49 protein-coding genes, 1 tRNA gene, 3 pseudogenes and 2 riboswitches are annotated in these 50311 nt (G+C 63.6%); of the genes and pseudogenes, 31 read left to right on the plus strand and 22 right to left on the minus strand.

The annotated features are described in order from the left end of the window. Positions 1-333 precede the first annotated feature (333 nt). Entirely contained in the window at positions 334-633 is a 300-nt protein-coding gene (locus tag H8A92_RS18565) for a hypothetical protein (RefSeq protein ID WP_229197108.1), read from the minus strand. Positions 634-720: 87 nt separating this feature from the next. Here H8A92_RS18565 and H8A92_RS18570 point away from each other — a divergent pair, with 87 nt between their 5' ends. Next, complete coding sequence (locus tag H8A92_RS18570; protein ID WP_229197109.1) at positions 721-957, plus strand: hypothetical protein; 237 nt, start codon at positions 721-723, stop codon at positions 955-957. Positions 958-961: 4 nt separating this feature from the next. On the opposite strand, the gene H8A92_RS18575 is transcribed toward H8A92_RS18570, so the two are convergent. Further along, positions 962-1492 carry a gamma carbonic anhydrase family protein gene (locus tag H8A92_RS18575; RefSeq protein WP_092115174.1) on the minus strand — a complete coding sequence of 177 codons (531 nt, stop codon included), beginning with the start codon at positions 1490-1492 and terminating at the stop codon, positions 962-964. A 190-nt stretch (positions 1493-1682) separates the two neighbouring features. Further along, positions 1683-2012, minus strand: coding sequence for a DUF6949 family protein (locus H8A92_RS18580; RefSeq protein ID WP_229182900.1), 330 nt, complete (start codon positions 2010-2012; stop codon positions 1683-1685). A 220-nt stretch (positions 2013-2232) separates the two neighbouring features. Here H8A92_RS18580 and H8A92_RS18585 point away from each other — a divergent pair, with 220 nt between their 5' ends. Further along, positions 2233-2943, plus strand: coding sequence for a hypothetical protein (locus H8A92_RS18585; RefSeq protein ID WP_229197110.1), 711 nt, complete (start codon positions 2233-2235; stop codon positions 2941-2943). Between the two features lie 174 nt (positions 2944-3117). Here the strand turns inward: H8A92_RS18585 and H8A92_RS18590 are convergent, their stop codons facing one another. Then, positions 3118-3336 carry a DUF3126 family protein gene (locus tag H8A92_RS18590; protein WP_163161378.1) on the minus strand — a complete coding sequence of 73 codons (219 nt, stop codon included), beginning with the start codon at positions 3334-3336 and terminating at the stop codon, positions 3118-3120. Positions 3337-3474: 138 nt separating this feature from the next. Next, the gene (gene cysE, locus H8A92_RS18595) at positions 3475-4302 is read right to left on the minus strand and encodes a serine O-acetyltransferase (RefSeq protein WP_163161379.1); all 828 of its coding nucleotides are present in this window, start codon (positions 4300-4302) and stop codon (positions 3475-3477) included. 197 nt (positions 4303-4499) lie between these two features. Between cysE and H8A92_RS18600 the strand changes: the two are divergent. Then, positions 4500-5876 (plus strand): annotated as a pseudogene (locus tag H8A92_RS18600) (hypothetical protein); the annotation flags it as partial. Positions 5877-5891: 15 nt separating this feature from the next. On the opposite strand, the gene H8A92_RS18605 reads toward H8A92_RS18600, so the two are convergent. Both H8A92_RS18605 and H8A92_RS18610 read right to left on the minus strand, forming a co-directional pair. Beyond that, positions 5892-6644, minus strand: a complete 753-nt coding sequence (locus H8A92_RS18605) for an alpha/beta fold hydrolase (protein ID WP_229197111.1) — start codon at positions 6642-6644, stop codon at positions 5892-5894. A gap of 76 nt (positions 6645-6720) precedes the next feature. Next, on the minus strand, positions 6721-7854 hold the full coding sequence (locus H8A92_RS18610; protein WP_229197112.1) for a hypothetical protein: 1134 nt from the start codon (positions 7852-7854) through the stop codon (positions 6721-6723). A 249-nt stretch (positions 7855-8103) separates the two neighbouring features. On the opposite strand from H8A92_RS18610, the gene H8A92_RS18615 reads away from it, so the two are divergent. Beyond that, positions 8104-8349, plus strand: a complete 246-nt coding sequence (locus H8A92_RS18615) for a zinc-finger domain-containing protein (protein WP_018272338.1) — start codon at positions 8104-8106, stop codon at positions 8347-8349. A gap of 7 nt (positions 8350-8356) precedes the next feature. Beyond that, positions 8357-9558: pseudogene (locus tag H8A92_RS18620) on the plus strand (FAD-dependent monooxygenase). A 63-nt stretch (positions 9559-9621) separates the two neighbouring features. Here the strand turns inward: H8A92_RS18620 and H8A92_RS18625 are convergent. Further along, positions 9622-10053: a twin-arginine translocation pathway signal gene (locus H8A92_RS18625; RefSeq protein WP_229197113.1), complete on the minus strand. Its 432-nt coding sequence runs from the start codon at positions 10051-10053 to the stop codon at positions 9622-9624. A 224-nt stretch (positions 10054-10277) separates the two neighbouring features. Here H8A92_RS18625 and H8A92_RS18630 point away from each other — a divergent pair. Beyond that, positions 10278-10364 (plus strand) — tRNA-Leu (locus H8A92_RS18630). A 125-nt stretch (positions 10365-10489) separates the two neighbouring features. Here H8A92_RS18630 and H8A92_RS18635 read toward each other — a convergent pair. Beyond that, positions 10490-10777 carry a PilZ domain-containing protein gene (locus H8A92_RS18635; protein WP_229197114.1) on the minus strand — a complete coding sequence of 96 codons (288 nt, stop codon included), beginning with the start codon at positions 10775-10777 and terminating at the stop codon, positions 10490-10492. Between the two features lie 250 nt (positions 10778-11027). Here H8A92_RS18635 and H8A92_RS18640 point away from each other — a divergent pair, with 250 nt between their 5' ends. Continuing rightward, positions 11028-11312 (plus strand): hypothetical protein, encoded by a 285-nt coding sequence (locus H8A92_RS18640; RefSeq protein WP_229197115.1) that lies wholly within the window; start codon positions 11028-11030, stop codon positions 11310-11312. A gap of 270 nt (positions 11313-11582) precedes the next feature. Here H8A92_RS18640 and H8A92_RS18645 read toward each other — a convergent pair whose 3' ends face one another. After that, the gene (locus H8A92_RS18645; RefSeq protein WP_229197116.1) at positions 11583-13202 is read right to left on the minus strand and encodes an ABC transporter substrate-binding protein; all 1620 of its coding nucleotides are present in this window, start codon (positions 13200-13202) and stop codon (positions 11583-11585) included. A 269-nt stretch (positions 13203-13471) separates the two neighbouring features. On the opposite strand from H8A92_RS18645, the gene H8A92_RS18650 reads away from it, so the two are divergent. The 11 genes from H8A92_RS18650 (at position 13472) to H8A92_RS18700 (ending at position 27660) form a co-directional block, all read left to right on the plus strand. Next, positions 13472-14602, plus strand: coding sequence for a M20/M25/M40 family metallo-hydrolase (locus H8A92_RS18650; protein ID WP_229197117.1), 1131 nt, complete (start codon positions 13472-13474; stop codon positions 14600-14602). A gap of 91 nt (positions 14603-14693) precedes the next feature. Next, a riboswitch (glycine riboswitch) is annotated at positions 14694-14800 on the plus strand. A 3-nt stretch (positions 14801-14803) separates the two neighbouring features. Next, a riboswitch (glycine riboswitch) is annotated at positions 14804-14919 on the plus strand. A gap of 68 nt (positions 14920-14987) precedes the next feature. After that, positions 14988-16295, plus strand: a complete 1308-nt coding sequence (locus tag H8A92_RS18655) for a D-amino acid dehydrogenase (RefSeq protein WP_229197118.1) — start codon at positions 14988-14990, stop codon at positions 16293-16295. Positions 16296-16560: 265 nt separating this feature from the next. Next, entirely contained in the window at positions 16561-17859 is a 1299-nt protein-coding gene (locus H8A92_RS18660; protein ID WP_229197119.1) for an ArgE/DapE family deacylase, read from the plus strand. A 263-nt stretch (positions 17860-18122) separates the two neighbouring features. Then, complete coding sequence (locus tag H8A92_RS18665) at positions 18123-19064, plus strand: ABC transporter permease (protein ID WP_229197120.1); 942 nt, start codon at positions 18123-18125, stop codon at positions 19062-19064. Positions 19065-19067: 3 nt separating this feature from the next. Next, positions 19068-19955: an ABC transporter permease gene (locus tag H8A92_RS18670; RefSeq protein ID WP_229197121.1), complete on the plus strand. Its 888-nt coding sequence runs from the start codon at positions 19068-19070 to the stop codon at positions 19953-19955. After that, positions 19952-21616, plus strand: coding sequence for an ABC transporter ATP-binding protein (locus tag H8A92_RS18675; RefSeq protein WP_229197122.1), 1665 nt, complete (start codon positions 19952-19954; stop codon positions 21614-21616). Before H8A92_RS18670 ends, H8A92_RS18675 begins: the two co-directional genes overlap by 4 nt. 244 nt (positions 21617-21860) lie before the next feature. Continuing rightward, positions 21861-23381 carry a M81 family metallopeptidase gene (locus H8A92_RS18680; protein ID WP_229197123.1) on the plus strand — a complete coding sequence of 507 codons (1521 nt, stop codon included), beginning with the start codon at positions 21861-21863 and terminating at the stop codon, positions 23379-23381. Between the two features lie 5 nt (positions 23382-23386). Next, positions 23387-24559 (plus strand): M20 aminoacylase family protein, encoded by a 1173-nt coding sequence (locus H8A92_RS18685; RefSeq protein ID WP_229197124.1) that lies wholly within the window; start codon positions 23387-23389, stop codon positions 24557-24559. After that, complete coding sequence (locus H8A92_RS18690; protein ID WP_229197125.1) at positions 24552-25970, plus strand: amidase; 1419 nt, start codon at positions 24552-24554, stop codon at positions 25968-25970. Before H8A92_RS18685 ends, H8A92_RS18690 begins: the two co-directional genes overlap by 8 nt. A gap of 134 nt (positions 25971-26104) precedes the next feature. Next, the gene (locus H8A92_RS18695) at positions 26105-26995 is read left to right on the plus strand and encodes a crotonase/enoyl-CoA hydratase family protein (protein ID WP_229197126.1); all 891 of its coding nucleotides are present in this window, start codon (positions 26105-26107) and stop codon (positions 26993-26995) included. After that, positions 26992-27660: an alpha/beta hydrolase gene (locus H8A92_RS18700; protein ID WP_229197127.1), complete on the plus strand. Its 669-nt coding sequence runs from the start codon at positions 26992-26994 to the stop codon at positions 27658-27660. The genes H8A92_RS18695 and H8A92_RS18700 overlap by 4 nt, the downstream gene beginning before the upstream one ends. 88 nt (positions 27661-27748) lie before the next feature. Here H8A92_RS18700 and H8A92_RS18705 read toward each other — a convergent pair whose 3' ends face one another. From H8A92_RS18705 to H8A92_RS18715, 3 genes are all read right to left on the minus strand, one after another. After that, the gene (locus H8A92_RS18705) at positions 27749-28723 is read right to left on the minus strand and encodes an NADPH:quinone oxidoreductase family protein (protein WP_229197128.1); all 975 of its coding nucleotides are present in this window, start codon (positions 28721-28723) and stop codon (positions 27749-27751) included. Beyond that, positions 28723-29334 carry a 2-hydroxychromene-2-carboxylate isomerase gene (locus tag H8A92_RS18710; protein ID WP_229197129.1) on the minus strand — a complete coding sequence of 204 codons (612 nt, stop codon included), beginning with the start codon at positions 29332-29334 and terminating at the stop codon, positions 28723-28725. The genes H8A92_RS18705 and H8A92_RS18710 overlap by 1 nt, the downstream gene beginning before the upstream one ends. A 148-nt stretch (positions 29335-29482) precedes the next feature. After that, a complete protein-coding gene (locus tag H8A92_RS18715; RefSeq protein ID WP_229197148.1) occupies positions 29483-30187 on the minus strand; it encodes a glutathione binding-like protein in 705 nt (234 codons plus the stop codon). Between the two features lie 99 nt (positions 30188-30286). Here H8A92_RS18715 and H8A92_RS18720 point away from each other — a divergent pair, with 99 nt between their 5' ends. Then, positions 30287-31309: a methionine synthase gene (locus tag H8A92_RS18720; protein WP_229197130.1), complete on the plus strand. Its 1023-nt coding sequence runs from the start codon at positions 30287-30289 to the stop codon at positions 31307-31309. A gap of 16 nt (positions 31310-31325) precedes the next feature. Here the strand turns inward: H8A92_RS18720 and H8A92_RS18725 are convergent, their stop codons facing one another. From H8A92_RS18725 to H8A92_RS18735, 3 genes are all read right to left on the minus strand, one after another. Beyond that, on the minus strand, positions 31326-31949 hold the full coding sequence (locus tag H8A92_RS18725; RefSeq protein ID WP_229197131.1) for a hypothetical protein: 624 nt from the start codon (positions 31947-31949) through the stop codon (positions 31326-31328). A gap of 170 nt (positions 31950-32119) precedes the next feature. Continuing rightward, positions 32120-32647: a xanthine phosphoribosyltransferase gene (gpt, locus tag H8A92_RS18730; RefSeq protein WP_229197132.1), complete on the minus strand. Its 528-nt coding sequence runs from the start codon at positions 32645-32647 to the stop codon at positions 32120-32122. Positions 32648-32653: 6 nt separating this feature from the next. After that, the gene (locus H8A92_RS18735; protein ID WP_229197133.1) at positions 32654-33406 is read right to left on the minus strand and encodes a competence/damage-inducible protein A; all 753 of its coding nucleotides are present in this window, start codon (positions 33404-33406) and stop codon (positions 32654-32656) included. Positions 33407-33630: 224 nt separating this feature from the next. On the opposite strand from H8A92_RS18735, the gene H8A92_RS18740 reads away from it, so the two are divergent. The 5 genes from H8A92_RS18740 (at position 33631) to H8A92_RS18760 (ending at position 38196) form a co-directional block, all read left to right on the plus strand. Beyond that, positions 33631-35049, plus strand: coding sequence for a circularly permuted type 2 ATP-grasp protein (locus tag H8A92_RS18740; RefSeq protein WP_229197134.1), 1419 nt, complete (start codon positions 33631-33633; stop codon positions 35047-35049). Between the two features lie 8 nt (positions 35050-35057). Continuing rightward, the gene (locus H8A92_RS18745) at positions 35058-36002 is read left to right on the plus strand and encodes an alpha-E domain-containing protein (protein WP_163161606.1); all 945 of its coding nucleotides are present in this window, start codon (positions 35058-35060) and stop codon (positions 36000-36002) included. Between the two features lie 138 nt (positions 36003-36140). Continuing rightward, a complete protein-coding gene (locus H8A92_RS18750; protein WP_229197135.1) occupies positions 36141-36983 on the plus strand; it encodes a transglutaminase family protein in 843 nt (280 codons plus the stop codon). A 181-nt stretch (positions 36984-37164) separates the two neighbouring features. After that, complete coding sequence (locus H8A92_RS18755; protein ID WP_229197136.1) at positions 37165-37590, plus strand: carboxymuconolactone decarboxylase family protein; 426 nt, start codon at positions 37165-37167, stop codon at positions 37588-37590. A 312-nt stretch (positions 37591-37902) separates the two neighbouring features. Then, positions 37903-38196, plus strand: a complete 294-nt coding sequence (locus H8A92_RS18760; protein ID WP_229197137.1) for a GYD domain-containing protein — start codon at positions 37903-37905, stop codon at positions 38194-38196. A 189-nt stretch (positions 38197-38385) separates the two neighbouring features. Here the strand turns inward: H8A92_RS18760 and H8A92_RS18765 are convergent, their stop codons facing one another. Then, positions 38386-39996: an ABC transporter substrate-binding protein gene (locus tag H8A92_RS18765; RefSeq protein WP_229197138.1), complete on the minus strand. Its 1611-nt coding sequence runs from the start codon at positions 39994-39996 to the stop codon at positions 38386-38388. A gap of 299 nt (positions 39997-40295) precedes the next feature. Here H8A92_RS18765 and H8A92_RS18770 point away from each other — a divergent pair, with 299 nt between their 5' ends. Together H8A92_RS18770 and H8A92_RS18775 are read left to right on the plus strand one after the other, a co-directional pair. Beyond that, the gene (locus tag H8A92_RS18770) at positions 40296-41057 is read left to right on the plus strand and encodes a proteasome-type protease (protein WP_229197139.1); all 762 of its coding nucleotides are present in this window, start codon (positions 40296-40298) and stop codon (positions 41055-41057) included. 14 nt (positions 41058-41071) lie between these two features. Next, a pseudogene (locus H8A92_RS18775) lies at positions 41072-41832 on the plus strand (SDR family oxidoreductase). Positions 41833-42149: 317 nt separating this feature from the next. Here H8A92_RS18775 and H8A92_RS18780 read toward each other — a convergent pair. Continuing rightward, positions 42150-43373, minus strand: coding sequence for an MFS transporter (locus H8A92_RS18780; protein ID WP_229197140.1), 1224 nt, complete (start codon positions 43371-43373; stop codon positions 42150-42152). Between the two features lie 116 nt (positions 43374-43489). Here H8A92_RS18780 and H8A92_RS18785 point away from each other — a divergent pair, with 116 nt between their 5' ends. From H8A92_RS18785 to H8A92_RS18795, 3 genes are all read left to right on the plus strand, one after another. Continuing rightward, a complete protein-coding gene (locus tag H8A92_RS18785; RefSeq protein WP_229197141.1) occupies positions 43490-44746 on the plus strand; it encodes a NupC/NupG family nucleoside CNT transporter in 1257 nt (418 codons plus the stop codon). Between the two features lie 234 nt (positions 44747-44980). Continuing rightward, positions 44981-46141, plus strand: coding sequence for a three-Cys-motif partner protein TcmP (locus H8A92_RS18790; protein WP_229197142.1), 1161 nt, complete (start codon positions 44981-44983; stop codon positions 46139-46141). Between the two features lie 10 nt (positions 46142-46151). Further along, entirely contained in the window at positions 46152-46916 is a 765-nt protein-coding gene (locus H8A92_RS18795; protein WP_229197143.1) for a DUF5131 family protein, read from the plus strand. 400 nt (positions 46917-47316) lie between these two features. Here H8A92_RS18795 and H8A92_RS18800 read toward each other — a convergent pair whose 3' ends face one another. The 4 genes from H8A92_RS18800 to H8A92_RS18815 all read right to left on the minus strand — a co-directional run bounded on the left by H8A92_RS18800 (position 47317) and on the right by H8A92_RS18815 (position 49379). Then, on the minus strand, positions 47317-47865 hold the full coding sequence (locus tag H8A92_RS18800; protein ID WP_229197144.1) for a hypothetical protein: 549 nt from the start codon (positions 47863-47865) through the stop codon (positions 47317-47319). Continuing rightward, on the minus strand, positions 47819-48175 hold the full coding sequence (locus H8A92_RS18805; protein ID WP_229197145.1) for a phage tail tape measure protein: 357 nt from the start codon (positions 48173-48175) through the stop codon (positions 47819-47821). Before H8A92_RS18805 ends, H8A92_RS18800 begins: the two co-directional genes overlap by 47 nt. A gap of 226 nt (positions 48176-48401) precedes the next feature. Continuing rightward, complete coding sequence (locus tag H8A92_RS18810; RefSeq protein WP_229197146.1) at positions 48402-48992, minus strand: cupin domain-containing protein; 591 nt, start codon at positions 48990-48992, stop codon at positions 48402-48404. A gap of 96 nt (positions 48993-49088) precedes the next feature. Then, positions 49089-49379, minus strand: a complete 291-nt coding sequence (locus H8A92_RS18815) for an usg protein (protein WP_074127572.1) — start codon at positions 49377-49379, stop codon at positions 49089-49091. 395 nt (positions 49380-49774) lie between these two features. Between H8A92_RS18815 and groES the strand changes: the two genes are divergently transcribed. Both groES and H8A92_RS18825 read left to right on the plus strand, forming a co-directional pair. Beyond that, on the plus strand, positions 49775-50089 hold the full coding sequence (gene groES / locus H8A92_RS18820) for a co-chaperone GroES (RefSeq protein ID WP_229197147.1): 315 nt from the start codon (positions 49775-49777) through the stop codon (positions 50087-50089). Positions 50090-50133: 44 nt separating this feature from the next. After that, positions 50134-50311: TCP-1/cpn60 chaperonin family protein (locus tag H8A92_RS18825; RefSeq protein ID WP_274613403.1), on the plus strand; the 178-nt coding region annotated here is incomplete at its 3' end.

Genomic DNA, 50311 nt, shown 5'->3' on the forward strand with positions numbered 1-50311 from the left:
CGCCGATCGCAGCCGACCGGAAGCCGCCGCCCGCGCCCATAGCGCGGAATGCACCGCCACCGCCATGGAAGCCGCCGAAACCGCCGCCACCGAAACCACCTCGTGCCGACGCGGTGTCGACCGTGAGCAGGCCGACCGAGGCCGTCGCCAGCAAGGCAATCATCGTCTTACGCAACATCACCCGTCACTCCTCTTTCCGAGGCTTTTCGCTACAAGCCTCCTCCGCCGCGTCCCGCGCATGCTAACCCAATGTAGGACCACCGCTTCAACCGTGCGCCTTAGTCGCCCTCACTTCTGCGCGACCCGCGTTCATCAAGGCGCGGCCGTCAAAAGTTAACAGCCACGGCAGATGCCTTTGACCCGGCGGTCGACCGTCTTGTTCTCGTCGGCGATCGCCTTGTCGAGGTTTTCAGTCGAGGCCGAGCCGGTGGTGACGCCCTCACCGGCATTCAGGCGGCCGGAGGATTGAGCCGTGCCGGCACTGTTGGTGCCGGGCGGCGGTGAAGTGGCTTGCGGCAATGTCGGACTGGCTGACGAGGGGCTACCGGTCCCGGTGCTTTGGGCGACGGCAATTGCGGGCGCCAGCAGAACAGCGATTGTCGCGAACGCGGTGGTGACGGATAATTTGCGCATGGCAATTCTCCCTTGCGGACATCAACAAGTCCGCAAGACACCGGTTCCGGCAGGCGATCGAGCAATACAGTTTGGGAGCAATGCAATTTGCGCAAGCTGATCGAGTTTGACGACGACACGTTCGACAAGCTGAAGCAGCTTGGCCGCGACCGGATGGCGACCTTGCAGGAGCTCGCGGACGAGGCCTTCGCCGACCTGCTCAAGAAGCACGGTATTCCGATCGACCTGAAGGACGCGCTGCGCAAGAGCGCGAGGCTTCAGGCGGCAGCAAAGCCGGGCCCCGCGGCACCGAAGGGCGCACGCAAGCAGGGCCCGAAGCGCTGAGAGTTCAGCCGATCTTCTTCAGCCCGGCTTTGTACTGCGGGCCCCTGATGGCATAGGACTTGGCCGGCCGCGACAACGCCTCGGCCTGCGCGGCGTCAAGCGTGCGCACCACGCGCGCCGGTGCACCGATGATCAGGGAATTTTCCGGAAACTCCTTGCCCTCGGTAATGACCGAGCCGGCGCCGACGACACTGCCGCGCCGGATCCGCGCGCCGTTCATCACGATCGATCCCATCCCGATCAGCACGCCGTCTTCCAGCGTGCAGCCATGCACGATCGCATTGTGGCCGATGGTCACGTTGTTGCCGATGGTCAGGGGGAAACCGGGATCGACATGCAGGGTCGAATTGTCCTGCACGTTGGAGCCCTCGCCGATCTCGATCCACTCATTGTCGCCGCGCAGCACGGCGCCGAACCAGACGCTCGCCGCGGATTTGAGGCGGACCTTGCCGATCACAACGGCATTGTCGGCGATGAAATAGCTGCCGTCAGCGGGAAGATCGGGCCCCTGCCCGTCGAGTTCGTAGATCGCCATGAAGGTCTCCCTGGAGCGTTTTCAAGCGAAGTGGACACCGGTTCGCGTGAAGAAAACGCGTCGAAACGAAAATCCAGAGCTTCGGCTCTGATTCAATCAGAACCGAAGCTCTGATCGAAGGAGACCTTGGCACAGCGACTGACGTGGTTTCAAGCAAGTGCGATCAGTATCGGCGCGGATCCTGGTCGGATCAGCCGAGCACGCCCGCCGCGCGCAGCGTCATCATGAAGAAGGTGCCCGACATCAGGCTCCAGAAGCCGGAGATGACGGTTGCCATCATCACGAACTCGAAGCGGCGGCGCTCGATGCGCGCGCCGCGCAGCGTGTTGCGCATGATGATGAAGGGTGCGGCGAAGACCAGGAACGGGACCGCGGCGAAGGTCTTCGGCGCCACGCCCTCCTGCAGCAGGCCGAAGCCTGCCGGGCGCTCCGCCATCGCCTGATAACCGTTGGCCAGTGCGCCGGCGAACGCGAAGCCGATGAAGAGGGAGAACAGGGAATTCAGGGTATCAGGCGACATCGGAACTTCCGCTACGCAACAGGCCACTCGCTCCTGCTTCGCAGAATTGGCGGCCCGCCGCCACATCATCCTTAAGGAAAGGTTAACCGGCAGCACCTGGCGCTGCGTTTGCGCATGGCCATTCGCTGCGGGATTCCCTTGGAATCGTACGGAAATTCCGCGCCGCGTGGCATATTCGGCAGGTGATTCGGCCACCCTCGACCTGGTCTTTGCCTCGTTCATGACACTTCTCTCGACGGCCCAGCATCTCGCCCGCGACACTCGCCGCAACCCGCGCGCGCACCTCGTTCCGATCATCGCCTCAGCGGTCATCGCGGCCGGCGCGATTGCGCTCGTCGCCTATCTGTTGTGGCCAACGTATACGACCGTCCCGCCGAGCGACCCGTCGCGGCTGCCGGTGAGCGTCGGCGGCACGCTGTTCAACGTGCCGACCATGGCCGTGCGCATGAAGATCCAGCGCCATTCCGGGCCGCAGGAGCGCGTCGACCTGAGCTTCCTCTATCCGTCGCTGGAGGCGCCTGCCGCCCCGAAGCACTACAGCGCCGATACAGTCGAGGACAAGGTGCAGCCGATCGACAGGATTTTCGTGTCGATCGCAGCCCACCACGATTCGCTGGCGCCGGAGATGCGGCTGCGTACGATCTATCCGCGCTATCTGGACGAGCGCGCGAATACCGACGACGGCTTGACGACACGCGCGTTCCGCGACGGCACGCCCTATGGCGGCGAGGACCTGTTCACCGCGACCGAGCCGCAGCTCGCGGCGCGCTGCACGCGCGATACGTCGACGCCCGGCATGTGCCTGAGCGAGCAGCGCATCGAGGGCGCCGATCTGACCTTCCGCTTTCCGCGCAGCTGGCTCGTGCAATGGCGCGACATCGCCACCGCGATGAACCGCCTCTCCGCGCAGATGCACAGCGCGAAGGGATGACTTACGCCGTCATTGCGAGCCACCCGGTCGGCGCGACGCGCGCCGGATGACAGGCTCCGCGAAGCAATCCATATTTCCGCGAGCGGTGACATGGATCGCTTCGTCGCTTCAGCGCAAAATTGCATTGCAATTTTGTCGCGAGCTCCTCGCAATGACGAACTTGGGCAAGGCTCTTCAGCCTTGCTCGCTCAGGTCCTCTTCCAGAATGGCCATCTGGAACTGGAACGAGCGATCATCGTCCTCGTCGTCGACGAACAGCACGCCGATGAACTCCTCGCCGATATAGACTTCGGCGGAGTCGTCCTTCTTGGGCCGCGGCACAACGCGGATCTTGGGATTGCTGAACACGCGTTTGAGATACGCGTCGAGCTTCCTGACTTCCTGAACGTCCACTGCCGTCTCCAATCGGGTCGATGATTTTCGGGGGAGTTTTAGGACGAGACGGCAAAGATCGCCAGAGCCTTTTCAGGCTTTGGCGACGTGATATTGCGCACACGCCAAAGCGCGCCGCCGATCAGAAAGCGAGTGAAATCAAAGCCCGATCGCGTTGAGCATCTGGTCCATGGTGCGCGACGGCTCGGCACAGCCGGCCTCGCCGACGATTTTCGCCGGCACGCCCGCAACCGTGACGTTGTGCGGCACGGGCTTGACCACGACCGAGCCCGCCGCGATGCGCGCACAATGACCGATCTCGATATTGCCGAGGATCTTGGCGCCGGCGCCGATCAGCACGCCGTGGCGGATCTTCGGATGGCGATCCTCGTTCTCCTTGCCGGTGCCGCCGAGCGTGACGCCATGCAGGATCGAGACGTCGTCGTCGATGACGGCGGTCTCGCCGCAGACGAAACCGGTGGCGTGATCGAGGAAGATGCCGCGGCCGATCCTGGCGGCCGGGTTGATGTCGGTCTGGAACACCGCCGACGAGCGGCTCTGCAGGTAGAAGGCAAAATCCTTGCGGCCCTTCTGATAGAGCCAGTGTGCGAGACGATGGGTCTGCAGCGCGTGAAAGCCCTTGAAGTAGAGCAAGGGGTCGATGAAGCGCGACGTCGCGGGATCCCGGTCATAGACCGCGACGAGGTCGGCGCGGAAGGCGTTGCCGAGATCGGGCTCGTCGCGCAGCGCCTCGCTATAGGTCTGGCGGATCAGGTCGCCCGACAGCGCGGCGTGATCGAGCCGCTCGGCAATGCGATGGACCACCGAATCTTCCAGGCGCTCATGATGCAGCACGGTCGCATAGATGAAGGTTGCGAGCTCAGGCTCGCGCCGCAGGATGTCTTCCGCCTCGCCGCGAATCCGATCCCAGATCGGATCGAGCGAAGTCAGCTTCGCACCCTGCGGATTGACCTGATGAACTGCCATAGCTGCTCTCGCAATTCGGTTGTTCTGACGTGCGTTATAGCACGATGGACCCAGCGCGTCCCGGGAAGGCTCAGCACGGTAAACCCCAGCCGAACGCTCCCCGGAGCGGCGTCTAGGGGAATTGGTCGGGATTTTGCCGAAATCAAGCCGTGCTTCTGCAACTATTGGCGGATTTCGTCCGCAGTGTGGTTTTGGGCATGGTCGGCCCCAATAAAGGGGGAACCATCATCAATACCCGGAGTCTAGGGGCCCGCCTGACCGATGCCCGGTCGGCCTGGGTCGCCACCATTGCCATCCCCCTGCTCCTGCTCGCCCCTGCCTTCTGGAACGGCTATCCGCTGCTCCAGTGGGATACCGGCGGCTATCTGGCGCGCTGGTACGAGGGCTATCTGGTGCCGAGCCGGTCCACCGTGTTCGGCATCTATCTCCATCTCGGCGAAGCATCGGGCTTCTGGCTCAACCTCGGCGTCCAGGCGCTCGCGACGCTGTGGATCCTGCAGCTGACGCTGCGCGTGCTCGACCTTGCCCGGCCGGTCCGGCTGATCGCGATCAGCCTCGCGCTGATCGGAACCACCGCGCTGCCATGGCTCACAAGCATGCTGCTGACCGACATCTTTGCCGGCCTTTCGGTGCTTGCGCTCTTCATCCTCGTGCTCTGCGGTGACAGGATCTCGACGCTGGAGAAGGCGGTGCTGTTCGGCTTCACCGCGTTTTCGGCCGCCACACATAGCGCGACGCTCGCGGTGCTGCTCGGCCTGTGCTGCGTCGGCTGGATGCTGCGTCCGTGGCTCGGCCGCCGCATCCCGGTCGCAAGCCTCGTGCAAGGCAGCCTCACCACCGTCGCGGGTGGCGCGATGCTGCTGGCGGCGAACTTCGCGCTGTCCGGACAGCTCGCCTGGACACCCGGCGGCATCGGCGTCGCCTTCGGTCGCATGTTGCAGGATGGCATCGTCACGCAATATCTGCGCGACAACTGCGCGAGGGAGAACCTGAAGCTCTGTCCCTATCGCAACGAGTTGCCGCCGACCGCCGATGACTTCCTGTGGGGCCACAGCATGTTCGACACGCTCGGCCGCTTCCAGGGACTGAACGACGAGATGGGATACATCGTACAGCGTTCGCTGGCCGAATACCCGGAATGGCAGGCCAAGGCGGCGCTGACCGCAACCGTCGACCAGCTGATGCATGTCGCGACCGGCGAAGGCACCAATGGCTGGATCCCGCACACCTACGGCATCATCGAGCGCTACATTCCCGCGCAGGTCGCGCCGATGCGCGCGGCGCGGCAGCAAAAATGGCATCTCGACTTCACCGCCATCAACCGCATCCACGTGCCCGTCGCGCTGGCCTCGATGCTGCTGGTCGTGCTGCTGTTCGGCCGCGGGCTGTGGCAGCGGCGGCTCGACGATCTGACGCTATTGGCGGGCACGATCACGCTCGCTCTACTCGGCAATGCCGTCATCTGCGGCGTGATCTCGGGGCCGCACGACCGCTACGGCGCGCGCATGGTGTGGGTCACGACCTTCGTGGTGCTGATCGCGGCCGCGCGCGCATTCGCCAGCGACGATGCCGAGAACGATTCCGACGGGCTATTTTCGCCGCGACAGGAAGTCGATGACCCCGGTCTTGTAGACCTTGTCGCCGACCGCCCGCATGTGGTCGCGGTTCGGAATGTCGAGCACCTCCGACCCCGGAATGACCCGCCCGAGCGCTGACGCGGAGCCCGCGATCTCGTCCTTGCTGCCGACCGCGATCAGGACCGGCACGCGGATGCCGGCCGCCTCCTCGCGCGTCATCAGCCGGCGCGAGCCACGCAGGCAGGCCGCAAGCGCGCGGCGGTCGGAGCGGGTCTGATCGGCAAAGGCGCGGAAGGTGCGGCCGACCGGATCGGTGACATCGTCGAGCGACGGCACCTCCAGCGCCAGCGCGACGGCCTCGCCGGGACCGCCGCCCTCGATCAGCCCGATGCCGATGCCCCCCAGGATCGCCGAGCGCACCCGATCGGAATGTTCACGCGCCAGGATGGCGGTCATCCGCGAGCCCAGCGAATATCCCATGATGTCGGCGCGCGCGATTCCGACATGATCCATCAGCGCGATCATGTCGCTTGCCATGGTCGCGATCTCGTACTGCTCGACGTCGTAGGGCTTGGCGGATTCTCCGTGGCCGCGATTGTCCAGCGCGATGACGCGACGGCCGGCCTTGACGAGATCCGACACCCAGGTCGGATAGATCCAGTTGACGTTCTTGCTCGAGGCAAAGCCGTGCACGAGCACGATCGGCTCGCCGTCGCCTTCGTCGATATAGGCAATCTCAACATCGCCGTGATGGAAACTCGGCATCATCGATTCCGTTTTTTCTTGGGATCAGGATTTGGGATCAGGATTTGGGATTTGCGATCGACCGGCGACCGCAAGTTTAGCCCTGAACGGGCATACTCGCCAGAGTAGCTGTGGTGGCCAGCTGCCGCTTCAGGCGCAACGCCTTGCGTCGTCGGAGCCACCACGCCGTGGTCCGCTCGGTGGTGGCCTTGATCGACGACAGGAAGCCGAACAGCGCAAGCAGCGCGCCGAACAGCCACATGGATAGATTGAATGCCCCCGCCGCCAGCAGCAGCGCGCCGCGGCCAAGCAGCTTCAGGATCGCGCGGGTCTGGCCGCCCTTCGCCTCGGCAATGCGGGCCGCACGCGCGATCTCCTGCGGGTTTTCCGCGACCTTGAGCGTGTCCCGCGCGGCACGAACCCCGGCCGCCTCGCCGATCCGTCCGACGTCCTTGGCAACGCGCACCAATGCGCCGGCCTTCTCGGCGCGGAATGCCGCGCGGATCGCCGTTGCAGTTTCCGCAGGCCGAAGCACCGAGCCGGATGCGACCGCCTCGCGCAGCGCCGGCTGGTCGACGACCTCGCGCGTCGAGCGACCGGCCCATTCGATCATGCCCTCGCTCAGCCGTCCGGCCTTGCGCGTATCCTTCACCAGCGTCAGCCCGGCACGCAGCGGCGCGGCGCCGCCGACCGAGACATACGTCGCGGCGGTCACGGCGAGACCGGCGGCGGCAAAGCCAAGCACCAACTGGTCGGTGTCCTCGCCCATCACGAGGTGCTTGCCCTCGCGCACGACGTCCCTGACATCACCGAACACGAACAGGTCGCCCGCGACCGTGCCGGAGAGGCTTGCGACATCGTCGGCATTGCCGGTCACGAGCCCGGTGGCGAACCCTTTGGCGAAATGCGTGGTGGATGACTGTTCGGCACGCGCGTCGTCGACGCGCCTTGTGAGCTCATCATTGAGCGCGATGTTCTTCTCGCCCGCGAGCGCGACAAAGCTCGTCGCAAGGTCGGCATCACCGGCTGCGAGTGCCGATTCGATATTGTCGGAGATCAACGCCGGGTTGTTGCGCAGGACGGAATTGAGCCTGAGGTCGGCGAGCGCGGCCGGATCGTCCCGCGCTGACAGCAGCGTGCCGGCGTCGCGGGCATGCGGCCAAATAGCAGCGCCCACCGCAGCGCTCGCAGCCAGGCCGGCTACCGCAAGTCTGAGGCGCACCCCGTTCATTCCGCTGGAAACCTCAAGTTTAATTCGCCTTGTTCAAGTCGCTGTGGAAATAGTGTGCCGTTTTTGAGACACAACGGCTCCGACCAAAGAAGGGCTTCTCTGGGACGACAAGATTGTGTCGAATTTGCATGAGCAAATGAGCCATCGGGGCTCTAGGAATCAACTGTTCCCGCCAGTATGGTGCGCGGCATTTCACGATGCCGCATGCTATTGATTGCGTCTGCCCATCGTTGCCACCAAGGTGAGAATATGTCCGACCACGTCGTCCCGCACTTCCATAACGATGCCGGTGTCTCGGTGATCGAAATCGGATCGCAGGAGTTCATGTGCGTGGGCGCCAACCCGCCATTCGACCATCCGCACGTGTTCCTCGACCTCGGCAACGACAACGAGATCATCTGCCCGTATTGCTCGACGCTCTATCGCTTCGCATCCGACCTCGCCGCCGGCGAAGCGCGGCCGCCGGAATGCGTGCTGAAAGACAAGGTCGCCTGACCGTTCCGTGGCGCTGACGCGAACCGTCATCGTTGCCGGCGCCGGAATCGGAGGACTGACGGCGTCGCTGACACTGGCGGCACAGGGCTTTCGCGTCGTGGTGCTGGAGAAGGCCGAGCGGCTCGAGGAAGCCGGCGCCGGCATCCAGCTCTCTCCCAACGCCAGCCGTATCCTGGTCGAGCTCGGGCTCAAGGAACCGCTTGCGCGGCGCGCGGTCACGCCGGAATCCGTCAACATCCTGAGCACGCGCGCCGGTGGCGAGATCGCACGCATGCCGCTCGGCCAGGCCGCCGAGTTCCGCGCCGGCGCTCCCTATTGGGTGATCCACCGCGCCGATCTGCAGGCCGCGTTGCAGGCCGCCGTCAACGACCATCCCGATATCGACCTGCGGCTCGGCTGCCAGTTCGAGGATGTGACCAAGCACGCCAAGGGCCTGACGGTCGTGCAGCGCCGCGGCAATTCACGCCAGGAGGAATTGGCCGTTGCGCTGATCGGCGCCGACGGCATCTGGTCGTCGGTGCGTGGACATTTGTTTCCAGATGTACAGCCGCAATTCTCCGGCCTGATCGCCTGGCGTGGCACGCTGGACGCAACCGCCCTGCCGCGTGAATACACCGCACCGCGCGTGCAGCTGTGGATGGGGCCGGACGCCCATCTCGTGGCCTATCCGATCTCGGCCGGACGCCAGATCAATGTGGTCGCGATCGTATCCGGCACCTGGAACCGGCCGGGCTGGAGCGCACCCGGCGAGGTCAACGAGATCAAGGCCGCGTTCGCCACCGCGCGCTGGCCCGCGACGGCCCGGATGCTGATCGGCGCGGTCGATGGCTGGCGCAAATGGGCGTTGTTCACCCTGCCCGACATCGGCCGCTGGAGCGAAGGCGCAGTGACGCTGCTCGGCGACGCCGCGCATGCGATGTTGCCGTTTGCCGCGCAAGGCGCCGGCATGGCGATCGAGGACGCGGCCGTGCTCGCAAAGGCGTTGAGCGACAGCACCGGGGAGAACACCGCAAATATTCCCGCCGCGCTGAAGCGCTACGCCCGGATGCGGCGCGCGCGCGCGCTGAAGGTGCAGCGCATGGCGCGACAGCAGGGCCGCATCTATCATTGAGCGGACCGTTGGCGGTGGCGCGCGACCTTGCGATCCGCGCCATCGGTCCGCAGCGCATGCTGGCGCGGCAGGACTGGATCTACGACTGGCGCGCCTGAGCTGTCCGGCTGAGCGCGCTGTGCCTGCGCGAACCGCAATCCGCTTTGCGCCAAGGCGCCGACTTAGTGGATGAGGCCTCGCGGTGCACGCGGGCCACTCGCCAGCGGCGTGGGCGCTGCGGGTGCGGCCGCCGGAGCGTCCGGCGGGCTTTCATGGCACTTGTTGCTGCGCCATGCCTGCTCCGCAAGCCGCTGCTGGGAGTGGATCGAGACCAGCTCGTTGCGATAGACCATCTCGGAGACCACGGTACCGCCGACGCCGGTCTCCGCCTTGGCCATCAGCTTTTCCTGAGCCTCTGCGCGGCTCGCGAGGCCCTTGCGCTCGGTCTCGAGCTGCTTGCAATCATACAGGTCGTATTTGGCGGGATCGGCGAACGCCGACGGCACGCTGTCGCCGATCTGTGCGCAGCCGGAAACGCCCGCGGCGGAGGTGAGCAGCACAACAACGGCTGCCGCGCGCAGCAGATTCGGGCGGCGTGGGAAACGAGCAGACATTCAGCTTACTTAATCCGACTGTGTTGAGATTGCCTAAAGCAGCCGCCGGTGTCCGGATTGAGGCCCAATCGCGGCGGCGCGCTGCTTATCCCAACGCTCGGCCGCCGACGCAAATGGAATTGCAGGCCGCAGCTTAAGCCTTTGAAAGCGCACTTGTTAGCACCGGATAATCGCAATTCCACTCTGCGCCCAAACGCGCTAGAAGTCGGCGCGCCTGGCGCAACGCGGACGTGGCGGAACTGGTAGACGCAAGGGACTTAAAATCCCTCGATGGCAACGTCGTGTGGGTTCGAGTCCCACCGCCCGCACCAGCCTTCGCTCGCTTCGCGAGCTACGGCTCGGCAAGCCCGGCAACGCTCTCGTGGCGAAGCGAGCGAAGGGCTGCCCAGCAGAAATCCAACGGGTGAAGGCGTCCCGGCGCCGACGGCGCCGCGCCTTACGAAAACCGCAGTCCGATCCGCCTGTCCTTCTTCCACGCCACCCGGCACGTGTGCCTCAGGCCGTCGACGGCGAGGACGAAGGCGTCCGGAAACCACAGCGGCGAGTTGACCTCGATGCACGCGCCGTGCGGCGAGAGATTCCGGACCGTGCAGGGTATCGCTTCGTTGCCGAATTCGATCGCCCCCGTCTTGAGGACGCGGCGACGCGGGCCGGCACGCCGCTCGTCGGTCGGAATTGGCGGTTGTGCGCTGGCTGATGCGGGCCTGCTATGGTCGTCGGCCATGGATCCGTCGGGGTGGTACAGGAGCCGTCAGGTTACGGCGCGATACTGCCGGGAACCTCAAGCGAAGCCAAGTCAAATTGGTATGCCAGGACGCGGCTCAGCCGAGCACGCATCACCACATCGTGTTTTCGGCTGTGGCGGGGTTCACACGCGGCGATCGCCACGTGATGTAGCCTCCTCCGCATTGGAAATTCCGGCCGCATATTTCTCGGCCACGACATTTCGAAATCAATTTTGGTCGGAGATGACGATGTCGATTGCAAGCGACAAGGCGCGCGATCATGGCGCCGCGAGTCTCGAGCACGGCGACGACGCGGCTCATTGCAGCAACGGTCTCAATGCACAGACATTCCGCGACGCCACGCCCAACGAGCGCGTAATCTATCGGCGATGGATTCGCGGCGCGATCATGTTGTGCTTCGTGCTGGCGCTTGCCGCAGGAGCGGCCGTCTGGATCAATGGCGGCGACGTCGGGCAGACACAAATCACCAGCCTGTCGAGCACGGTCAGTGCAAAATCAGGCCACGCGGATTAGTAGGCACGTTCCGGAACCAGTCCGTCGCATCATTGTTGTCATGCCGCAATTGGAGCATGACGATGCCGAACGACTGTCCATCCGCGAAGCGCACTACGAACGAAGACGAGCAGCGCAAGGAGCGCCCCTCCCTGCCGAGCGCACCACACAGCGGACCGCCGCTTCACGGCGGCCTCGAACAGCTCCGCGACAGTTACACCTGACAGGCGATCGCGAAACGAAAAATGGCCGGGACAAGTCCCGGCCATTTGTTTTGCGTCAAGTCGAGGCTTACTCAGACTTGTCGATATTCCAGAAGATCGGCGTCGCCGGGCCGTCAAGCACTCCGGACAGCGACTTCCGCCAGGCGCTCGGTCCCTGATACTGACCGAGCGGGATGTAAATCACCTGTTCGTAGGCTTCCTTCTGGATATCGGACGCGATTTTCTTCTGCTCGTCGAGCGACGGCGCGCGAACGAAAGCATCCTTCAGCTGTTCGATCTTCGGATCGTCGGCCCAGCCGAACCATCCGCCATTCTTGCCCTGGCCGCCAATCGAGAGATTGGCGATCGGGTTGGAGACGTCGGCGCTGACCCAGTTGGTGAAGAACATGTTCCAGCCGCCGTCCTTCGGTGCCTTCTGGCTGGCGCGGCGGGTCACCACGGTCTGCCAGTCGGTGGCCTGCAGATCGACCTTGAAGCCGGCGTCGCGCAGTTGCTGGGCGACGACAACCGGCTGCGCCTTGAGCGTGGTGACGTCGCCGGGCGCCATGATGACGACCGGCGTGCCGTCATAGCCCGACTCGGCAAGCGCCTTCTTGGCCGCCGCCATGTCGCCGCCCTTCAGCAGCATCTCGCCGCCGACCTCGGACGCGAACGGCGTGTCGCAGATGAAGAAGGCGACGCAGGTCTTGTAGTATTTGGGATTGCCAACCAGCGCGTCGAGCACCTGCTTCTGGTTGATCGCCATCAGCGCCGCCTGGCGGACCTTGATGTTGTCGAACGGCGGATAGAGGAAGTTCATCCGGCCGAGCGTCTGGAAGCCGAACTTGTTCAGCGTATCGACCTTCAGGTCCTTGTCGCCCTCGAGGATCGACAACGTATCGAACGAGGGGTTCTCCAGGAAATCGATATCGCCGGATTGCAGCGCGTTCATTGCGGTCTGCGCGTCAGCCATCGTGACCCACTCGACGCGGTCAACCTTCACGACCTTGCCGCCTGCGGTCCAGCTCGCCGGCTCCTTGCGCGGCACGTAGTCCTTGTTCTTGACGTAGACCGCCTTCACGCCCGGCTGGAATTCAGCCTGCACGAACTTGAACGGGCCCGAACCGATCTGTTCCGGGATCGGCTTGTCAGGCGGCGTTTCGGCCAACCGCTTCGGCATCATGAAGGCGACGCGCGACGACGGCTTGCCGATCGAGTCCAGCACCAGGCCGTAGGGCTCCTTCAGCTTCAGGGTGATCGTCTTCGCATCAGTGGCTTCGAGGCTCGCGGTGAAGTCCATCAGCTTCTGGCCCATGCCGTCGACCTTGGCCCAGCGCTTCAACGAAGCGACGCAGTCTTCGGCGGTCACCGGCGTTCCGTCGTGCCACTTCAGGCCGTCACGCAGCGTGAACGTGTAAGTGAGCTTGTCGTCGGACACCTTCCAGTCCGCCATCTGCGGCTGGATCTTGAAGTTGGAATCGGTCGCCACCAGCGTGTCGTAGACCATGTAGCCGTGGTCTCGCGTGATGTAGGCCGTGGTTAGGATCGGATCGATGACGCGCAGATCCGAATGCATCACCGCGGTGATGGTCTTGTCCGCGGCCATGGCCTGCGGCGCAAAGGACAATTCGTGCGGTGCGAGCGACAGCGCAAGCGCCGACAACGCAACCGCTAAGGTGTGGCGCTTCCAACGCGAGATAGGGAACATGCAATCTCTCCTGACGTGTAACTGGTCAAAGCCGGCTTATTCGTTATGCATGCGGTTCGTTATTTAGGCGAACTAACATGCTGTATGGCTTGTGAAATCGAGACTTGCATCAAGCGCAATGCGCGTCAATCGGTTTCGGGCGCGATCAAACGTATACGAACGAATGAGCGACGAGTTCAGCGCATTTGACTTTACAAAGTCCTCGCCCGAGCTTTTCGTACGTACGCGAACGCGTACCGGCGCAAACAAAACAACAAGAGAGAAAAGAGATGAACCCCGCCAATCTTCCTTTTGATTCCGAAGCGATGCTGCAGGGCCTGCGCAGCTGGGTGGAATGCGAGAGCCCGACCTGGGACGCTGCCGCGGTCGAGCGCATGCTCGATCTCGCCGCGCGCGAGATGGCGATCATGGGTGCGACGATCGAACGCATCGCCGGACGCCAGGGCTTCGCGGGCTGCGTCCGCGCCCGTTTTCCCCATCCGAAACAAGGCCAACCCGGCATCCTCATCGCCGGCCATCTGGACACGGTGCACCCCGTCGGCACCATCGAAAAGCTGAAGTGGCGGCGCGACGGCAACAAGTGCTTCGGGCCCGGCATCTTCGACATGAAGGGCGGCAACTATCTGTCGATCGAGGCTATCAGGCAATTGGCCCGCGCCTCCTTCACGACACCGCTGCCGATCACCATGCTGTTCACGCCCGATGAAGAAGTCGGCACGCCGTCGACGCGCGACATCATCGAGGCGGAGGCCGCGCGCAACAAATACGTGCTGGTGCCGGAGCCCGGCCGGCCGAACAACGGCGTCGTCACCGGTCGCTACGCGATCGCCCGCTTCAATCTGGAAGCAACCGGCAAGCCGAGCCATGCCGGCGCGACGCTGTCCTCGGGCCGTTCCGCGATCCGGGAAATGGCCCGGCAAATCATTGCCATCGACGGCATGACCACCGAGGACTGCACCTTCTCGGTCGGCATCGTGCATGGCGGCCAATGGGTCAATTGCGTCGCAACGACCTGCACCGGCGAAGCGCTCAGCATGGCCAAGCGCCAGGCCGATCTCGATCGCGGCGTCGAACGCATGATCGCGCTGTCCGGCACGGCCAACGACGTGACCTTCAAGGTGACACGCGGCGTCACCCGCCCGGTGTGGGAGCCTGATGCCGGCACCATGGCCTTGTATGAAAAAGCAAAAGGCCTCGCGGCGGCGATGGGCCTCGACCTGCCGCATGGCAGCGCCGGCGGCGGATCGGACGGCAACTTCACCGGCGCGATGGGCATTCCCACGCTCGACGGCCTCGGCGTTCGCGGCGCCGATGCACACACGCTGAACGAACATATCGAGGTCGACAGCCTCGCTGAGCGCGGCCGCCTGATGGCGGCACTGCTGGCGACCCTGGACTGACATCGATTGCACTGCACAACACGTTGGCACTGCCGGACCGAAATTTAGCCTTGTCCATTTTTGAGGCTTCGCCTACGGTCCGGCCGTCCAACACGACGATGCGGGAGAGATCGAAGCGACAACATTCTTGTTGTTGGCTTCGGCGCCGACGGAGCAACCGCCCCGGAAACTCTCAGGCAAAAGGACTGTATCGTCAGGACGATCTGGAGAGAGACGAGCATGGCCGCACAGCAAGGGTCATGACGTCCACCGAAGGGGATAGTCTGCTCCCGGGCCGAGGCCCGATGCGGATCAAGCTCTCAGGTACCGTGACAGATGGGGCGCTGAAGCAGCCGGTTTCACCGGCGGTTCGGCGACTCTAACAACACGGGAGCCTGAGACTACCATGCCACACATTGCGATCATTGGCGCCGGCATCACCGGCGTGACGACGGCCTATGCCCTGCTCGAACGCGGCTACAGCGTGACTGTCCTCGACAGGCATCGCTACGCTGCGATGGAAACCTCGTTCGCCAATGGCGGACAACTTTCCGCCAGCAACGCCGAAGTGTGGAACAGCGCCGCGACCATCCTCAAGGGACTGCGCTGGATGCTGCGCAGCGACGCGCCGCTGCTGATGAATCCGAAGCCGAGCTGGCACAAATATTCCTGGATCGGCGAGTTCATAGGCGGCATCACGCGCTATCGCAGCAACACCATCGAAACCACGCGGCTCGCAATCGAAGCGCGCAAGCATCTGTTCTCGATCGCGCAGCGCGAAAACATCGCCTTCGATCTCGAACGCCGCGGCATCCTGCACGTCTATCACGACAAGGCCGGCTTCGACGCTGGCCTGCGGGTCAACGCGCTGCTGCAACAAGGCGGGCTCGACCGCCGGCCGGTGACCCCTGACGAGATCCGCAGCATCGAACCCGCGCTGCAGACCGCCTGCTATGGCGGCTTCTTCACGCCGTCGGATGCGACCGGCGATATCCACAAGTTCACCCGCGGCCTCGCCGAGGCCTGCGCCCGCCGCGGCGCGATCTTTGTCCACGAGGCCGATGTCGACACGATCGCGCGCAGTGATGACGGCTTCAACATCGGCTGGAACGAAACCGCCTCCCATGAGGCTGATGTCGTGACGCGACGCGAGTTGCACGCGGACGGAATCGTCATTTGCGCCGGCGTCGCGAGCCGCCATTTCGCAAGCCTGCTCAACGACCGCGTCAACGTCTATCCGGTGAAGGGCTACTCGATCACCGTACAGCTCGATGCGCCGCAAAGCCGGGACGCGGCACCAACCGTCAGCCTGCTCGACGAAGCAGCGAAGATCGTGACCAGCAGGCTCGGCGCCGATCGCTTCCGTGTCGCCGGCACCGCAGAGTTCAACGGCTTCAACCGCGACATTCGCGCGGACCGCATCCAGCCGCTGGTGGACTGGGTGCGTCATCATTTCCCTGACATCGACACTTCGAAAGTCGTGCCGTGGGCGGGGCTGCGCCCGATGATGCCGAACATGATGCCGGTGGTTCGCGCCGGACGGATTCCGGGCGTGTTCTACAACACCGGCCACGGGCATCTCGGCTGGACGCTGTCAGCCGCGACGGCGCAGATGGTGGCGGGGGCGATCGACGATTGGCGCGACCTCGACACGCCCTCAATGGTGCCGTCGGAGGTCGAAGCGGCCGAGCCCAACCACGCAGCTTTCCTCTGAATATCCGGTCGGAGAGGAAGAATATGAGCGCATTTGCCTGTGGCCAAGTCGGAATTCGCCGAGAAACACCGCGTGATAGGAACTAGCGTCACAATGGGGAAAAACGTTTCATCGCGGGAGGGGACAATGCGCATAGGGGTAGCGGGCACGCATGACATTGCGGCCCGGCGCGGGATGCTGGACGGCAATTGTGCCGACGGCGCCTCCGTGCGTCGCCTTTCCGAACTTGTCGAAGCTCAGCTTCTGGCTCCACGAAAGGCCGGACATGACAACTGAGACGTTGACCAAACCGGATCAGATTGCCGCTGAGCTGTGCGCGGCCGTTGATCGAAACTTCGATGATCAGATCGCATTCCTGTCGCGCATGGTCCAGTTCCGCAGCCTGCGCGGACAGGAAGCACCGCAACAACATTGGCTGGCCGAGCAATTCGCAAAGCGCCGTTACGACGTCGACGCGTTCAGCCTTGCGGACGTCGATCTGATGAGCCATCCGAAAGCCGCGCCAATGGACGGCATCGATCTTGCCGGATCGCGGCAGGTCGTTGCCACGCTCAACAGCAAAGGCGGCGGCCGCAGCCTGATCTTGCAGGGTCATATCGACGTGGTGCCGGAGGGACCTGCTGACCTTTGGGACCAACCGCCGTTCTCGGCGGCGGTGCGCGACGGCTGGATGTTTGGGCGTGGCGCGCAAGACATGAAGGCCGGTGTCTCAGCGATGATCTTCGCGCTCGATGCGATCCGCGATGCCGGCTATGCGCCGGGCGGGCGCGTCCATCTGCAGACCGTCACCGAGGAGGAGAGCACCGGCAACGGCGCATTGTCGACCCTGATGCGCGGCTATCGCGCCGACGCCTGCCTGATTCCCGAACCAACCGGACATACGCTCACGCGCGCCCAGGTCGGCGCCATCTGGTTTCGCCTGCGCGTCCGCGGCACGCCGGTGCATGTCGCCTATTCCGAGGCCGGCACGAGCGCGATCCTGTCGGCGATGCATCTCGTGCGCGCGTTCCAGGATTACACCAAAACGCTCAACGCCAGGGCACTCGACAACAGCTGGTTCCGCGGCGTCAAGAATCCGATCAAGTTCAACGTCGGGATTATCAAGGGCGGCGATTGGGCGAGCTCGACCGCGGCCTGGTGTGAGCTGGATTGCCGGCTCGGTCTGCTGCCGGGCGAAACACCGCAGCAGGCGATGCGTGGCATCGAGGAATGCCTGGCCGAGGCGCACAAGGCCGACGACTTCCTGTCCGACAATCCGGCCGAGCTCGTGTGGAGCGGCTTTCAGGCCGACGCAGCGGTGTGCGAGCCTGGCAGCGAAGCGGAAGCTGCTCTGTCGGCAGCCCATCAAACCATCTTCCAGGCTCCAATGCAGGAGCGGCTGTCGACGGCCGTCAACGACACCCGCTACTATTGCGTCGATTACGGCATCCCTGCACTTTGCTATGGCCCTTACGGTGTCGGCCCGCACGCATTCAACGAACGTGTCGAGCTCGACAGCCTTCGCAAGACAACGCAGAGCATCGCGCTGTTCGTCGCCAACTGGTGCGGCGTGATGAGAGCATGAATGGACTTGTCGCTTCAGATCGGTGGCACGTCACGACGAGTGCAATTCGAAAGTGCAGCTTCAGACCAAGGGAGGCCTCCAACGGCCGGAACCGCGCCTTGATATCACGTCGCCATTGGCACAGTATTTGCCTGCAAATTCATCACGTTCGCGCTGGCTTTGAGACAACACGCAGAAGCGCATGAGACACATCACGGGGACACCATGAGTATGATGCGGCCCAGCCTTCGCTTCGCACGATCTGACGGCAGGAGATTGCAGCGATGATCGGCTATCTCATCCGCCGCATCCTCGCCGCCGTTCCCGTGATGGGCGTGGTGGCTCTGTTCGTGTTCCTGTTGCTGCGGCTGACGCCGGGCGATCCCGCCGCCATCCTCGCCGGCGACAATGCGACGCCTGAACAGCTCGATCGCATCAGGACCTCGCTTGGTCTCAACGAGCCGATCTACATCCAGTTCTACACCTGGGTCGCCAAGTTGCTGCACGGCGACCTCGGCGTATCCCTGATCTCGAACAAGCCGATCCTCGAAATGATCGGCCCGCGCCTCGAACCGTCGATCTCGGTCGCGCTGGCCACCATCATCCTCTCGATCCTGGTCGCGGTGCCGCTCGGCGTGATCGCGGCGTGGAAGCACGGAACCTGGATCGACCGCTGCGTGATGGGACTTTCGGTGCTCGGCTTCTCGGTGCCGGTGTTCGTGATCGGTTACGTGTTGATTCAGGTGTTTGCGATCGATCTGCGCTGGGTGCCGGTGCAGGGCTTCAAGAGCATCTCGGCCGGCTTCGGCCCGTTCTTCGAACGCATCATCCTGCCGACCTGCACCCTCTCCTTCATCTATGTCGCGCTGATCGCGCGCATGACGCGGGCCTCGATGCTCGATGTGCTCGGTGAGGATTACGTGCGCACGGCGCGTGCCAAGGGCATCGGCGAGACCGGCGTGCTCCTGCGCCATGCGCTGCGCAACGCCGCGGTGCCGGTCATCACCGTGATCGGTTCCGGTTTCGCGCTGCTGATCTCCGGCGTCGTCGTCACCGAGAGCGTGTTCAACCTGCCCGGCATCGGCCGCCTCACCGTCGATGCGGTGCTGGCGCGCGACTATCCGGTGATCCAGGCCATGATCCTTTTGACGTCGGGCATCTACGTCGCGGTCAATCTCTTGATCGACGTTGCCTACACCCTGCTCGATCCTCGTATCCGGTACTGAGCAATGGCGATCGAAACCCTTCCCGAGTCCACTATCCCCGTCACCCGGCCGTTCCGCGTCAAGTTCGGCTTCCTGACATCGACGCCGATCATCGCAGTTGCGACGATCTGCCTCGCCCTCATCATCCTGATGGCGATCTTCGCGCCGCTCCTTGCGCCTCATGATCCACTCTTGCTGACGCCGTCACAGCGGCTGAAGCCGTCGAGCGCGCAATATCTGCTCGGCACCGACGCCTATGGACGCGACCTGTTGTCGCGCATTATCTACGGCGCACGGATCTCGCTGGTGATCGGGCTCGGCGCCGCCGTCTGCTCGATCGGCATCGGGCTCCTGATCGGTCTCGTCGCCGGCTTCTTCCGCTGGGTCGACGCGGTGCTGATGCGGATCATGGACGGCTTGATGGCGATCCCCGCCGTCCTGCTCGCGATCGCCGTGGTGTCGCTGTCGGGCGCCAGCATCTGGACCGTGATGGTCGCGATCACCATCCCCGAGATCCCGCGCGTGGCACGCTTGGTGCGCTCGGTGGTGCTGACGGCACGCGAGGAACCCTATGTCGAGGCTGCGATCTCGCTCGGCTCCAGCCTGCCCAAGATCATGTGGCGGCATTTGATGCCGAACACGATCGCGCCGCTGATCGTGCAAGGTACCTATGTCTGCGCATCCGCGATCCTGACCGAGGCGATCCTGTCGTTCCTCGGCGCCGGCATCTCGCCGGAGACACCGACCTGGGGCAACATCATGGCCGAGGGCCGCGCCTTCTTCCAGGTCAAGCCGTCGCTGATCTTCTGGCCGGGGCTCTTGCTCTCGATCGCCATTCTCAGCATCAACCTGATCGGCGACGCCGCGCGCGACGCGCTCGATCCCCGCATGAAGCAGCGTGAGGGCAAGTGACCGCAACCAACTCCCCCAACGTCATCCTCGACATCAGCAATCTCGTCGTCGGCCTCGGCCGCAAGGCGGACGCACACCGCATCATCGACGACCTCTCGCTGCAGGTGCACGAAGGCGAGACGCTGTGCCTTGTCGGCGAAAGCGGCTCGGGCAAGTCGGTGACCTCGCTCACCGTGATGGGCCTGCAGCAGAAGGGCACGCTGGTGCCGTCCGGCGGCAGCGTCAAACTGGTCGGCGAGGAACTGCTCACCGCGAGCGACCGGCGGCTGCGCCAGCTTCGCGCCACGCGGATGGCGATGATCTTCCAGGAGCCGATGACCGCGCTCAACCCCGTGGTGCCGGTCGGCCGCCAGATCGACGAGGTGCTGCGCGCCCATACCGATCTCGACGCCCGCGCACGCCGTCAGAAGATCCTGGCGATGATGGAGCATGTGCGGCTGCCGGACGTGGAGCGCATCTTCTCCTCCTACCCGCACCGCCTCTCCGGCGGTCAGCGTCAGCGCATCATGATCGCGATGGCGCTGGTGCTCGAACCAAAACTGCTGATCGCGGACGAGCCGACCACCGCGCTCGACGTCACCACCCAGAAGCAGATCCTCACTTTGATCCGCGACCTGCAACGCGATCACGGCACGGCTGTTCTGTTCATCACCCACGACATGGGCGTGGTGGCCGAGATCGCCGACCGCGTCGCGGTGATGCGGCACGGAAGGCTGGTCGAAGCCGGCCCGCTGCAGGACGTGCTGCGCACACCGAAGATGGAGTACACCCGCAACCTGCTGTCCGCGGTGCCGAGCCTCGTGCCGCGCGCGCCGCGCCCGGAGACATCAGAGCCCGTGGTGCTGGAAGCCAACGAGCTCAGCAAGGTCTACCGGGAGCGGTCGCTGTACGGCAAAGCCCGCGAGGTCGCCGCCGCCAGCAACGTCACCCTCACGCTGCGCAAGGGCCGCACGCTCGGCATCGTCGGCGAAAGCGGTTCGGGCAAATCGACGGTGGCGCGTTGCATCGTCCGCCTGATCGATCCGACCTCCGGCGGGGTGCGCCTCGCCGGCCGCGAAATCTCCGACCTGTCGCGCCGGCTGTTGCAGCCGCATCGCCAGAAGATCCAGATCATCTTCCAGGACCCCTACCGCTCGCTCAATCCGCGCGTCACCGTCGGCGAGAGCATCGCGGAGGGCCCGATCAATTACGGCATGCCGCGGAAGGACGCGCTGGCGCGGGCCCGCGAGCTGCTCGAACTCGTCCATTTGCCGCCTGACGCGATCTCGCGCTATCCGCACCAGTTCTCCGGCGGCCAGCGCCAGCGCATCGCGATCGCGCGCGCGCTGGCACTCGATCCCGACGTGCTGGTAGCCGACGAGGCGGTGTCCGCGCTCGACGTCTCGGTTCAGGCGCAGGTTCTGGATTTGCTCGACGAGATCCAGCGACGGCTGGGCATCGCGCTGTTGTTCATCACGCATGATTTGCGCGTCGCCGCACAAATCTGCGACGACGTCGCCGTGATGCAGCATGGCCGTGTCGTGGAACAGGGACCAGCCGCCGAGGTGCTGACCAATCCGCAGCAGGCCTATACCCGCACGCTGCTCGATGCGGCGCCCGGCCGCGGCTGGGATTTTGCGAATTTCCGCCCGGTCTCGGAAGGCCTCGCGGCGACGGCCTAGGTCTTCAGCCTTAGTCTCACGGCGTCCCTTTGGGCCTTTCAATACGCCCATAGGGCATGCAAATCCGGAAGTGCTCCACGGCTTGCGCTCGGCGCGACGACACGCTTAACGTCGCGCGCTAGAGCATGGCCCGAACGGCGGACGCCGGTCCTCCCGAAAGACCACGCTCCAACCAGCGAGCTGCGATCATGACGCACGCCGTCCTGATCGCATCGTGATCGAAGAAACGTACGAGACCAACTTTATGACCCGCATTGCCGTTGGCGGCTTCCTGCACGAGACCAACACCTTCGCACCGACGAAGGCAACCTATGACGACTTCGTGCATGGCGGCGGCTGGCCGTCGATGACGCGTGGCGCCGACGTGCTCAAGGTCATGCGCAAGATCAATGCCGGCCTCGCCGGCTTCGTCGAGGCGGCGGAAGCCGATGGCTGGGAGCTGGCGCCGACGATTGCGGCCGGCGCGACCCCGTCGGCACATGTGACGAAGGATGCCTTCGAGCGGATCGTCAAGGACATGATCGATGGCATCGTCGCGGCCGGGCCGATCGATGCCGTCTATCTCGACCTACACGGCGCGATGGTCACCGAGCACTATGACGACGGCGAAGGCGAAATCCTCGCCCGCGTGCGCAAGGCGATCGGCAAGGACATTCCGCTGGTTGCAAGCCTCGATCTGCATGCGAACGTCTCACCCGAGATGGTCGAACATGCCGATGCGCTGATCGCCTACCGGACCTATCCGCATGTCGACATGGCCGACACCGGCCGCGCCTGCGCCAGGCATTTGGCGTTGTTGCTCAAATCCGAGCAACGTCTCGCAAAGGCATTCCGGCAGTTGCCGTTCCTGATCGCGATCAGTTGGCAATGCACCAACGACCAGCCGGCCAAGGCCATCTATCAGAGGCTTGCGGCGCTCGAGAGCGACGCCGTTCCGACGCTTTCGTTCGCGTTCGGCTTCCCGGCCGCCGATATCAGGGACTGCGGTCCGAGCGTATTCGCCTATGGCCGGACCCAGGCCGATGCCGACGCCGCAGCCGACAGCATCGCCGCACTGGTCGAAAGCCACGAGAACGATTTCGACGGTCCGATCTATACGCCCGACGAGGGCGTGCTGCTTGCGATGAAGCTCGCGGCATCGGCCTCGAAGCCGATCGTGATCGCCGACACCCAGGACAATCCCGGCGCCGGCGGCGATTCCAATACCACCGGCATGCTGCGCGCGCTGGTGCGCAACGGAGCCAGCGCCGCCACCGGCGTGATCTGCGATCCGCAATCGGCGCGGGCTGCGCATGCGGCCGGCGTCGGCGCGACGGTCACGCTCGATCTCGGCGGCAAGTCCGGTATTCCCGGCGATGCGCCTTACAGGGAAACCTTCGTCGTCGAGAAGCTCTCGGACGGCAGGTTCGTCGCGCCCGGGCCATTCTACGGCGGCCGGGACATGGACATGGGACTCTCGGCCTGCCTGCGGGTCGGCGACGTCCGCGTCGTCGTCGGCTCCTACAAGGCCCAGCTTGCCGACCAGGCGATGTACCGCTATGTCGGCATCGAGCCCACCGCGCAGAAGATCCTGGTCAACAAGAGCTCGGTGCATTTCCGCGCCGATTTCGAGCCGATCGCCGAGAAACTGCTGATCTGCGCCGCGCCCGGGCCGATGCCCGCCGATCCCGCCACGCTGCCGTGGAAACATTTGCGGCCGGGCATTCGTATCAAGCCGAACGGCCCGACTTTCACCCCCTCCTCCCCATCACGCACAAACGGATAGAGATCATGCCGACCATTGAGCGCATCGACAGTTTTGCCGACGAACTCACCGCCATCAGACGGGATCTGCATGCGCATCCCGAGATCGGCTTCGAGGAGGTCCGTACCTCCGGCATCGTCGCCGACAAGCTGACGAGCTGGGGCATCGAGGTGCATCGCGGCCTCGGCGGCACCGGCGTGGTCGGCGTGCTCAAGGGCAAGGGCAACAGCACGAGGAAGATCGGCCTGCGCGCCGACATGGACGCGCTGCCGATGGAAGAAAACACCAATCTGAAGTGGCGTTCGACCATTCCCGGCCGTTTCCATGGCTGCGGCCATGACGGCCACACCACGATGCTGCTCGGCACGGCGCGCTATCTCGCCGAGACCCGCAATTTCGACGGCACCGTGCATTTCATCTTCCAGCCGGCCGAGGAAGGCCTCGGCGGCGCCCGCGCCATGATCAAGGACGGCCTGTTCAAGCAGTTCCCCTGCGACGAGGTCTATGGCCTGCACAACGCGCCCGACCTGAACCATGGCGAGATCGCGATCCTGCCGGGCCCGGCAATGGCCGCCGCCGACTTCTTCGACATCAAGATCCAGGGCTACGGCGCCCATGGCGCGATGCCGGAACGCTCCAAGGACGCGGTGGTGATCGCGATGACGCTCGGACAGGCGCTGCAGTCGATCGTCAGCCGCAACGTCGATCCGCTGCAGGCAGCGGTGCTGTCGATCACCCAGATCCATTCCGGTTCGGCCTACAACGTCATTCCCGGGGACGCCTGGATGTGCGGCACGGTGCGCTGCTTCTCCGAGGAGATCCGCGCGCTGATCCGCAAGCGCATGCGCGAGATCTGCGCCGGCTTTGCCACCGCGTATGGCGCCGAGATCTCGGTCGAGATCCGCGACGGCTTCAGTGTGCTGGTCAACCAGGAAGAGCAGTCCCGCGTCGTCGAGGAAGTCGCACGCACGGTGGTCGATCCGGCCAAGGTGATCACCCGCTCGACGCCCAAGATGGGCAGCGAGGATTTCGCAGACATGATGCAGGCCGTACCTGGTGCGTATTTCTGGGTCGGCCATGACGGTTCAGTGCCCGTGCACAATCCCGGTTACGTTCTCGACGACAAGATCCTGCCGATCGGCGCCAGCATGTTCGCCCGCATCATCGAGAAACGCATGCCGGCAGGTGCGCATGCATAAGCCGAAAGGGGACGCCATCACGTCGCTGCACGATCTCTCGGCCGTCGACCTGCTCGCCGGCTATCGTGCAAAGCAGTTCTCGCCGTCCGAGGTGCTTGAGGAAATCATCTCCCAGGTCGCGACCTGGGAGCCGCACATCAAGGCGCTGTATCTGTACGACCCCGACGAGGCGCGGAAGGTCGCCAAGACTTCGACCGAGCGCTGGCAGCAGGCCGAGCCGGCCGGCACGCTCGATGGCGTGCCCGTCACCATCAAGGACAACGTCGCGACCAAGGGGCAGCCGGTGCCGCTTGGCGCGGCGAGCGTCAAGCTTGCGCCCGCGGAGAAGGACGCGCCGCCCGCGGCGCGGTTGCGCGAAGCCGGCTGTGTGATCTTCTCCAAGACCACGATGCCGGACTACGGCATGCTGTCGTCGGGGCTGTCGTCGTTCCATCCCCTCACCCGCAATCCCTGGGACGTCAGCAAGAACCCCGGCGGCTCGAGTTCCGGCGCGGGCGCGGCCGGTGCTGCCGGCTACGGCCCGCTGCATCTCGGCACCGATATCGGCGGCTCGGTGCGGCTGCCGGCCTCCTGGTGCGGCCTCGTCGCGCTGAAGCCGAGCCTCGGCCGGGTGCCGATCGACCCGCCCTATGTCGGCCGCGTCGCAGGGCCGATGACCCGCACCGTCGACGACGCCGCTCTCATGATGAGCGTGCTGTCACGGCCCGATCGCCGCGACGGCATGAGCCTGCCGGCGCTGGAAGTGAACTGGAAGGCGCTGGAGAAGTCGCCGCGCAAGCTGCGCATCGGGCTGATGCTGGATGCCGGATCCGGCCAGAAGGTCGAGAAGGAGGTTCGCGAGGTCGTCGTCAAGGCGGCGAAGGCGTTCGAGTCCGCCGGCGCCGTCATCACCGAGATCGACGGCATCCTGACGCCTGAGATGCTCGAGGGACTCGATAATTTCTGGCGGGCGCGGACCTGGGACGAGCTGTCGAAATTGTCGCAAGCCGATCGCGGCAAGACCCTGCCCTATATCCTCAACTGGGCCGAGGCCGGCGCAAAGCTCTCCGGCGTCGACGTGGTGCGCGGCTTCAACCAGACGATGGCGATCCGCGCGGCTGCCGCAAAGCTGTTCTGCGAGGTCGACTACGTGATCTCGCCGGTGTCGCCGGTCGTGAACTTTCCGGCGGAGTTCGCAGCACCGCTCAACGACCCGGCAAAGCCGTTCGAGCACATCTGCTTTACCGTGCCGTGGAATATGTCGGAGAATCCAGCGCTGTCGATCAACGGCGGCTACGACAAGAAGGGTTTTCCGATCGGCATCCAGATCATCGGCCGCCGCTTCGACGATATCGGCGTGCTCGGCATGGGCAAGGCGTTCGAAGGCCTGCGCGGCCCGCAGAAGCCTTGGCCGACACCGCCGAAGAAGTAGCGCCTCAACGCAAATGGGGATGCGCGGAACAACGCTGCGCATCCAACTTCTTCACAAGGGATGATTGCCGGGTTAACTGAATGGAGACGCGCGCCAGCGCCGTTCATTCAAGAAACCGAGAGGAAATCATCCCCATGGCGTATGAGACGATCAAGTACGAGGTCGCCGAGCAGATCCTGACCATCACGCTGAACCGGCCCGACAAGCTCAACGCCTTCAACGCCACGATGCAGCAGGAGCTGATCGACGCGTTCGACAAAGCCGACAAGGATGACGACGTCAGGGCCATCATCGTGACCGGCGAAGGCCGCGGCTTCTGCGCCGGCGCCGACCTCTCCTCCGGCGCCAACACCTTCGACCGCGATGCGCGGCGCGGCCCGGTCAAGCGCCATGCCGACGGCAGCGTCGACTACAGCGATCCGCAGGTCCGCGACGGCGGCGGCCAGGTGACGCTGCGCATCTTCAAGTGCCTGAAGCCCGTTATCGCGGCCGTGAACGGTCCGGCGGTCGGCATCGGCGTCACCATGCAGCTCGCAATGGATATCCGCATCGCCTCAGAGGCCGCGCGCTTCGGCTTCGTGTTCTCCCAGCGCGGCATCGTGCCGGAGGCCGCGTCGAGCTGGTTCCTGCCGCGCATCGTCGGCATCTCGCAGGCGCTGGAATGGTGCTACTCGGGCCGCGTCTTCCCGGCACAGGAAGCGCTCGCCGGCCGGCTCGTCAGCAAGGTGGTGCCGCCGGACGATTTGTTGCCGACCGCGCGTGCGCTCGCCAGGGAGTTCGCGGCCAAGACCGCGCCGGTGTCGGTGGCGCTGATCCGCCAGATGATGTGGCGCATGATGGGCGCCGACGATCCGATGGAGGCGCACAAGGTCGACAGCCGCGGCATCTATGCCCGCGGCCGTTCCGAGGACGTCAAGGAAGGCGTGGTGTCGTTCCTGGAAAAGCGCCCGGCGCAGTTCAAGAACAAGGTCTCGTCCGACATGCCCGACTATTTTCCGTGGTGGCAAGAGCGCGACTATAAGTGAGCGAACGGCGTCACCCGGCGTCGACATCTGACGGCGTCGTCCTGCTGCACGGCATCAGCAGGACGGCGCGCTCGTTTCGCAGGATGGAGCTGGCGCTCGGCGATGCCGGCTTTGCCACCCTCAATCTCGACTATGACAGCCGACGCAAGCCACTAGATGCGCTGGCAGAGGACATCCACTCCTCGCTCGATCCGTTCGCGCGCAGCCTTGACGGCTCCGTGCATTTCGTCTGCCATTCGATGGGCGGTCTGCTGGCACGCGTCTATCTGGCAAGATATCGCCCGGCGCGGCTCGGCCGCGTCGTGATGCTGGGCACGCCGAATGGCGGCAGCGAGATCGCCGATCGCCTGAAAAACCTCGCTGCCTATCGCGCCTTGTTCGGCCCAGCCGGCCAGCAGCTCGTCACCCGCCGCGATGCCGCGACCAGCGCGCTGCTGCCGGCGATCGATTATCCGGCCGGGATCATCGCCGGCAACCGCTCGGTCTATCCGATCACATCCATCGGCCTGCCGCGGCCGCATGACGGCCGGGTGTCGGTCGCCAACACCAGGCTCGACGGCATGGCCGACCACATCGTGATCCGCACCTCGCATCCCTGGCTGGTGCGCAACAGGGAGGCGATCGCGCAGACGATTGTGTTTTTGCGAGAGGGCAGGTTCGCATAATCGTAGGGCGGATTAGCGGAGCGTAATCCGCCGCTTCTCGGCAAAACGCGGCGGGTTACGCCTTGCGGCTAACCCGCCCTACGCATCTTCATCGGGTGATCAGCGCCACCCGCCCAATGGCCTTGCGCTCGATCAAGAGCCGCATCGCCTTCGCGTAGTCCTCCAGCGGCAGCCGGTGCGAGATATTCGGCCGCACCCGACCCGCCTCGGCCCATTCGCTCAGCGCCCTGATCCTGACCTCGCCGAGCGCGGGGTCCTTGCGCACCGCCTCGCCGGCGCGAACGCCGAGCACGCTCGCGCCCTTGATCATCAAGAGATTGGTGCGGGCGAGACCGATGCCGCCGGTGAAGCCGACCACGAGAATCCGCGCGCCCCAGTTGATGCAGCGCATCGAGTTCTCGAACACCTCGCCGCCTACGGGATCGAACACGACATCGGCGCCGCGACCGTCGGTGAGGCGCTTGACCGCATCGCGGAACGGCTCGCGCGCATAGAGCACGAGATGATCCGCGCCACGTTGCTTGGCAATCGCAAGCTTCTCCTCGGATGAGGCCGCCGCGATCACGGTGGCGCCGAGCAGCTTGCCGATCTCGACCGCGGCAAGCCCGACGCCGCCGCCGGCGCCATGCACCAGCAGCACCTCGCCCGGCTTGATCTGCCCACGATCGATCAGCGCGTGATACGCGGTGCCGTGCGCGGCAAGGAAAGTCGCCCCTTCGGCATAGTCGAAGGTCGACGGCACCGGCACGAGCTGCGACGGCACGGCGACCGTCTCGTCGCAATAGGCGCCGAAGCGCATCTTGACGATCACTCTGTCGCCGACGGCGACACCGGCTGCGTCATTGACCTCGACGACATCGCCGGCGGCTTCCGAGCCCGGCGTGAACGGCAGCGGCGGCTTGAGCTGGTACTCGCCAGCAGCCATCAGGATGTCGGGGAAATTGATCCCGGCGGCACGGATCGCAACGCGCACCTGCCCCGGCTGCAGAGCCACCGAAGCAAAATTCTCGAGCTGAAGGCGCTCGGGCGGGCCGAGCTCGCGGCAAACGACGGCTTTCGGCATCAGGCGGCTCGCGCCTTGAGACGCGCCAGCGCCTCGCGGATCAGCGGCAGGCGGTCATTGCCGAAATACATGTCGGTCTTGTCGAGATAGATCGTGGGCGAGCCGAAGCCGCCGCGCGCCATCACCTCCTCGGTGTTGGCCTTGAGCTGGTCCTTGATCGCCTGATCGCCGATACCGGCCAAGAACTGCGCCGGGTCGATCCCGAGCTTCGTGCAGATCTCGGTCAGCACCGCATCCTGCGAAATATCCTTGTCGTCGCCCCAATAGGCCTCGAACACCGCGCGGGCGAACGGCACCATCTTCTCGTTGCCGAGCCAGATGCAGCCGCGCATCGCCTTGACGCTGTTCACCGGGAATACGGTCGGCGGCATCTTGATCGCAAGGCCCGCCGAGCGCGCCCAGTCGGCGAGATCCTTCTTCATATAGCGCGCCTTCAGCGGCACCGGCTTCTCGCGCTGCGCGTAGACCGACGGATTGACGGTATTGAAGATGCCGCCGACCAGGATCGGCCGCCAGCTGATCGGCGTATCGAACTCCTTCGCGATCGGCTGGATGTTGTGCCAGGCGAGATAGGTCCACGGACTGGAACAGTCGAAGAAGAATTCGATCATTGGCGTTTCCTTATTTATCGTGTTTGCGGCGCTGCATTTTCCCGTCATCCTGAGGTGGCCGCTTCTTCAGCGGCCCTCTAAGGATGGTGGGCCTCCGGCTTCGCATCCTTCGAGGCTCGCAAGAGCTCGCACCTCAGGATGACGATACCTACTTCTTCTCGATCAGCTCCTTCGCACGCTGGCCGAACATGTTCTTGCGTGATTCCTCGTCGAACGGCTCCTTGACGAATTTTCCGATCGCAAGCCCCGCCTGCACTTGCGGGCGGGCACGCACAGTCGCGTACCAGCGCTTGATGTTCGGATAGTCGTCGAGGGTGAAGCCCTGCGCCTTGTGGGTCATGGTCCAGGGGAAGCAGGCGATGTCGGCGATCGAATAATCGTCGCCGGCGATATAGGCGCCGGTCTTACGGAGCTGGCGGTCAAGCACGCCATAGAGCCGCGCGGTCTCGTCGCGGTAGCGCTCGATCGCGTAGGGAATCTTCTCGGCCGCATAGAGCGCGAAATGGCCGTGCTGGCCGAGCATCGGCCCGAGCCCGCTCATCTGCCACATCACCCATTGGATGACGTTCGACCGCGCCCGCAACTCCCTGGACAGGAAGCGGCCGGACTTGTCGGCGAGATAGATCAGGATCGCGCCGGTCTCAAACACCGAGAACGGTCCGCCGCCGTCGGAAGGCTGATGGTCGACGATCGCGGGAATGCGGTTGTTCGGGCTGATCACCAGGAATTCCGGCCGAAACTGCTCGCCGGCACGGATGTTCACCGGGATCACCTGATAGGGCAGCCCCAGTTCCTCCAGCATGATCGAGATCTTCCAGCCGTTCGGCGTCGGCGCGTAGTGCAGGTCGATCATCGGCGTCCCAATCCCCATCACAAAGACTTTTGTTGTTCTGTACCTCCACTCTAGGACATGGCACACAGGCGCTCAATCAGAACCCATCGGGAGGCACCCATGCTGTTTCCAACCACGATCGCAGGCTCGCTGCCGAAGCCGGAATGGCTCGCCGAACCGAATATGCTGTGGGCACCCTGGAAATCGGAAGGCGCCGAGCTTGCCCGCGCCAAGCGCGACGCCACTGTGCTTGCGGTCAAGCTGCAGGAGGATGCCGGCGTCGACATCGTCACCGAGGGCGAGCAGGCGCGTCAGCACTTCGTGCACGGTTTTCTGGAGCGGATCGAGGGCATCGATTTCGCCCACAAGGTCGAGATGGGCATTCGCAAGGACCGCTACAAAGCGATGGTCCCGCAGGTGGTCGCGCCGTTGCAGCTCAAGGGGCGCGTCCATGAGGGCGAGGCGCGGGCCGCGCGCGCCCACACCAAAAACCGGCTGAAGTTCACCCTGCCCGGCCCGATGACGATCATCGACACCATCGCCGACAAATATTACGGCGACCGCGTGAAGATGGCGTTCGCTTTCGCGGAGCTGTTGAATCAGGAAGCGAGGGCGTTGCAGGCCGACGGCGTCGACATGATCCAGTTCGACGAGCCTGCGTTCAACGTCTACATGGACGAGGTGCGCGACTGGGGCATCAAGGCGCTGGAGCGCGCAGCCGAAGGCCTGACCTGCGCTACTGCCGTGCACATCTGCTACGGCTACGGCATCAAGGCCAACACCGACTGGAAGCAGACGCTCGGCGGCGAGTGGCGGCAGTATGAAGAAACCTTCCCCGTGATCGACAAGAGCACGATCCAGCAGGTCGCGATCGAATGCCGCAACTCGAAGGTGCCGATCGAGCTGCTCGCCGCACTGCCCGGCAAGATCGTGCAGGCCGGCGTGATCGACGTCGCCAGCGACGAAATCGAGACCGCTGAGGATGTCGTCAAGGTGATCGAGGCGGTGGCGAAGCACGTGCCGAAGGGCAACATCATCGCGACCACCAATTGCGGCATGGCGCCGATGCGGCGGGATATCGCCGAAGCCAAGCTGATCGCACTTGGCGCTGGCGCGAAGCTCGCGCGACAGCGGCTGGCGTAAGCGCAGCGCCGGCGGCTCAGCCCAAAGCAGCCGCCGCGCTCGGATGCAGTACCGGCCGATAGCCGGACTGGAATGCGCGGACGGTCGACGGCGGCGTCAGCAGCATGGCGGAAGCAGTCACGTCGGCGTGATCGTAACCGGCGAACGACCAGCGCAGTGTTCTGTCACCGGCGACGAGATAGCTTTGCTCGTTCGCCTGCACCATCGTCCCGTCGGGCAACTGATCGAGCGGCATCGGCAGCGGATGCAGCCGCTTCTTGCCGCGGTCGAGCCGTTCGGCATGCAGCACCGCATCCATCGCCTTGGCGCTGAGATCGCTGACGCCGTTGCCCTTCTCCCATGCGGCACGAAACCGGTGGGCGTCGTCGCGGCGGCAGTAGAAGCAGGGCCGGTGTCCGGCCGCGAACGCCGTCGCTTCATCGAGGAAGAACAGCTCGGTCCAGCTCCGCCGGCTCATCACCTCGCGTCGCCGTCCCCTGAACTCGCAGACGCAGGTGAGCCACGCCGGCGACGACCAGCGCCTATTGAGGAGCGCCCGCGTTGCGGGGTCGTGGATAATGCCGCGATTGCCGGTGAAGGTGCCGCGATGCTCGGTGGCGACGATCTCTCCGGTCGGAGTGATGCGGTTTTGCAGGGGCATGTGTCTTACTTCCCCCTCGCCCCGCTCTTGCGGGGAGAGGGTCGGGGTGAGGGGCCGCTTCCGCAAAGATAGTGAGAGATAGCCTCGCGGGGAGTCCCCCTCACCCCGATCGCATTCCGCTTCGCTGCATGCGATCCGACCTCTCCCCGCAAGCGGGGCGAGGTGGAAGTTTACGCCGCTCCATCCCTGATCGGCGGCTGGAACGACAGCGCGGTATCCCAGGGGAAGAAGATCCAGGTGTCCTGCGACACCTCGGTGATGTAGGTGTCGACCAGCGGCCGTCCCTTCGGCTTGGCATAGACCGTGGCGAAATGCGCGTCGGGCAGCATCTCGCGCACCAGCTTGCCGGTCTTGCCGGTGTCGACGAGGTCGTCGACGATCAGAAGCCCCTTGCCGGTGCCGCCGCCGAGTTTGGCGGTCTGCTCCGAAATGCCCTTGAGCACTTTCAGATCGCCCTGCTTGTCATGGTCGTAGCTCGCGATGCAGACGGTATCGATGATCCGCAAGCCCAGCTCGCGCGCCACGATCGCCGCCGGCACCAGCCCGCCGCGGGTGATCGCAATCACCGCGTGGAACGGGCCGACCTCGTTGAGCCGCCAGGTCAGCGCCCGGCAGTCCCGGTGGAATTGATCCCACGAGACCGGGAACGGCCTGCCGGCCCGGTCCTGCACACTCGGTTCAGAATTTCGTTCGACCATGTCGCCTCAACCCGCCGGCTTCTTCTGCGCGGCCTGTACCTGCTTCAACATCTCCTTCACCGCGGCCATCGCCGCGGCGAGCTTTTCCGGATCGCGCGAGCGCACCACCAGATTGGTGTTCGGCTTCTGGTTCTCGTCCTGGAACGGATAGCTGCCGATGATGGTGTCGGGATTGGCTTCGGCGATCGCCCGCAGCGGGCCGCCGATGTCGCCCTCGCGCGCGTCGGCGCGGACCGAGTCCGACAGCATCCGCACGCCGGACTTCAGGGTCGGCGCCACGATGTCCATCATCGCCTGCATGATGGTGGGGATGCCGGCCATCACGATCACATTGCCGAGCTTGAAGCCGGGCGCCAGGATGGTCGCGCTCTGGATCAGCTCGGCGCCGTCGGGCACCCGGGCCATCCGCAGCCGCGCCTCGTTGAGGTCCTGCTCGCTCCAGCGCTCCCTGAACCGCGCCACCACATCCGGATGATGGTGGATATCGACCCCGAACGCCTTCGCCACGCTGTCGGCGGTGATGTCGTCATGGGTCGGCCCGATGCCGCCGGTGGTGAACACGTAATTGTATCTATGCCGCAGCGCATCAAGGGCCGACACGATATCGGCCTCGTCGTCGGCGACGACGCGGACTTCCTTCAGGTCGATCCCGATATTGGTCAGGTATTCGGCGATGAAGCCGATGTTCTTGTCCTTGGTCCGGCCGGACAGGATCTCGTCGCCGATCACCAATATCCCCGCCGTGACGATCTCGCTCATGGTCTCATTCCCTAACTTGATCCCCTGACATTGCCGATCCAATGCCTTGATGTCACGGGGTTTTGCCGCCGAATTAAGCAGACCTCAGCCGGTTTTTCGGGCAGCCTTACGGATACCCCTTAGCAAATGCCAGAAGCCAATGCATATCGCGCTGGCCCGCCCCTTGCTACCATCCCATCAAGTCATGCACTGTGTCACATGGCTTGGGAGGGCAGTCGGGATATATGGCAGTCGCGTTCGATGAGATGAACGGCCTCGGCGAGGATCTTCGCCCGGCCTACCAGGAGCTCTCCCGCTGGCTCAAAGAGACGCCACCGGATGCGCTCGAATATCGACGCCAGGAAGCGGAGCTGCTGTTCCGCCGGATCGGCATTACCTTTGCGGTCTACGGCGATTCCGAGGCCCAGGAACGGCTGATCCCATTCGACGTCATCCCGCGCATCATATCCGCGAACGAGTGGACGCTGCTGGAGAAGGGCCTGAAGCAGCGCGTGCTCGCGCTCAACATGTTCCTCAAGGACATCTATCACGGCCGCGACATCCTGCGTGCAAACGTCATCCCCGAAGACCTGATCTTCCAGAACCCGGTCTTCCGCCCGGAGATGAACGGCCAGGACGTGCCGCACGACATCTACGTCCACATCGCCGGCATCGACATCATCCGCACCGACCCCGACAACTTCATCGTGCTGGAGGACAATGCGCGCACGCCGTCCGGTGTCTCCTACATGCTGGAAAACCGCGAGATCATGATGCGGCTGTTTCCGGACCTGTTCGCGCGGCACCGCGTCGCGCCCGTGGAGCGCTATCCGGACGAACTGCTGTCGGCGCTGCGCTCGGTCGCGCCGCACAGCGCCTCCGCCGAGCCGACGGTCGCGCTGATGACGCCCGGCGTCTACAACTCGGCCTATTACGAGCACTCGTTCCTGGCCGACAAGCTCGGCATCGAGCTGGTCGAGGGGCGCGACCTCATCGTCAAGAACGACGAGGTGTTCATGCGCACCACCGAGGGGCTGAAGCGGGTCGACGTAATCTACCGGCGCGTCGACGACGACTTCCTCGATCCCCTCACCTTCCGTCCGGATTCCGCGCTCGGCGTCCCCGGACTGATGTCGGCCTACGCGGCCGGCAACATCACGCTCGCCAATGCGGTCGGCACCGGCATCGCCGACGACAAGGCGATCTACTCCTACATGCCCGACATCGTGAAGTTCTACCTCAGCGAGGAGCCGATCCTGAAGAACGTGCAGACCTGGCGCTGCCGCGAACCACAGGATCTGTCCTACGTGCTCGACAACCTCGCCGACCTCGTCGTCAAGGAGGTGCACGGCTCGGGCGGCTACGGCATGCTGATCGGCCCCGCCGCCACCAAGGCGACCATCGAGGCGTTCCGCGACAAGCTCAAGCGCGAGCCGGAAGGTTTCATTGCGCAGCCGACGCTGGCGCTGTCGACCTGCCCGACCTGCACCGACAAGGGCCTGGCGCCGCGCCATGTCGACCTCCGCCCGTTCGTGCTGACCGGCTCCAGCCACACCACCATCGTGCCCGGCGGGCTGACCCGCGTCGCGCTGAAGGAAGGCTCGCTCGTGGTCAATTCGAGCCAGGGCGGCGGCACCAAGGACACCTGGATACTGAGCGAGTAGTTGAAAGCATGCTGTCGCGCACCGCTGAAAACCTGTTCTGGCTGGCCCGTTATGTCGAACGCGCCGAATATCTGGCCCGCACGATCGACGCCACGTTACGCGTCACCGCATTGCCCGCGGCCTATGTCGGCAAGACCAATGAGTGGGATTCCGCGCTGCTCACCGCCGGCGTCGGCGCCGCCTTCTACGACCACTACGAAGAGGCCAACGAGCGAAACGTCATCGAGTACCTCTCCTTCTCGGACGAAAACCCCGCCTCGATCAAGAACTGCATCGAGGCGGCGCGGCTCAATTCGCGCTCGGTACGAACAGCGCTGACGTCGGAGATGTGGGACACCATCAACTCGGCCTGGATCGAGCTGCAGGCGGTCTGGAACAAGGGTCCCGCCAACCGCGAGGAGCTGGCGAAATTCCTGCGCTTCGTGCAGGAGACCTCGCTGCGCTTCGATGGTTCGGCCTACCGGACCATGCTGCGCAACGACGCCTACTGGTTCTCACGACTGGGCGTGCATCTCGAGCGCGCCGACAACACCGCCCGCATTCTCGACGTGAAGTATCACATGCTGCTGCCTGAGGAGGAGCATGTCGGCGGCCCGCTGGATTACTACCAGTGGACCTCGATCCTGCGCTCGGTGTCGGCAACGACCGCCTATCACTGGGTCTACCGGGAAACCCTGAAACCCTGGCTGATCGCCGACCTGTTGATCCTCAACGACACGCTGCCGCGCTCGCTTGCAAGCTGCTACAGCAATCTGGTGCGCAATCTGGACCAGATCGGCGTCGCCTATGGCCGCCAGGGCGCCTCACAACGCCACGCCCGCGGCATCAGGAACCGGCTCGAGCACAGCCATATGGACGACATCTTCCAGCACGGCGTGCACGAATTCATCCAGGAATTCATCGCTGATAACTCACGGCTGGGTGAGATCATCACCAAGCAGTATCTGATCTGACCGATTTTGACGCAAAATCTCGTGATGGCCGGGCTTGACCCGGCCATCCACGTCTTGCTTTGAAGGGCGATTAGGAAGAAAGACGTGGATGCCCGGAACAAGTCCGGGCATGACGATCCCAACTGCAGTTGATCGACCATGCGCCTGCGGATAGCCCATACCACCACCTATCGCTACGAGCCGGCGGCATCGGGCGTGATCCAGATTCTGCGGATGACGCCGGGCAGCCATGACGGCCAGTATGTCGCGGATTGGCAGATCGACGTCTCGACCGATTCCCGGCTCGATACCCATGAGGACGCCTTCGGCAACGTCACCCATGTGCTGACACACGGTGCCATCAGCGACCTCACCATCCATTGCGAGGGCCTGGTCGAGACCCAGGACACCGGCGGCGTACTGAAAGGCAGCGACGAGCGGTTTCCGCCGAGCCTGTTCCTGCGCCCCACGTCCCTGACCGACCTCAACCCGGCGATGACGAGTTTGGTGCGCGAGCTGCGCGCAGAGGCCGGCGCCGACGTGCTCGGCTTCCTGCACGCGCTGATGGTGCAGATCTACGAACACATGACCTTCGACGAAGACCCGACCAACAGCGCCACCTCGGCTTCCGAGGCATTCGCGCTGAAGCGCGGGGTCTGCCAGGACTACGCCCACATCCTGATCGCCTGCGCGCGCGCCGGCGGCGTTCCGGCGCGGTTCGTCTCCGGTCACTTCCTGCGCTCCGACGGCATGGTCAACCAGCAGGCCGGCCACGCCTGGGCCGAGGCCTTCGTGCCCGACCTCGGCTGGATCGGCTTCGACGCCGCGAACGGCATCTGCACGACCGACGCCCATGCCCGCGTCGCAATCGGCCTCGACTATCTCGGTGCCGCCCCCGTGCGCGGCACCCGCTATGGCGGCGGCAACGAGACACTGACGGTCGCGGTCAAGGTCGATCAGGCCGGACGACCCGGGCAGTGGCAGAGCCAGACGCAGTCGTAGGCCCCACTCTTTCGCCGTCATTCCGGGGCGCGCCTCTTCGGCGCGAACCCGGAATCCATTCGTCCGCGCAATCGGCGGTGCGATGGATTCCGGGCTCTCGCTTCGCGAGCCCGGAATGACGATCGTAAGACGTGATCGTGCTATGATCGCTGCTGCATCAACCGACCCATCGGGACACGCCATGGCCACCGTGAAGCTGCTTTCCGACGACGAGCTCTCAGCCGAGGCACGCGCCGTCTTCGACGACATCCGCGCGACGCGAAAATCGGATTTCATCAACAATTTCTGGCGCGCGCTCGCGCATGATCCGAAAACCCTGCGGCGAACCTGGGAGAGCATCAAGGAGGTGATGGCGCCGGGTGCGCTCGATCCGAAAGTCAAGGAAATGCTCTATGTTGCGGTCTCCGTGGCCCATGGCTGCAGCTACTGCATCCACTCGCACACCGCGGCCGCCCGCGCCAAAGGCATGACCGACGCCGAGTATCAGGAAATGCTGGCGATCGTCGGCATGGCCGCCGAAACCAACCGGCTGGTCACCGGGCTCGGCGTGCCGGTGGACGAGGCGTTCCTCGTCGATGCACCGGCAGGACGACGGCAAGAGCCGTGACGTTGTTGCAGCCCCTCGCGACGTTGCGCAGCACGGGAACGATCAGGCCGCCGCCGCCGCGCTCCCGATCACAACGCGGGGAGCCCTCTTTCTCGAGCAAGGGACATGGCGTAATTTGCCGTGAGCTGTTCTTTGAGACGGGACGGGCCGACGTCGCCGTCTGACAGAACGGGCAGCGGTCAGGCCATCGGCAGGCATCTCAGTCTGAAACCAGCGCCTGCCTTATGTGGCGCTCCTTCAACTTCAACGTGAAGCAAGTTCGCCTGCCGCGCACGCGGCAGACAAGGGAATGCACAACCCTTGGAGGACGACATGGCAACATTCATATTGAGGATCGACTGGACCGACCAGGGAATTCGTAACGTCAAGGAAGCTCCCAAGCGCAGCCGAGCGGCGAGAGAACTCGCCCAGAAGCTCGGTATCGAAATCAAGGAGGTCTATCTCACCTCCGGCGAGCATGACATTCTTCTCCTCGCCGAAGCGCCCCTCGGCGACAACATTACAAAACTCGCGCTTGCCCTCAGCTCGATGGGAAACATTCGAACCTGCACCTCGCGGGCGTGGCCCGAAGCCGAGTGGACCAAGCTGATATCCGAGCTCCCGTAGCGGCTTCGGATATCCCGATGGATCTCTGCGCGGTCTGACCGGCGGGTGCCGCCGCAACCTTGGCACCCGGCGATCAGCCCCGGGGACCGCGCGTGTGCGCAGGAACAGCCGCTCCTGGTCGCGTGAACGACTGAAGACGCGAAACGCACGAGGACGACGGCGCATGTCATTGCCAGCGGGGCAGATGCGTCACTTGTCCAGCCAGACATCCTCGAAGCGCAGATTGTTGTACTGGCTGTTGTCGTGCGGATGGAAGTTCTTCACGTAGGGCTGCCAGCAATTGCCGGCCGATGAGTGCAGGATGACCGGACGTGCGGCATCGTCGACCAGGAGCCGCTCGATGTCGAACACGATCTTGCGACGCGTGTCCTTGTCGACCTCGCGCGACTGTGCCGCGAGCAATTTGTCGACCTCGGCATTGCAATACTGGGTGTAGTTGCGCTCCGAGTTGCAGGAATAGTTCTCGACCAGATTGCCGTCGGGATCGTCGACGCTGACGCCGGTGACGTTGAGGCCGATCGTGTAGTCCTTGCGCTGCAGCCGCGAGTACCAGCGCGGCGTATCCAGGATATCGAGTTCGGCGACGATGTAGATCTTCTTGAGCTGGTCGGCGAGGATCACGGCCGGATCGCGATAGGTCGGCAGATTGCGGGTCTGGATCTTGATCGACAGCGGCTTGGCGTCGCTGTAACCGAGCTTCTGCATGATCGCCTGCGCGTCGGCGAGGTTCTTCCCGGTGTCGGGACCGTAGCCCATCAGCGTCGACAGCACGTCGTCCGGCATGCCCCACTCGCCTTCGGGCCTGGCCTGCATCGCGCCGCCGAGCCGCCCGGTGCCCTCGAACAGGATCGAGTTGAAGGCCTTGCGATCGAGCGCCAGCGACATCGCCTTGCGGATATCGGGATTGTCGAACGGCGGATTGACGCGGTTGACCAGCAGATTGATCTGCAGATTGGTCGACGTCATCTCGCAGATCGCGCTCGGCGACCGCGCCTTGACATCCTTCATCAAGGGAATGCTGACATCGGACGGAAAGGTGATGTCGTAGTCGCCGGTCGCGAACGCCAGCATGCGCGTGGCACGGCTGTCGATCGAGCGCACCGCGATCTCGTCGAGATACGGCCGGTCCTTCTTGAAGTAATCGGGGTTGCGGACGAGACGGATCGAATCGCCGCGCCGGAACTCGACGAACTTGAACGGGCCGGTGCCGATGGGCTTGGTGCGCATGACCTGCTGCGTCACGTGGCAGGGATAGACCACCGAGAAGGCACTGGCGAGCAGCGCCAGCAGGCCGGGCTGCGGCTCGGTCAGCTCGAAGGTCGCTTCATCGTCGCCATTGACGCTGACATCCCTGAGCTTCGAGTACCAAACCTTGCGCGGATTGCGCTTGAAGTCCTGGGTTTTGGAGTCTTGGGTCTCGCCCTTGCCGATCAGCATCCGCCAGGTGCACTGCACGTCCCTGGCCGTGAACGGCTGGCCGTCATGCCATTTCACGCCATGGCGCAGCTTGAAGGTGAGCTTTGTGTTGGTCGGGTCCCACGACCAGCTCTCGGCGAGATCGGGGATCACGGTGTCGATGCTTTCGTGCACCTTGGCCGGATCGAACACCACGAGGTTGTTGAAGACGGCGGCGAACGGCATCACCGAAGCGATGGTGGATTCCTCGAGCAACGAGGTCGAGGGCGGATTGTCGTTGTGATAGAGCCGCAGCGTGCCGCCCTTCTTCTGCGCCGATGCCGGGCTCGCGGCCATCGCCGCGACACCTAGTGCCATGATGCATGCGGCCAGTTTGAACGACATTCTCGCCTCCCGGAATTCTTTTGTTGTCGGTTGCAGCCAGTCGAGCACAAGGCCCGGTGCCTCGCAATGACAGGGGGTGCGGATCATTGCCGGCTGCGCACAACGCAGAGCAAGGCCAACGCCCCGCAATTCCGATCAGCCGTCGGCGGGAACAAACGCCGACAGGCCGTCTCCGCGATCGGCCTCTGCCCTTTCTGACCAGCCACCGCATGTCCCGTCACGGGGAATTAGGGTTGGATGCGACCTCGAAATTGGCTACACGTTCAGCGCCGATAAACTCGGATCGTTGGGGACTGGAAATGACCTATTGCTGCGGAATTCTGGTGCGAGACGGTCTCGTCATGATCGCCGATACGCGCACCAATGCCGGTCTCGACAACGTCTCGACCTTCCGCAAGCTGCACATCTTCTCGACACCCGGCGAGCGCATCATGGCGATCGCCAGCGCCGGCAATCTGGCGATCAGCCAGTCGGTGCTGTCGACCCTGACCGAGGGCATGGAAAATCCGGACACGGGCGAGCTCGAGACGCTGATGAACGCCCCGACCATGTTCCAGGCGGCCCAGCGGATCGGCCGCGCCATCCGCTCGGTGCACGCCACCGAGGGCGACGCGCTGCGCTCCGAGGATATCTCATTCGACGTCTCGTTCCTGTTCGGCGGCCAGATCAAGGGGTCGCGGATGCGCCTGTTCATGGTCTACACTGCCGGCAATTTCATCGAATGCACCACTGACACACCGTATTTGCAGATCGGCGAGCACAAATACGGCAAGCCCGTGCTCGATCGCGCCATGCACTACGACGTCGAGCTCTACGAGGCGCTCAAAACGGGACTGATCTCGATGGATTCGACGATGCGCTCCAATCTCGGCGTCGGGCTGCCGATCGACGTGCTGGTGGTGCGCACCGACGCCTGCGAGGCCGATCTCAACCACCGCATCGAGGCCGGCGAGCCCTACTTCCACGACCTGCGCTCGCGCTGGTCGGCGGCGCTGCGCGCGGCGCATCAGAACATTCCACGGCCACCCTACAAGAACGAAACCGAAGCAAAAACAAAGTAAGAGGAAACTCGGAGATGACTGAGGCAACCAGCAAGATCGCACTTGTGACGGGCGCCGGCACCGGCGTCGGGCGCGCCGCGTCGCTCGCTTTGATGGACAAGGGCTACACCGTGGTGCTGGTCGGGCGCCGCCTGGAGATGCTGGAGGAGACCGCCAAGCTCGGCCCCGCCGGCAAGAGCCTGTGCGTCACCGCCGACATGGCCAACCCGGCCGCGATCGCCGCGCTGTTCGACAAGGTGAAGGCGACCTACGGCCGGCTCGACGTTCTCTTCAACAATGCCGGCATGGGCGCGCCGCCGGTGAATTTCGAGGACCTGCCGCTCGAGCAGTGGCAGGCCGTCGTCAACACCAACCTCACCGCGCCGTTCCTGTGCACCCAGCACGCCTTCCGCATCATGAAGGACCAGACGCCGCGCGCGGCCGCATCATCAACAACGGCTCGATCTCGGCGCATGCACCGCGGCCGTTCTCGGCGGCCTACACCTCGACCAAGCACGCCATCACCGGCCTGACCAAGGCCTCCAATCTCGACGGCCGCATGTACGACATCGCGGTCGGGCAGGTCGATATCGGCAATGCCGCGACCCCGATGACCGACCGCATGGTCAACGGCCCGGGCGTCCTGCAACCGGACGGCACCACCAAGCACGAGCCGCGCATGGACGCGAAGGCGGTCGGCGACGCCGTGGCCTACATGGCCGGCCTGCCGCTCGACGCCAACGTGTTGTTCATGACCGTCATGGCGACCAAGATGCCGTTCGTGGGCCGAGGCTGATCTTCCCTTTTTCGCTTGCGGCAGAGCTTCACGAGGGCATGGCCGGAATTGTCCCGGCCATGCCCTCGCAGGGGCGTACGGTCAAAATATCGAAAACAACCCCATGCAAAGTAGCCCGCGGCTGCCGGCGCCCCGACACGGCGGCTTGACACGTCGGGCAACTCAGCAGTATTTTTCCATTATTCCGAAATCGTGCGCGAGGGAAGAAGGTCAGCGCGAGCCTTCACGACGACGGTGAGAGCCGAACTCGCGGAGAGTCCCCCTCACCCGCCGCTTCGCGTCGACCTCTCCCCGCAAGCGGGGCGAGGTAAGAAGCCCTACTCCAGCTTCTCCACGTCGCGCAGCGTCGGAAACAGCTTCATCCAGAGCAGCGCCACCGCAACCGTCGCGACGCCACCGAGCACGGCCGACGGCACGGCGCCGAGCAGCGCCGCGGTGACGCCGCTTTCGAACTGGCCGAGCTGGTTCGACGCGTTGATGAACAGGAAATTCACCGCGCCGACGCGGCCGCGCATCTCGTCGGGGGTGGCGAGTTGCACCAGCGAGAAGCGGATCACGACACTGATCGTGTCGGCGGCGCCGAGCACCGCGAGCGCCAGCGCCGACAGCCACATCCAGTGCGACAGCGCGAACACCACGGTGGCGACGCCGAACACGATCACCGCCTGGAACATCCGCATGCCGACGCGGCGATTGATGGTGTGCCGCGCCAGCACCATCGTCATCAAGAGTGCGCCGACGGCGGGCGCAGCGCGCAGGACGCCGAGGCCGAGCGGACCGGTCATCAGGATGTCTCGCGCATAGATCGGCAGCAGCGCGGTGACGCCGCCGAACAGCACCGCGAACAGATCGAGCGAGATGGTGCCGAGGATCGCCGGATTGCTGCGCACGAAGGTGACGCCGGCAAACAGATCGTCCGACACCTCCCCGTTCTTCGCCGCCGCCTGCTGCAGCCGGCCGATGCCGCCGGTCAGCAGCGCACCGAACAGCCAGAACACCATCATCACGGCATAGGGCGCGCTCGGCATCATCGCATAGGCGAAGCCACCGAGCGCGGGACCGGTGATGGTCGCGACCTGCGCCGCGCCGCTCGAGATCGCGGTGGCCCGCTGCAGCGAGCCCTGCGGCGCGATCAGCGGCAGCAGCGCCGCGGTTGCCGGGCTTTCGAATGCACCGGCGATCCCGAGCACGAAGGTCGCTGCGAAGATCTGGATTTCGGAGATGGTGCCGGCAAACGTGCTTCCGGCGAGAAACAATGCGGTCAGCGCCTCCGCGACCTGGCAGGCCTGCACCACGCGCTTGCGCTCGAAGCGGTCGGCAGCGTGACCCGCGACGAACACCAAGAGCGCCGTCGGCAGGAACTGCACCAGTCCGACCATGCCGAGGTCGAATGCGCTGCCGGTCAGATCATAGATCTGCCAGCCGATCGCCACCGCGCCGATCTGGCTGGAGAAGCGCGACAGGCTGCGCGACGACAGAAAAAACAGGAACGGTCTGTGGCCGAGCAGATCGCGGGCGCCGGCCGATGTGACGGAGGACATGGATGATGGCGTGACCGAGCACCTGCAACTTGTCAATGGCGGGAAAGAGAACGCGCAACAGCATTGCGCTGCGCGAGGCCCCTGCCCATAATCGCACGAGGGTTCTTGGGGGCGTGATGCTGCAGTTGCAATCGGCGTTTGGCGTGGTGGCGTTGCTCGTGATCGCCTGGGCGTTGAGCGAGAATCACCTGAAGGTGTCGCTGCGGCAGGCGGCGATCGGGCTCATCGTCACGATCATCACCGCGCTGGTGCTGATCAAGGTGCCGCTGGTGACGCAGGCGTTCGGCGCGATCAACGATGCCGTCGGCACCATCGCCGCCGCGACGCGCGCCGGCACCGCCTTCGTGTTCGGTTATGTCGGCGGCGGCCCGGCGCCGTTCGATCCCAAGGCGCCGGGCTCGGATTTCATCCTCGCTTTCCAGGCGCTGCCGATCGTGCTGGTCATGAGCGTGCTGACGACGCTGCTGTTCTATTGGCGCGTGCTGCCGCCCGTCGTGCGCGGCATGGCCTGGATCCTGGAGCGCACGCTCGGCGTCGGCGGCGCGGTCGGGCTCTCGACCGCGGCCAACATCTTCCTCGGCATGGTGGAAGCTCCGCTGTTCATCCGCCCCTATCTGGCGCAGCTCACCCGCAGCGAATTGTTTCTGGTGATGACCGGCGGCATGGCCGGGATCGCCGGCACCGTGCTGGTGCTCTATGCCACGCTGCTGGCGCCGCTGATCCCCGATGCGGCCGCGCATTTCGTTATCGCCTCGGTGCTCGGCGCGCCGGCCGCCATTCTGGTCAGCCTGATCATGGTGCCGGAGACAACAGACAAGCGCACCGGCGGATCGCTCGACGATCCGGACGTGCAGGTGTCGTCGACGATGGACGCCATCGTGAAGGGCACCACCGCGGGGCTCGAGCTCCTGATGAACATCATCGCGATGCTGCTCGTGCTGGTCGCGCTGGTCTATCTCGGCAACAAGATCATCGGCCTGCTGCCGGAGATCGGCGGCGCGAAGATTTCGCTGCAACGGTTGCTCGGCTACGTGATGGCGCCGGTGTGCTGGCTGATGGGCCTGCCGTGGCCGCAGGCGATCACGGCGGGAAGTCTGATGGGCACCAAGACCGTGCTGAACGAGCTGATCGCCTATGTCGATTTGTCGAAGCTCGGCCCCGACGCACTCGATCCGCGCTCGCGCCTGATCATGCTGTACGCGATGTGCGGTTTCGCCAACTTCGCGAGCCTCGGCATCATGATCGGCGGCCTCGGCATCATGGCGCCCGAGCGGCGCGACGAGATCAATGCGCTCGGGCTGAAGTCGGTCGTCTCGGGCACGCTGACGACATGCCTGATGGGCGCAATCGTGGGGGCGATGACGTCGCCGTAGCCCGAAGGCGCCGTAGCCCGGATTTCGCTTCGCTCAATCCGGGGTACGAAACCGACGTGCCTGCGAGGTACCGTGGGTTCGAATCCCACCCCTTCCGCCAGTCAAGGCAAAAACCTCAATATTTTCAGTATTTGGCAGTTTCCATTCACCAACGGCGACTAACCATTTACATCCTATACAGAACAAACCAAGAACACTATATTGCAGATGGAACCACGGCGTGGAGGAAGGTGTATGCTGGCAACGAATCTACTCGAAGCTGTGCAAGGAAATATACCTTTGACCAACAACAAATTTTTCGATGAACAACTTGATCAGTCCGACACGAAAGCGCGGATCATCCAAAAGTATTTCTATGCGTGGGCGAAGGTGATCACGCCTACTGCTAAACAAATGGTCGACAACAAGATTGCTTATATCGACCTGTACGCAGGACCCGGGCGTTACAAGGATGGAGCCGCATCTACACCTTTGTTGATACTAGAGCATGCCATCGATGATCCTAACCTGAGTGCAATGCTTGTCACTCTGTTCAACGATAGCGATCCGAACCATAGTTCCAGTTTACAAAAGGAAATCGACGCGCTGCCCGGTATTGAAAAACTGAAATTCAAACCCACCGTCCAATGTAACGCAGTCGGTGAAGACGCAGAAAAGTTCTTCGCCGAAACAAGTCTCATCCCGTCGTTCACCTTCGTCGATCCTTGGGGATACAAGGGTCTGTCGCTTAAAATCGTGAACGGAGTTATCAAGGATTGGGGCTGCGACTGTGTTTTCTTCTTCAATTATGGTCGCATCAATGCCGGGCTTTCGAACGACCTCGTAAAAAAACATATGGACGCGCTATTTGGGACTGAGCGTGTCGATGATCTACGCAAGAGGCTGGATGGCAAAACGCCAGAGCAGCGTGTGGGGCTGATCCTCGAAGAGTTATCGCAAGCTATCAAAGATATGGGCGGAAAATTTGTTCTTCCGTTCCGCTTCAAACGCGGTGCGCGGATTTCACATTGCTTAATTTTCGTCTCGAAGGCCTTCAAAGGCTATGAGATCATGAAAGGGATCATGGCAAGCGAAAGTTCAACCGATGATCAAGGCGTCGCGTCCTTTACATATTCGCCAGCCGACGCTTCAACGCCCCTACTATTTTCGCTGTTGCAACCGTTCGACAAGCTACTAGCGGATTTGCCCGCGGTGTTTGCAGGCGAGACTTTAACGATGCGCCAGATTTACGAAAATCACTCCGTTGATACTCCGTACACCGACAAGAATTACAAAGAGGCTCTCAGACAACTGGAGGCAGCAGGAGTAATCACAGCTGATCCGCCGGCATCGCAGCGACCCAAGCGAAAAGGCATCGCTACTTTCGCCGAACACGTCAAAGTAACGTTTAAATAGGAATTTCACGATGGCCACCAATTCACCAATCGAATGGACTGAGGCGACTTGGAATCCTGTTGGCGGTTGCACGATCTTATCACCGGGTTGTACGAACTGCTATGCTATGCGACTTGCTCGTCGATTAGAGGCGATGGGACAGAAAAAGTACGCGGGGACGACTCGCGTCACGGGTGGCAGAGCGAAGTGGAATGGCAAAATCGTTCTAGACGATGCCGCCTTAAAGATACCGCTGAAGTGGAAAACCCCAAAAATTATCTTCGTCAATTCGATGTCGGACTTGTTCCACGAGAACGTGCCGCTGGAATTCATCGGCAAGGTTTTTGATGTGATGCAACGTGCTCGACACCACACGTTTCAAATTTTGACCAAACGTGCAGAACGGCTCGCTAGCGTTGCGAACCGGCTCCCTTGGCCGAATAACGTTTGGATGGGAGTAAGCGTCGAAAACGACGAATATACCGATCGAATTGACCATCTGCGTTCGACACCGGCATTCATTAAGTTCTTGAGCCTCGAACCGTTGCTTGGTCCACTTGAGAACCTTGATCTTGAGGGCATCGACTGGGCTATTGCGGGCGGCGAAAGCGGTCCCGCTGCGCGGCCGATGGACCCTGATTGGGTACGATCTATTCGGGATCAATGCGTAGACGCGGGCGTTGCCTTCCACTTTAAGCAGTGGGGTGGAGTGCAAAAGAAGCAAACCGGTCGGGTGTTGGACGGGCGAACGTGGGATCAACTTCCGACTGCGAAGGCCTCCGCGATTTTGGCTTAAGCTGAGTTTTCACGCCAAACGGTCAGTAGTGCTGGTGAGCGGTGAAAATTGTCGAACAGTTTCAACGCAGATCGCGGATGATGTTTCCGCCTATCTAAGCGAGAAACCCGCTATGCCCGTCCCTTGCTCTATCGAGCCGAGGAACGAATGTATTGTGTGATCGTGTTAGCGACCGGAATGACCCAGTGCATGAGAGGCCTGCACGAACGCGCCAACTCGGATGATCCGACCATGGTGATCGAGCGGCTCTACACGGACTGTGCGAACAAGCTCGGAGACCGGAACGCCTGCGAGCGAGAGCGGCAGCGCCAACTTAGGGCGGCCCCACAATGAACTACGCGTGACGGCTTGTCGCGTCTCAGTAATCCTCTAGACGGCGCTGCGGCGGCCCGCTGCCGTGCTACATCTCAGCCCGGGTACGTTTGCATGGGACGGCCGCCAAGGCTTTCTCCACGCCGCTAATGTCGAATTCGAAAAATAGGTTGGGCGATCTCGCGGGTTCTAATTGAACGCGAAGACGTTTTTTGCCGGGAAACTCTTCTGGCTGCATCCACAGAGACATTCCACGCCCATTCGCGTCAACCTGCATGTAGCGAGGCGTCGGCTCATCGTTATCGAGGCGATAGGTCAAGCCCATCCGCCCGAGCGTGAACACAGCGTCAGTTTCGATCGAAACGATGAGCCCTCCAACTACCTTATCTCGCAAGCAACTCACTCGAATTGTTGCAGACACGGCGTGATCCGGCGCTTTCGCCGCCACTGTCGCAGTCTTGATAGTGCTATCAGTCATGCGATCGTTGAACGAACTGATTTTCCATTCCGCATGGCATGGGGTGATTAGACTCATCACGACGACAATTGCTTTAAACTTCATACTATCTACCCACAATCCTGCGTTTTGCTCAGCGATAGTTCCGCTTGCTGAGTTGACGGTTTGCTTGCGCGACATTTGCGACAAAGCCGCGCTGTTGATCGTTGATCGCCTTCTTGAGTTCTTGAATATCGCGTTTGCTGACATCGAACGCGATGTTGAAATGATTGACTTGGCTAATCGAACCACTGTTGTCATTGGCGCCGTACATTTGGACGCCAAACGAACCGTTCGGCCCGCGCTTCAACGGCAAGATGCCTTCCGGCCCAGCTTCGCCCATCAATCGCGCGCCTGATGCAAACTTGAACAGCGTCGGCGACGATACGATTTGACCGGAATAAGCGCTGAGGCTTGGCGAGTTGTAGACACCACCCGCTACGTTCTTCACTGGCGATACCCCGAACAAGCTCCCGATGCCACCGGCGATTGCGAATCGTGCCCTTTCCGGAAGGGCTAGGCATCTCCGCATCTTCCCGGAAGCGTCGATCTCCGCGTCATTCCGGGGCGCGCGCAGCGCGAGCCCGGAATCTATTGTGCCGCGGGTTATGCCGATAGATGGATTCCGGGCTCGATGCTTCGCATCGCCCCGGAATGACGGCGGAGGGTGGTGAACCCTACGCCTTCAACTCCACCGTCTTGAACTCGGCCGGCAGGATCACTTCCAGCAGCTCGACGTCGTCGGAATAGTCCAGGATCATGTGCCGGATGCGCGGCGGCTGGGTCCAGGCGCTGCCTTGCTGCATCAGCGTCTCGCCCTCGCCTTCCATGTAGGTCTTCACCCAGCCCTTGAGCACGTAGACCATCTGAAAGTCGACGTCGTGGAAGTGCAGCTTCGACACTTCATCGGGATTGCACGGTCCCTGCAGCCGGATGACATGCGCCTGCGCGAGGCCGTGCGAGGCGGCGGCGATGCCGAGGTCGCGATATTTGGCGTAGGCCCGCAGGCCGTCGGCCTTGAAATCCTCTTCGCGGTGATGGCTGATCGCGATGCGCTGCTTCGGCGGCGCCTTGGCGGCAGCCTTGGTTGCAGTCTTGGCTGCTGCTTTCGGCGCGCTCTTCTTCGCGGCCGAGACGCGGCCCTTGGACTTGATGGTCTTGCGCGCAGAGGATTTCGCGGTGGATTTCCTGGTGCCGGCGCCGAGCCCGGTCCACTTCTTCCTCACCGCGGTCTTGGCTGCGGATCTTGATGCCGTCTTCTTGGCCATTGTTCGCCTCCCGTCTTTTTCTGGCGGGCGAAGGCTAACACAAGTCACGCATCCAGGGTGGGCAAAGGCGCGGGCCGCGCCTGCCCCCTTTGCCGATCAATGCAACCGGAACACGCCGTCGACGGCGCGCAGCTCGGCCGGCTTGACCAGCTTGGAATGCGCCACCGTCACCGAGAACAGCGGGCCCTCGAGCTTCTGCTGCCAGAAAGCGAGGAAATCCTGCAGCGCCGGAAATTTCGGAAACAGGTCGTAGTTCTGCCAGACATAGGTCTGCAGCAACGAGGGGTGATCCGGCATCCGATAGAGGATCTGCGCCGTCGTCAGCCCGTACCCCAGCAACTGCTTCCGGAAATCGTCGGAAACAACCCCACCAACTCGCGAGACCATGCCAACCTCCTGTGACGGAGCGCATTCACATGGTGGCCGACCTTCCCCGCCGGACCACCGGCAATGGATGCGCTCACATGAGAGAAATGTGACGCACGCGACTAACCCATCTCAAGCCTAAATGTTTAATAGGTTGTTGAAATTTCTTGCGTTGGCAGCAGCTTACCGCATCTGCTAATAGCCCCGGCACGGCCTGCGGCGCGGCATTAAGGATGCCGAAATGATCTCGGCGTCCTTCTGGCAGCTGTCATTCGCGAGTGCCAATTTTTCTGCTACAGGCTCTTGCCCGCCGCCAAGGCTTGGCCTATCTCCTGCCCAACCAGTCTGGCACTCGCTAGGCTGGACTGCTAACACTCCAAAAATCTACAGCATCCGCAAATATTTAGGAGGACTGCATGAAATTCCGTCCGCTTCACGACCGCGTCGTGGTCAAGCGCATCGACGCCGAAGAGAAGACCGCTGGCGGCATCATCATTCCGGACAGTGCCAAGGAAAAGCCCTCGCAGGGCGAAGTCATCGCCGTTGGCCCCGGTGGCCGCGATGAGACTGGCAAGCTGACCCCCATCGACGTCAAGGTCGGCGACCGTGTCCTGTTCGGCAAGTGGTCGGGCACCGAGGTCAAGATCGATGGCGAAGACCTGCTGATCATGAAGGAAAGCGACATCATGGGCGTGCTCGACGTCCCCGCTTCCAAGAAGAAGGCGGCCTAAGCGCCTCTTTCCCTCCCAGGTAAACCTCTCAAGGAAAAACTCAGATGGCAGCTAAAGAAGTCAAATTCTCCGTCGAGGCGCGCGACAAGATGCTGCGCGGCGTCGACGTTCTCGCCAACGCGGTCAAGGTCACCCTCGGTCCGAAGGGCCGCAACGTGGTGCTCGAGAAGTCGTTCGGCGCTCCCCGCATCACCAAGGACGGCGTCACCGTCGCCAAGGAGA

Source organism: Bradyrhizobium acaciae (assembly GCF_020889785.1).
Lineage (GTDB): Bacteria > Pseudomonadota > Alphaproteobacteria > Rhizobiales > Xanthobacteraceae > Bradyrhizobium > Bradyrhizobium acaciae.

Coding starts and splice junctions, on each gene's coding strand:
- H8A92_RS18565 (WP_229197108.1), bottom strand. CDS start 633: ATGCGCAAATTATCCGTCACCACCGCGTTCGCGACAATCGCTGTTCTG.
- H8A92_RS18575 (WP_092115174.1), bottom strand. CDS start 1,492: ATGGCGATCTACGAACTCGACGGGCAGGGGCCCGATCTTCCCGCTGAC.
- H8A92_RS18580 (WP_229182900.1), bottom strand. CDS start 2,012: ATGTCGCCTGATACCCTGAATTCCCTGTTCTCCCTCTTCATCGGCTTC.
- H8A92_RS18585 (WP_229197110.1), top strand. CDS start 2,233: ATGACACTTCTCTCGACGGCCCAGCATCTCGCCCGCGACACTCGCCGC.
- cysE (WP_163161379.1), bottom strand. CDS start 4,302: ATGGCAGTTCATCAGGTCAATCCGCAGGGTGCGAAGCTGACTTCGCTC.
- H8A92_RS18605 (WP_229197111.1), bottom strand. CDS start 6,644: ATGCCGAGTTTCCATCACGGCGATGTTGAGATTGCCTATATCGACGAA.
- H8A92_RS18610 (WP_229197112.1), bottom strand. CDS start 7,854: ATGAACGGGGTGCGCCTCAGACTTGCGGTAGCCGGCCTGGCTGCGAGC.
- H8A92_RS18615 (WP_018272338.1), top strand. CDS start 8,104: ATGTCCGACCACGTCGTCCCGCACTTCCATAACGATGCCGGTGTCTCG.
- H8A92_RS18625 (WP_229197113.1), bottom strand. CDS start 10,053: ATGTCTGCTCGTTTCCCACGCCGCCCGAATCTGCTGCGCGCGGCAGCC.
- H8A92_RS18635 (WP_229197114.1), bottom strand. CDS start 10,777: ATGGCCGACGACCATAGCAGGCCCGCATCAGCCAGCGCACAACCGCCA.
- H8A92_RS18640 (WP_229197115.1), top strand. CDS start 11,028: ATGTCGATTGCAAGCGACAAGGCGCGCGATCATGGCGCCGCGAGTCTC.
- H8A92_RS18645 (WP_229197116.1), bottom strand. CDS start 13,202: ATGTTCCCTATCTCGCGTTGGAAGCGCCACACCTTAGCGGTTGCGTTG.
- H8A92_RS18650 (WP_229197117.1), top strand. CDS start 13,472: ATGAACCCCGCCAATCTTCCTTTTGATTCCGAAGCGATGCTGCAGGGC.
- H8A92_RS18655 (WP_229197118.1), top strand. CDS start 14,988: ATGCCACACATTGCGATCATTGGCGCCGGCATCACCGGCGTGACGACG.
- H8A92_RS18660 (WP_229197119.1), top strand. CDS start 16,561: ATGACAACTGAGACGTTGACCAAACCGGATCAGATTGCCGCTGAGCTG.
- H8A92_RS18665 (WP_229197120.1), top strand. CDS start 18,123: ATGATCGGCTATCTCATCCGCCGCATCCTCGCCGCCGTTCCCGTGATG.
- H8A92_RS18670 (WP_229197121.1), top strand. CDS start 19,068: ATGGCGATCGAAACCCTTCCCGAGTCCACTATCCCCGTCACCCGGCCG.
- H8A92_RS18680 (WP_229197123.1), top strand. CDS start 21,861: ATGACCCGCATTGCCGTTGGCGGCTTCCTGCACGAGACCAACACCTTC.
- H8A92_RS18685 (WP_229197124.1), top strand. CDS start 23,387: ATGCCGACCATTGAGCGCATCGACAGTTTTGCCGACGAACTCACCGCC.
- H8A92_RS18690 (WP_229197125.1), top strand. CDS start 24,552: ATGCATAAGCCGAAAGGGGACGCCATCACGTCGCTGCACGATCTCTCG.
- H8A92_RS18695 (WP_229197126.1), top strand. CDS start 26,105: ATGGCGTATGAGACGATCAAGTACGAGGTCGCCGAGCAGATCCTGACC.
- H8A92_RS18705 (WP_229197128.1), bottom strand. CDS start 28,723: ATGCCGAAAGCCGTCGTTTGCCGCGAGCTCGGCCCGCCCGAGCGCCTT.
- H8A92_RS18710 (WP_229197129.1), bottom strand. CDS start 29,334: ATGATCGAATTCTTCTTCGACTGTTCCAGTCCGTGGACCTATCTCGCC.
- H8A92_RS18715 (WP_229197148.1), bottom strand. CDS start 30,187: ATGATCGACCTGCACTACGCGCCGACGCCGAACGGCTGGAAGATCTCG.
- H8A92_RS18720 (WP_229197130.1), top strand. CDS start 30,287: ATGCTGTTTCCAACCACGATCGCAGGCTCGCTGCCGAAGCCGGAATGG.
- H8A92_RS18725 (WP_229197131.1), bottom strand. CDS start 31,949: ATGCCCCTGCAAAACCGCATCACTCCGACCGGAGAGATCGTCGCCACC.
- gpt (WP_229197132.1), bottom strand. CDS start 32,647: ATGGTCGAACGAAATTCTGAACCGAGTGTGCAGGACCGGGCCGGCAGG.
- H8A92_RS18735 (WP_229197133.1), bottom strand. CDS start 33,406: ATGAGCGAGATCGTCACGGCGGGGATATTGGTGATCGGCGACGAGATC.
- H8A92_RS18740 (WP_229197134.1), top strand. CDS start 33,631: ATGGCAGTCGCGTTCGATGAGATGAACGGCCTCGGCGAGGATCTTCGC.
- H8A92_RS18745 (WP_163161606.1), top strand. CDS start 35,058: ATGCTGTCGCGCACCGCTGAAAACCTGTTCTGGCTGGCCCGTTATGTC.
- H8A92_RS18750 (WP_229197135.1), top strand. CDS start 36,141: ATGCGCCTGCGGATAGCCCATACCACCACCTATCGCTACGAGCCGGCG.
- H8A92_RS18755 (WP_229197136.1), top strand. CDS start 37,165: ATGGCCACCGTGAAGCTGCTTTCCGACGACGAGCTCTCAGCCGAGGCA.
- H8A92_RS18760 (WP_229197137.1), top strand. CDS start 37,903: ATGGCAACATTCATATTGAGGATCGACTGGACCGACCAGGGAATTCGT.
- H8A92_RS18765 (WP_229197138.1), bottom strand. CDS start 39,996: ATGTCGTTCAAACTGGCCGCATGCATCATGGCACTAGGTGTCGCGGCG.
- H8A92_RS18770 (WP_229197139.1), top strand. CDS start 40,296: ATGACCTATTGCTGCGGAATTCTGGTGCGAGACGGTCTCGTCATGATC.
- H8A92_RS18780 (WP_229197140.1), bottom strand. CDS start 43,373: ATGTCCTCCGTCACATCGGCCGGCGCCCGCGATCTGCTCGGCCACAGA.
- H8A92_RS18785 (WP_229197141.1), top strand. CDS start 43,490: ATGCTGCAGTTGCAATCGGCGTTTGGCGTGGTGGCGTTGCTCGTGATC.
- H8A92_RS18790 (WP_229197142.1), top strand. CDS start 44,981: ATGCTGGCAACGAATCTACTCGAAGCTGTGCAAGGAAATATACCTTTG.
- H8A92_RS18795 (WP_229197143.1), top strand. CDS start 46,152: ATGGCCACCAATTCACCAATCGAATGGACTGAGGCGACTTGGAATCCT.
- H8A92_RS18800 (WP_229197144.1), bottom strand. CDS start 47,865: ATGTCGCGCAAGCAAACCGTCAACTCAGCAAGCGGAACTATCGCTGAG.
- H8A92_RS18810 (WP_229197146.1), bottom strand. CDS start 48,992: ATGGCCAAGAAGACGGCATCAAGATCCGCAGCCAAGACCGCGGTGAGG.
- H8A92_RS18815 (WP_074127572.1), bottom strand. CDS start 49,379: ATGGTCTCGCGAGTTGGTGGGGTTGTTTCCGACGATTTCCGGAAGCAG.
- groES (WP_229197147.1), top strand. CDS start 49,775: ATGAAATTCCGTCCGCTTCACGACCGCGTCGTGGTCAAGCGCATCGAC.